The 54,931-nt window shown below is 61.6% G+C and carries 59 protein-coding genes, 2 tRNA genes and 1 pseudogene (1 of these 62 only partly in view); 32 read left to right on the top strand and 30 right to left on the bottom strand.

The genetic code is table 11. From position 1 onward, the window contains the following. Positions 1-691, bottom strand: the beginning of a protein-coding gene (locus ASG03_RS04575) for a gamma-glutamyltransferase family protein (protein ID WP_062693040.1). It extends 896 nt beyond the left edge of the window; 691 of the gene's 1,587 nt are visible here — the first part of the coding sequence; it begins with the start codon at positions 689-691; the stop codon falls past the left edge of the window. 209 nt (positions 692-900) lie between these two features. Between ASG03_RS04575 and ASG03_RS04570 the strand changes: the two genes are divergently transcribed. From ASG03_RS04570 to ASG03_RS04535, 7 genes are all read left to right on the top strand, one after another. Further along, the gene (locus ASG03_RS04570; RefSeq protein WP_062692483.1) at positions 901-2,148 is read left to right on the top strand and encodes an amidohydrolase family protein; all 1,248 of its coding nucleotides are present in this window, start codon (positions 901-903) and stop codon (positions 2,146-2,148) included. A gap of 682 nt (positions 2,149-2,830) precedes the next feature. After that, positions 2,831-3,700 (top strand): hypothetical protein, encoded by an 870-nt coding sequence (locus ASG03_RS04565; RefSeq protein ID WP_062692481.1) that lies wholly within the window; start codon positions 2,831-2,833, stop codon positions 3,698-3,700. Positions 3,701-4,200: 500 nt separating this feature from the next. After that, the gene (locus ASG03_RS04560) at positions 4,201-4,584 is read left to right on the top strand and encodes a hypothetical protein (protein ID WP_156381732.1); all 384 of its coding nucleotides are present in this window, start codon (positions 4,201-4,203) and stop codon (positions 4,582-4,584) included. After that, positions 4,581-5,282, top strand: a complete 702-nt coding sequence (locus ASG03_RS04555) for a hypothetical protein (RefSeq protein ID WP_062692477.1) — start codon at positions 4,581-4,583, stop codon at positions 5,280-5,282. The genes ASG03_RS04560 and ASG03_RS04555 overlap by 4 nt, the downstream gene beginning before the upstream one ends. Continuing rightward, complete coding sequence (locus ASG03_RS20960) at positions 5,279-6,697, top strand: S49 family peptidase (RefSeq protein ID WP_082475530.1); 1,419 nt, start codon at positions 5,279-5,281, stop codon at positions 6,695-6,697. Before ASG03_RS04555 ends, ASG03_RS20960 begins: the two co-directional genes overlap by 4 nt. Positions 6,698-7,207: 510 nt before the next feature. Then, complete coding sequence (locus ASG03_RS04540; protein ID WP_062692473.1) at positions 7,208-7,555, top strand: hypothetical protein; 348 nt, start codon at positions 7,208-7,210, stop codon at positions 7,553-7,555. Beyond that, positions 7,548-10,889, top strand: coding sequence for a phage tail tip lysozyme (locus tag ASG03_RS04535; protein ID WP_062692470.1), 3,342 nt, complete (start codon positions 7,548-7,550; stop codon positions 10,887-10,889). The genes ASG03_RS04540 and ASG03_RS04535 overlap by 8 nt, the downstream gene beginning before the upstream one ends. A 98-nt stretch (positions 10,890-10,987) precedes the next feature. On the opposite strand, the gene ASG03_RS04530 is transcribed toward ASG03_RS04535, so the two are convergent. The 5 genes from ASG03_RS04530 to ASG03_RS04510 form a co-directional block, all read right to left on the bottom strand. Further along, the gene (locus tag ASG03_RS04530) at positions 10,988-11,872 is read right to left on the bottom strand and encodes a DUF4238 domain-containing protein (protein WP_062692468.1); all 885 of its coding nucleotides are present in this window, start codon (positions 11,870-11,872) and stop codon (positions 10,988-10,990) included. Positions 11,873-11,962: 90 nt separating this feature from the next. Next, positions 11,963-12,310, bottom strand: coding sequence for a BrnA antitoxin family protein (locus ASG03_RS04525; RefSeq protein WP_062693039.1), 348 nt, complete (start codon positions 12,308-12,310; stop codon positions 11,963-11,965). A 74-nt stretch (positions 12,311-12,384) separates the two neighbouring features. Continuing rightward, positions 12,385-12,633 carry a BrnT family toxin gene (locus tag ASG03_RS04520; RefSeq protein WP_062692467.1) on the bottom strand — a complete coding sequence of 83 codons (249 nt, stop codon included), beginning with the start codon at positions 12,631-12,633 and terminating at the stop codon, positions 12,385-12,387. A gap of 181 nt (positions 12,634-12,814) precedes the next feature. Beyond that, a complete protein-coding gene (locus ASG03_RS04515) occupies positions 12,815-15,133 on the bottom strand; it encodes a hypothetical protein (protein WP_156381731.1) in 2,319 nt (772 codons plus the stop codon). 571 nt (positions 15,134-15,704) lie between these two features. Further along, entirely contained in the window at positions 15,705-16,352 is a 648-nt protein-coding gene (locus tag ASG03_RS04510) for an Arc family DNA-binding protein (RefSeq protein WP_062692463.1), read from the bottom strand. Positions 16,353-16,455: 103 nt separating this feature from the next. On the opposite strand from ASG03_RS04510, the gene ASG03_RS21355 reads away from it, so the two are divergent. Genes ASG03_RS21355 through ASG03_RS04495 form a run of 4 tightly spaced genes read left to right on the top strand, consistent with a single transcriptional unit; the run spans position 16,456 to position 18,548 of the window. Beyond that, a complete protein-coding gene (locus tag ASG03_RS21355) occupies positions 16,456-16,635 on the top strand; it encodes a hypothetical protein (protein ID WP_156381730.1) in 180 nt (59 codons plus the stop codon). Continuing rightward, on the top strand, positions 16,622-17,218 hold the full coding sequence (locus ASG03_RS04505) for a hypothetical protein (protein ID WP_156381729.1): 597 nt from the start codon (positions 16,622-16,624) through the stop codon (positions 17,216-17,218). Before ASG03_RS21355 ends, ASG03_RS04505 begins: the two co-directional genes overlap by 14 nt. After that, entirely contained in the window at positions 17,218-17,454 is a 237-nt protein-coding gene (locus tag ASG03_RS04500) for a hypothetical protein (RefSeq protein ID WP_062692459.1), read from the top strand. The genes ASG03_RS04505 and ASG03_RS04500 overlap by 1 nt, the downstream gene beginning before the upstream one ends. Then, entirely contained in the window at positions 17,451-18,548 is a 1,098-nt protein-coding gene (locus ASG03_RS04495) for a tyrosine-type recombinase/integrase (RefSeq protein ID WP_062692456.1), read from the top strand. The genes ASG03_RS04500 and ASG03_RS04495 overlap by 4 nt, the downstream gene beginning before the upstream one ends. Positions 18,549-18,618: 70 nt before the next feature. Here ASG03_RS04495 and ASG03_RS04490 read toward each other — a convergent pair. From ASG03_RS04490 to ASG03_RS22220, 10 genes and pseudogenes are all read right to left on the bottom strand, one after another. Continuing rightward, positions 18,619-18,694: transfer RNA gene (locus ASG03_RS04490), tRNA-Phe, on the bottom strand. A 376-nt stretch (positions 18,695-19,070) separates the two neighbouring features. Continuing rightward, on the bottom strand, positions 19,071-19,322 hold the full coding sequence (gene yacG / locus ASG03_RS04485; protein WP_062693038.1) for a DNA gyrase inhibitor YacG: 252 nt from the start codon (positions 19,320-19,322) through the stop codon (positions 19,071-19,073). A gap of 43 nt (positions 19,323-19,365) precedes the next feature. Further along, positions 19,366-19,986 carry a Maf-like protein gene (locus tag ASG03_RS04480; RefSeq protein ID WP_062470418.1) on the bottom strand — a complete coding sequence of 207 codons (621 nt, stop codon included), beginning with the start codon at positions 19,984-19,986 and terminating at the stop codon, positions 19,366-19,368. A gap of 275 nt (positions 19,987-20,261) precedes the next feature. Further along, positions 20,262-20,480, bottom strand: coding sequence for a translation initiation factor IF-1 (gene infA / locus ASG03_RS04475; protein WP_004435948.1), 219 nt, complete (start codon positions 20,478-20,480; stop codon positions 20,262-20,264). A gap of 251 nt (positions 20,481-20,731) precedes the next feature. Then, entirely contained in the window at positions 20,732-21,208 is a 477-nt protein-coding gene (locus tag ASG03_RS04470) for an arsenate-mycothiol transferase ArsC (protein WP_062692454.1), read from the bottom strand. A gap of 3 nt (positions 21,209-21,211) precedes the next feature. Then, positions 21,212-21,688 (bottom strand): UPF0262 family protein, encoded by a 477-nt coding sequence (locus tag ASG03_RS04465; RefSeq protein WP_062470414.1) that lies wholly within the window; start codon positions 21,686-21,688, stop codon positions 21,212-21,214. Next, positions 21,685-22,989 (bottom strand): histidinol dehydrogenase, encoded by a 1,305-nt coding sequence (hisD, locus tag ASG03_RS04460; RefSeq protein WP_062692451.1) that lies wholly within the window; start codon positions 22,987-22,989, stop codon positions 21,685-21,687. The genes ASG03_RS04465 and hisD overlap by 4 nt, the downstream gene beginning before the upstream one ends. A 157-nt stretch (positions 22,990-23,146) precedes the next feature. Next, a complete protein-coding gene (locus ASG03_RS04455) occupies positions 23,147-23,602 on the bottom strand; it encodes a DUF2948 family protein (protein ID WP_062470408.1) in 456 nt (151 codons plus the stop codon). A 216-nt stretch (positions 23,603-23,818) separates the two neighbouring features. Further along, entirely contained in the window at positions 23,819-25,111 is a 1,293-nt protein-coding gene (murA, locus tag ASG03_RS04450; protein ID WP_062470405.1) for a UDP-N-acetylglucosamine 1-carboxyvinyltransferase, read from the bottom strand. A gap of 266 nt (positions 25,112-25,377) precedes the next feature. Then, positions 25,378-25,566, bottom strand: a pseudogene (locus tag ASG03_RS22220) (hypothetical protein); the annotation flags it as partial. A 220-nt stretch (positions 25,567-25,786) separates the two neighbouring features. Here ASG03_RS22220 and ASG03_RS04440 point away from each other — a divergent pair. Next, positions 25,787-25,861, top strand: a tRNA-Thr gene (locus tag ASG03_RS04440). 168 nt (positions 25,862-26,029) lie between these two features. Here the strand turns inward: ASG03_RS04440 and ASG03_RS04435 are convergent. The 4 genes from ASG03_RS04435 to ASG03_RS04420 all read right to left on the bottom strand — a co-directional run bounded on the left by ASG03_RS04435 (position 26,030) and on the right by ASG03_RS04420 (position 28,893). Then, entirely contained in the window at positions 26,030-26,719 is a 690-nt protein-coding gene (locus ASG03_RS04435) for a DUF2076 domain-containing protein (RefSeq protein ID WP_062692445.1), read from the bottom strand. Positions 26,720-26,821: 102 nt separating this feature from the next. Beyond that, positions 26,822-27,538 (bottom strand): Bax inhibitor-1/YccA family protein, encoded by a 717-nt coding sequence (locus ASG03_RS04430; RefSeq protein ID WP_062470395.1) that lies wholly within the window; start codon positions 27,536-27,538, stop codon positions 26,822-26,824. 58 nt (positions 27,539-27,596) lie between these two features. Further along, the gene (locus ASG03_RS04425) at positions 27,597-28,370 is read right to left on the bottom strand and encodes an anti-sigma factor family protein (RefSeq protein ID WP_062692443.1); all 774 of its coding nucleotides are present in this window, start codon (positions 28,368-28,370) and stop codon (positions 27,597-27,599) included. Beyond that, positions 28,357-28,893, bottom strand: a complete 537-nt coding sequence (locus ASG03_RS04420) for a sigma-70 family RNA polymerase sigma factor (RefSeq protein ID WP_062470389.1) — start codon at positions 28,891-28,893, stop codon at positions 28,357-28,359. Before ASG03_RS04420 ends, ASG03_RS04425 begins: the two co-directional genes overlap by 14 nt. A 141-nt stretch (positions 28,894-29,034) precedes the next feature. On the opposite strand from ASG03_RS04420, the gene ASG03_RS04415 reads away from it, so the two are divergent. After that, positions 29,035-29,259 carry a hypothetical protein gene (locus ASG03_RS04415; RefSeq protein ID WP_156381728.1) on the top strand — a complete coding sequence of 75 codons (225 nt, stop codon included), beginning with the start codon at positions 29,035-29,037 and terminating at the stop codon, positions 29,257-29,259. Positions 29,260-29,338: 79 nt separating this feature from the next. Here the strand turns inward: ASG03_RS04415 and ASG03_RS04410 are convergent, their stop codons facing one another. The 4 genes from ASG03_RS04410 to ASG03_RS04395 all read right to left on the bottom strand — a co-directional run bounded on the left by ASG03_RS04410 (position 29,339) and on the right by ASG03_RS04395 (position 30,954). Then, positions 29,339-29,728 (bottom strand): DUF930 domain-containing protein, encoded by a 390-nt coding sequence (locus ASG03_RS04410; protein WP_062470383.1) that lies wholly within the window; start codon positions 29,726-29,728, stop codon positions 29,339-29,341. Positions 29,729-29,918: 190 nt separating this feature from the next. Continuing rightward, positions 29,919-30,383 (bottom strand): YbaK/EbsC family protein, encoded by a 465-nt coding sequence (locus ASG03_RS04405; RefSeq protein WP_062692439.1) that lies wholly within the window; start codon positions 30,381-30,383, stop codon positions 29,919-29,921. A gap of 114 nt (positions 30,384-30,497) precedes the next feature. Then, on the bottom strand, positions 30,498-30,686 hold the full coding sequence (locus tag ASG03_RS04400) for a hypothetical protein (RefSeq protein WP_062470381.1): 189 nt from the start codon (positions 30,684-30,686) through the stop codon (positions 30,498-30,500). Between the two features lie 13 nt (positions 30,687-30,699). After that, positions 30,700-30,954: a GlsB/YeaQ/YmgE family stress response membrane protein gene (locus tag ASG03_RS04395; RefSeq protein WP_062472260.1), complete on the bottom strand. Its 255-nt coding sequence runs from the start codon at positions 30,952-30,954 to the stop codon at positions 30,700-30,702. 726 nt (positions 30,955-31,680) lie between these two features. Between ASG03_RS04395 and ASG03_RS04390 the strand changes: the two genes are divergently transcribed. The 13 genes from ASG03_RS04390 to visR all read left to right on the top strand — a co-directional run bounded on the left by ASG03_RS04390 (position 31,681) and on the right by visR (position 44,624). After that, complete coding sequence (locus ASG03_RS04390; RefSeq protein ID WP_082475528.1) at positions 31,681-33,318, top strand: methyl-accepting chemotaxis protein; 1,638 nt, start codon at positions 31,681-31,683, stop codon at positions 33,316-33,318. Positions 33,319-33,445: 127 nt separating this feature from the next. After that, on the top strand, positions 33,446-33,739 hold the full coding sequence (locus tag ASG03_RS04385) for an STAS domain-containing protein (protein WP_062470379.1): 294 nt from the start codon (positions 33,446-33,448) through the stop codon (positions 33,737-33,739). A 2-nt stretch (positions 33,740-33,741) separates the two neighbouring features. Then, positions 33,742-34,107 (top strand): chemotaxis response regulator CheY1, encoded by a 366-nt coding sequence (gene cheY1, locus ASG03_RS04380; protein WP_062470377.1) that lies wholly within the window; start codon positions 33,742-33,744, stop codon positions 34,105-34,107. Between the two features lie 27 nt (positions 34,108-34,134). After that, on the top strand, positions 34,135-36,441 hold the full coding sequence (locus tag ASG03_RS04375) for a chemotaxis protein CheA (RefSeq protein WP_062692437.1): 2,307 nt from the start codon (positions 34,135-34,137) through the stop codon (positions 36,439-36,441). Positions 36,442-36,444: 3 nt separating this feature from the next. Continuing rightward, positions 36,445-36,912 (top strand): chemotaxis protein CheW, encoded by a 468-nt coding sequence (locus ASG03_RS04370; protein ID WP_062470371.1) that lies wholly within the window; start codon positions 36,445-36,447, stop codon positions 36,910-36,912. After that, positions 36,909-37,814, top strand: a complete 906-nt coding sequence (gene cheR, locus ASG03_RS04365; RefSeq protein ID WP_062470365.1) for a protein-glutamate O-methyltransferase CheR — start codon at positions 36,909-36,911, stop codon at positions 37,812-37,814. Before ASG03_RS04370 ends, cheR begins: the two co-directional genes overlap by 4 nt. Continuing rightward, complete coding sequence (locus tag ASG03_RS04360) at positions 37,814-38,875, top strand: protein-glutamate methylesterase/protein-glutamine glutaminase (protein ID WP_062470359.1); 1,062 nt, start codon at positions 37,814-37,816, stop codon at positions 38,873-38,875. The genes cheR and ASG03_RS04360 overlap by 1 nt, the downstream gene beginning before the upstream one ends. Then, positions 38,875-39,264 carry a response regulator gene (locus ASG03_RS04355; protein ID WP_062470356.1) on the top strand — a complete coding sequence of 130 codons (390 nt, stop codon included), beginning with the start codon at positions 38,875-38,877 and terminating at the stop codon, positions 39,262-39,264. Before ASG03_RS04360 ends, ASG03_RS04355 begins: the two co-directional genes overlap by 1 nt. Further along, complete coding sequence (cheD, locus tag ASG03_RS04350; protein WP_062470351.1) at positions 39,261-39,815, top strand: chemoreceptor glutamine deamidase CheD; 555 nt, start codon at positions 39,261-39,263, stop codon at positions 39,813-39,815. The genes ASG03_RS04355 and cheD overlap by 4 nt, the downstream gene beginning before the upstream one ends. A 41-nt stretch (positions 39,816-39,856) precedes the next feature. Next, positions 39,857-40,246, top strand: a complete 390-nt coding sequence (gene cheT, locus ASG03_RS04345) for a chemotaxis protein CheT (RefSeq protein WP_062470347.1) — start codon at positions 39,857-39,859, stop codon at positions 40,244-40,246. 289 nt (positions 40,247-40,535) lie between these two features. After that, on the top strand, positions 40,536-42,218 hold the full coding sequence (fliF, locus tag ASG03_RS04340) for a flagellar basal-body MS-ring/collar protein FliF (RefSeq protein ID WP_062692434.1): 1,683 nt from the start codon (positions 40,536-40,538) through the stop codon (positions 42,216-42,218). Positions 42,219-43,101: 883 nt separating this feature from the next. Next, a complete protein-coding gene (gene visN / locus ASG03_RS04335) occupies positions 43,102-43,872 on the top strand; it encodes a transcriptional regulator VisN (RefSeq protein WP_062472254.1) in 771 nt (256 codons plus the stop codon). Positions 43,873-43,880: 8 nt separating this feature from the next. Further along, positions 43,881-44,624: a transcriptional regulator VisR gene (gene visR, locus ASG03_RS04330; protein WP_062692432.1), complete on the top strand. Its 744-nt coding sequence runs from the start codon at positions 43,881-43,883 to the stop codon at positions 44,622-44,624. 9 nt (positions 44,625-44,633) lie between these two features. On the opposite strand, the gene ASG03_RS04325 is transcribed toward visR, so the two are convergent. From ASG03_RS04325 to motA, 6 genes are all read right to left on the bottom strand, one after another. Next, positions 44,634-45,074 carry a hypothetical protein gene (locus tag ASG03_RS04325; protein ID WP_062470338.1) on the bottom strand — a complete coding sequence of 147 codons (441 nt, stop codon included), beginning with the start codon at positions 45,072-45,074 and terminating at the stop codon, positions 44,634-44,636. A 5-nt stretch (positions 45,075-45,079) separates the two neighbouring features. Next, positions 45,080-46,162 carry a flagellar biosynthesis protein FlhB gene (gene flhB, locus ASG03_RS04320; protein WP_062470335.1) on the bottom strand — a complete coding sequence of 361 codons (1,083 nt, stop codon included), beginning with the start codon at positions 46,160-46,162 and terminating at the stop codon, positions 45,080-45,082. Positions 46,163-46,385: 223 nt separating this feature from the next. Next, complete coding sequence (gene fliG, locus ASG03_RS04315; protein ID WP_062470332.1) at positions 46,386-47,417, bottom strand: flagellar motor switch protein FliG; 1,032 nt, start codon at positions 47,415-47,417, stop codon at positions 46,386-46,388. A 160-nt stretch (positions 47,418-47,577) separates the two neighbouring features. Next, on the bottom strand, positions 47,578-48,159 hold the full coding sequence (gene fliN, locus ASG03_RS04310; RefSeq protein ID WP_062470329.1) for a flagellar motor switch protein FliN: 582 nt from the start codon (positions 48,157-48,159) through the stop codon (positions 47,578-47,580). Between the two features lie 60 nt (positions 48,160-48,219). Further along, positions 48,220-49,158, bottom strand: a complete 939-nt coding sequence (locus ASG03_RS04305) for a FliM/FliN family flagellar motor switch protein (RefSeq protein WP_062692430.1) — start codon at positions 49,156-49,158, stop codon at positions 48,220-48,222. A 3-nt stretch (positions 49,159-49,161) separates the two neighbouring features. Continuing rightward, the gene (motA, locus tag ASG03_RS04300) at positions 49,162-50,040 is read right to left on the bottom strand and encodes a flagellar motor stator protein MotA (RefSeq protein WP_062470323.1); all 879 of its coding nucleotides are present in this window, start codon (positions 50,038-50,040) and stop codon (positions 49,162-49,164) included. A 201-nt stretch (positions 50,041-50,241) separates the two neighbouring features. On the opposite strand from motA, the gene ASG03_RS04295 reads away from it, so the two are divergent. From ASG03_RS04295 to flgC, 6 genes are all read left to right on the top strand, one after another. Further along, entirely contained in the window at positions 50,242-51,021 is a 780-nt protein-coding gene (locus ASG03_RS04295; protein WP_062692428.1) for a DUF1217 domain-containing protein, read from the top strand. Between the two features lie 2 nt (positions 51,022-51,023). Next, a complete protein-coding gene (gene flgF / locus ASG03_RS04290) occupies positions 51,024-51,749 on the top strand; it encodes a flagellar basal-body rod protein FlgF (protein ID WP_062470317.1) in 726 nt (241 codons plus the stop codon). A 5-nt stretch (positions 51,750-51,754) separates the two neighbouring features. After that, positions 51,755-53,137 (top strand): flagellar protein export ATPase FliI, encoded by a 1,383-nt coding sequence (gene fliI, locus ASG03_RS04285; RefSeq protein WP_062693036.1) that lies wholly within the window; start codon positions 51,755-51,757, stop codon positions 53,135-53,137. Positions 53,138-53,155: 18 nt separating this feature from the next. Further along, positions 53,156-53,713, top strand: coding sequence for a hypothetical protein (locus tag ASG03_RS04280; RefSeq protein WP_062470314.1), 558 nt, complete (start codon positions 53,156-53,158; stop codon positions 53,711-53,713). A gap of 291 nt (positions 53,714-54,004) precedes the next feature. Next, positions 54,005-54,385: a flagellar basal body rod protein FlgB gene (gene flgB / locus ASG03_RS04275; protein WP_062692425.1), complete on the top strand. Its 381-nt coding sequence runs from the start codon at positions 54,005-54,007 to the stop codon at positions 54,383-54,385. A gap of 5 nt (positions 54,386-54,390) precedes the next feature. Continuing rightward, complete coding sequence (gene flgC, locus ASG03_RS04270; protein WP_062472245.1) at positions 54,391-54,810, top strand: flagellar basal body rod protein FlgC; 420 nt, start codon at positions 54,391-54,393, stop codon at positions 54,808-54,810. The last annotated feature ends 121 nt before the right edge of the window (positions 54,811-54,931 follow it).

Below are 54,931 nucleotides of genomic sequence, written 5' to 3'. Positions count from 1 at the left end.
AAAGGCTTGCCGGCGTCTCTTCGCGCGTCCGTGTTGCGGCCAGGTCCGCTGCGGTCAGCGGAGAACCCGCTGCGCGCAGACCGTCGGCGATCGCTTCGGCGAGCGGCCCGGCGTAGAAGGCACGTGGCCCCTCCGCCGCCAGCCGTTCGAGCGTCCGGGCAAGCTGCGGCTGGCGAAAGGTCGTTCCGATCACGGGAGCCGCGCCGCCCGGCATGAACACCGGGGCAAATCCCGGCCAGGTTCGGGCCTCGGCATGGCGGAAGTCGAGCCAGAAGGCCTGCGATGCCGTCACCGGAAAGCCATCGCCTGCAAAGCCGATGGCATCCGCGAGCAGGCTCGGGAAGGTGCGCGTGCCGCCCCAGTTCTTTTCCGAATAGGCGAGCGCATGCCCCCAGCTGTCGACCACGCAGGCGGTGGTCAGAGCCGAGCCCGGTCCGCGGACGGGAATGGTGGCTTCGTCCCCAGCTCGTGCCGGTAACTGACGCGCCGACTGGCCAATTCCGAGGAAGCAACGCCGCCCCCCGTCCGGGTCGGCGACGATCCAGACAGCATCTCCCCCGAGGCCGCAGAAATGCGGATAGAGCACGGCGATGGCAGCACCCGTGGCAATGCAGGCCTCGAGCGCATTGCCGCCTTCGCGCAGCACGCGTGCGCCTGCTTCGCTCGCCAGCGCATGCGGGCTCGTGACCATGCCGCCGCGCCCGCGTGCAAGGCGCGATCGGGTCGTGCCGGACGTTTCCGTGGATGGACCTCTGCTCATCGCCTCATCGCTATCTCCGGTCTTGCGTTCCCGCAAGAACCCGTTTCAACTTCGCCGACCCTTGCTGCAGGGCCCGGAACGGACTCGATCCGGGTGCGGCCTGCCGGGCATTTGAAGGCTGAACCGATCGCGAGGCAACCATGACCATCGATTTCGTGATCCGCAATGCCCGCCTGCAGGGAAGGGAAGGCCTCGACGACATCGCTTTTGCGGGCGGCGTCATCACCGGTATCGCCGCGAGCGCGACACGCGCCTTTGTGTGCGATGCGCCGGAGCGTGATGCCATGGGCAATCTTCTCTGTCGCGGCCTCGTCGAGACCCATCTCCATCTGGACAAGGCCGGGATCATCGGCCGGTGTAACCTCTGCACCGGCACGCTGGCTGAGGCGGTTGCGGAAACCGCCCGCGCCAAGGCCGCTTTCACCGAGGCCGATGTCTACGAACGGGCTGCCCATGTTGTGGATCAGGCGATCGTCAACGGCACGAACCGCATCCGCACCTTTGTCGAGATCGACGGACGCGCCGGCTTTCGCTCGTTCGAGGCGATCCGCCAACTGCGCATCGATTACTGGGCCCTAATCGACATCGAGATCTGTGCCTTCGTGCAGGAGGGGCTGACGAACGACCCCGGCACGCTGGAGATGCTGGAGACAGCCTTGCAGTCCGGCGCGGATCTCGTCGGCGGTTGCCCCTATACCGATCCGGATCCGCAGGCGCACATCGCCGCCATCTTCGATCTTGCGGACCGCCATGGCGTTCCGGTCGATTTCCACCTGGATTTTGACCTTGATCCGCAGCAAGGCGATCTCCCGACGGTCATCACGGAGACGGTGCGGCGCGGTCATCAGGGGCGGGTCTCCGTGGGCCACGTCACCAAGCTGTCCGCACTCCCGCCCGATCGCTTTGCCATGACCGCGCAGGAGATCGCGGACGCCGGCATCGCCGTCACCGTCCTGCCGGCGACCGACCTCTTTCTCACCGGTCGGAACGCCACCCATCTCGTTCCCCGCGGCGTCGCACCGGCGCACCGGCTGGCGAGCCATGGGGTGCTGACGACGCTTTCCACCAACAACGTCCTCAATCCCTTCACGCCCTTCGGCGACATGTCGCTGCTCCGCATGGCAAATCTCTATGCCAACATCGCACAGCTGGGAACGGATCAGGCCCTTGCCGGTGTCTTCAACATGATCACGCGCAATGCAGAACGGCTGTTGGGCGTCAACGCCGCAGTGCCGAAGGTCGGAGATCCCGCAACGCTGGCCCTGCTCTCCGCACCCTCCGGCGCGAGCGCGATCGCCGGTCCGGCAACGGCCGTCGCCGGGTGGAAGAACGGCCGGCAGACGTTCGACCGCCCACCGCCCCGGCTCTTTCGCGACGCCTTATCCTGACGAAGGAAGGGTCGACGCGACCCCGGCGAGGTGTTCACCATTGCGGCATCGGTCTAGGAAGCGCCTCGCAGCCGCGATCATTCCATCCAGCGTCTCCGTCCATATCGAAAGCTCTGTCGTGGTGGGAGCGAAGGAACCGATGAACGAGCGGCGCTGGCCAGGGCCCGTCGCAGGGTCAGTTCTCCACAATCAGTCAGGCTATTGGCACGCCTGCGTCAAAGCCGCGCTAACCTGAAACCGCGGCAGGCATGATGGGCCTTCAAGGGACAGCAATTCTGCAGGCTGCGCGCGACAGGCGCTAGCGTATGTCCAGCGCAGGCGGGATCAAAGAGCACCTTAAAAACCAGGCATTTTGAGAACGTTAATGGTGCCCGGAGGCGGATTTGAACCACCGACACGCGGATTTTCAATCCCGTGCTACTACTGGTTTTGCCCCACCTTACGCCGAAAAAGCTGTCAAACCCGACTGCGATAAACAAGACCTTAGCCCGCTTTTGTCAAACGATACTGATACGGTTTCAGCTCGCTTAGAGCGGGCCGTCGCATGGCTTTCGCAGCACCTCGATAGCTGCCCCCGTCCAATCATTCATTACGTGAAGCAGTCATATGGCCTCGGGAATTGCGACGCCGTCGAAGCCGTACGCCTGGCTCGCGTCGCGCGGCAGGAAGCGCCGGCCGACTGATGCCGCCGCGTACGAAGACCGACCGACTGAAGGGCGACGTCACAGCCGCCTTCAAGGTGATTTCGTCAGGTCACCTTGGGCTGACGCGCGCCGAGATGTTCGTTGCAAACGCGATCCTGCGCCATGTGGGCGCGAAGGACGACACGTGCTTTCCGTCTGTTGAGCGCCTGGCTGCAATGTCGAAGATTGCGCCCCGCAATGTGATCAACGCGACCAACGCGCTCTGCACCGGGCCCGGTCGCCTCTTCGACAAGTTCCGGAAGGCTGGCAAGGGCAAAACGAGCACGTGCAATTACACCCCGAGGTGGCAGCGATTTCGCGAACTGGAAAGCGATATCGAGGACATTTTCATGGGCCGCCACGAGGACGATGAGGGCTCGAATAGTGACGCTAGCGTCACTTTGAATAGTGACGCTAGCGTCACCCTAACTCCTGTACAGTTAACTCCTGTTTATCACCCACTGAGCCCTACAGCGTCTCAGGCGTCGAGTTCTGTTGCTGAGCCAGAACCGGAAACGCAGAGCGAGCCGAAGCGAAGATCGGCTCTTGATGATGATAGAATTCGCCTCAAGGTTGTACCCAGGTCTAACGCTCCGATGCGCGGTGAGCGAAAGGCCAGCGAACGATGGAACGCAGATCTCCTGCGCTGCGGTCAGCGGATCTACGGCGAAGTGATCGAGTGGTTGCCTGAAGCTGTAGCGGATGAGGCCACGCAAGAGGAGCGCCAGAAGTACCACCAAGGCGCTGCCCACATCGCACGCAGACTGCTGGAAGCCGGTCACCTTGACCTCGCCGCATGCGTCTCGATGGCAGCAGGAGGGCAGAGCGATGATGGACGGCGCGCGGCGCGGCGAGATGCCGCCGGATGACGGGAACGGGGGGGTGGTCGAAAGTCGAGGAGGCCGAGGGTCTAGACCGGTGGGTGTGCTTTCTTGCGTCGCCGCGAAATTGGCGAAAAAGTTTTTTGTGCGGTGATGATGATGGCGAATGACGAATTACATCTATTATTCCACGGCTTAGTTGTCGCTGTCACAGCTAAGGCGCCGAAATGCAACGAGTGTGAGCGTGAATTTGTCGCGCCGAAGAGGCGCGGTCGGCCGGTCGCATTTTGCTCGGCTTCCTGCCGAGCTGTAGCTAAGGCAGCTCAGCGGAAAGCGTGGGGCAGGGCCAATCGTCGCGTTGGGCCGGCACAGTCACTCGCCTGTCGGCAATGCCAAAACGATTTCCGCCCGCCGCAACGGAAGGCCGGGAGAGTGCCCCACTTCTGCTCGACGCATTGCCGCCGCGCGAGCCTGAACGGAAAGCCGCCCGGCCAGCACACGCCAGAGGCCAGAGATCTCTTTGCCTGCTTGGTTCCTGAGGCACTCCGATGACAGGTGGCAACGCTGCTTTGTGGGCGCTGACTCAGACGGTAGTTGCCTCTGCCTCTCAGGTTTCCGCTGGAGAAATGGCGGTGGCGATTGACGATCTTCTCAGGCTGCTGGCGCACAAGACCGGCAATGCTGATTTCTTGCGAGCAGCCAACGCCCTTCATCGTCAGCCCGCCGGCCGGCCTTCGATCGATGACGCCAAGCTTATCGGGGAGGCTCTTTGGCTCCATCGGAATGGCAAGGCAAAGACGATCAATCAGGCCTTGATGAAGGTGGCTCGCACGGTCGCGGATGAGGGTGGCGTGAAGTCCGTCGCCGAACGTCTCCGACGCAAGATGCACGCTGCTGCGAAATCTCTTCCACGAAATAGTTTTAGTGGATGACCAACGGCGTCACCATTGCCGCCATCAGCAACCGAGGAACGAAGATGAACACTCAACCCCGAAGCTTTGCCGCCGTGAACCTGCCTGACGTGCCGCGCCTTGAAGACGTGTCGGAGGTGTATGCCGGCCTGTCCGTTAAGCTCCATGACCTCTACCGGAAACTGCGCGCTGTGCAGGACGAAAGCGCCGAGCTTGTCCAGGCATATCGCTCGCGCGCTCGTCCGCGCTTTACGTCCGATTTCCGGGCTCCGGACGTCGCGCCGAATGATCGGATTGCAGCGCTGTTGGGCGACGCGCCGGCAGTTGCCGATGAGCCGATGTCTCTGGAACGTCAGATGGCGCAGCTTGAGCAGCGGGAGGCAGACATTCAGTCGGCAATCCAAGTCGTCTCCGCTCGCATGACGGATGCGCGCATGGAGGCTTCTACGAAGATCTGCGATACTGTGATGCCGCACTTGAACGGCCTGTTGACCGAACTCGCCGGAAAGATGGCAGAGGTCGCTCACCTGGCTATCAAGTACCGGTCCTACGGTGATGCCCTGAATATGGCAAACATCGCATGGTCGCAGACTGACCCGATCTATCTCAATGTCGGCGGGGCGAATGACCCTGCGGGTCCGTTCGCGCTCTGGCTGAAGGCTGCTGTCCAGCGCGGCTATATCGCCGCCGAAAGCCTTCCGAAGGAGATGCGCCGATGAGATACGCACACATTATGGCGGCTCTTATGGAAGAGCGCTGGGCGATCGATAAGAACAAGCTTCAATTGATGCTTGACTTCATGAGCGACCAATCTTCCGGCATCAAGTACGATGCAGACGATGTAGCTGCGCGGATCGGCGCGAGACCCCAGGCCGCTGCCAAGTCGAAGCAGGGTGTGGTCGCGATAATCGGCCTGCGCGGGGTCATCAGCAATCGCATGAGCATGATGGGTGACATATCCGGTGGGACAAGCACCGAGGCATTCGGGAAGGTCTTTAAGGACGCCATTGCTGACGATGGGGTCAAGGCCATCATCATCGATACCGACAGCGGCGGCGGCGCCGTCAGCGGGGTCGATGAACTCAGTTCTCTCATTTACGCCAGTCGAAGTAAGAAGACTATTATTGCTCACGTGAATGCCGTTGCGGCTTCGGCGGCATACTGGATTTGCAGCGCTGCCAGCGAGGTCGTAATCACGCCGTCGGGCATGGTGGGTTCCATCGGAGTATTCACGATCCGCGACGATGTGAGTGGAGCGTTGGAGAAGGCTGGTATCCGTAAGACGATCATCAGTGCAGGCGAGCGTAAGGTTGATGGCAATCCGTACTCGGCAATGTCTGACGATGTCCGGGACCGCATTCAGCAGCGGATCAATGATGCCTACGACATGTTTGTGAGCGCAGTTGCCAGAAATCGTGGTGTCAGCGTCGCTGTAGTGCGCGAAAAGTTCGGGAAGGGCGATATCGTCGTCGCACGTCCGGCGCTTGCTGTCGGTATGGTCGATCGGATCGAGACGCTGGATGCGACAATCCAACGTCTGCACGAAACCAATTACGAGCTTCCTCGCCGCCCTGCACCGAGCCGGGATTTGCGCAAGTCGGAACTCGACCAGGGCGAGCGGCTGGCAGCCTTACGTGTAAAGCTCGAAAGCGAGACCCCGCTTTTGCAACTGAGGGGCTACGCGACGGTTTTTGATAGCGTTGGGACGATTTCGCACTACGGTCCGATGGAATATGCTGCCGGCGCGTTTCCCGCTGACCTCTGCGCACCACTCGTGATCGACCACGACATGAAACATAAGGTCAGCCCATCGCATCGGGTCTCCATCAAGAGAGACGCAAAGGGCCTTTTCATGGTTTGTGATATTCACGCTGATGCAGCTGGTCGCGCAACATTGGAAACCTACCTTCGCGGTAGAAAATCTCTGAGCATCTCCGCAAAGCCTACCAAGTCTGTCAGTCGAATGGCCGGTGCTGATAAAGTCATGCGCGTTGTAGAGGCGCACCTGATGGAGGTCAGTTTGGTTGACCATGGGGCGTTCAAAGGTACGAATGCCACGCTTCATGCCATGAACGGCCTCGACCTCGGAACTGCAGTCGCGCGGGTGAAAGCCGGCGCACTTGCTGAGGTATGAGCGTCAGCGCTACCGCGAACATTCTCGTGAGATCAAAATAGAGTCGCCAAGTGGCGACTCTATTCACGACCGGCCGGCTTAGGCGGTGCGTTGGCCTTTGCCACCTCGGCAAAAGCCCAGCAGTGGACAATTTGTCCTTTGCTGATAGCGGGTCGGCAAATTTGCGTGCTCGGAAGCGAAGCGACAGCATTGCGATGATGCTTAGGGCCGGCATGTCCTACACGCAGATCGAGAGCGCTACCGCCGCGTCACGCGCTACCATTGCGAAGATCGCCAAGCGATCCGCGTGACAGTGCCTTCCCGTTGAGTCCCAAGTCGCCAAGTTGGCAACTTGGTCACGTCTGTAGGCTTGTTGCACCTGCTGAGGGCTCGATAGAGCGGGAAAGTGCAGCTTCATCTGCATTCTCTTCCACGAAATAGTTTTAGTGGAAGATCATCAGCGTCAACATCGCTCTCGTCGGCACGTTCTGGTCGCGCCGGCTGGAAACTGGATGTCATGACGGTCTCAGATTGACCGATCTTGTCCGTGCCGCAGTCGTTGCCGCATTGGACCGCATCCGAGAGCGTTGGAGCGAGCGGATTATGCAACCCGGAAATGCGAGCGAGTCGGCGGCTGAAGACGCTTTGCGGAAGGCCATTCAGGCGGGCGAGAAAGTGGAGCGGGCAATGTTGATGCTTTGTGGCGGCTTTCGACAAGCTCAGGCGTTGCGGAAGGCGGGCCGAAAGCGAGAGGCAAACGCACGCTTCGATGAATTGATCGAAATTCTTCAGGAGCTCGCCACGCCAGCGCCCGAGCTCTCATTTGGAGGCGTCGCATCAAGTTACTTTGCTAACCGTGGAGACAGCAGTCATGGCTGAGCGCGAACAGAAGATTGTCGAGCTTGTAATCGATGCGACAGGCGCGGAAGCGGGTGCGCGCCGTGTCATGGGAGCTTATGACGGCATAGCCGCGAGCGAAGCGCGGAGAGAGGCGGCAGAGGCTAAGATGCAGGCCGCTACAGAGCGGCAGATGCAGATGTTTTCGACCAATCTGCCGCGCAGCATCGATCAGGCCGCAAACGCTTATGACAATCTGCAGGCCAAGCTCGATCCGCTCTTTCAAGCGCAACTGCGTGCCGAACGCGAGATGACGCAGAGTCTTGCCGTCATTAATCGCGCTGTCCTGCTCGGCGTTACCACTGATCAGGATGCGACACGCGATATCAGTCGCCTGAAGCAGCAACAGATAGAGCAGATCAACCGGGTTCGTGATGCGCAATTGCTCGCCAACGATGCAATCCGGCGGAGTGCAGGGGCGGGCGGCGGTTCGGCCGTGACTGCGGACAACGATAATGCTGTTCGCAGTCGCCGTCAGAACTCCATGTATCAGGTCTTTGACATCGGTCAGGGCCTTTCAGGCGGAATGCCGCTTGCCATGATCGCCGCGCAACAGGGCCCCCAGCTGGCTCAGATATATGCCGGCAACGGCGGTGTTAAGGCTGCTCTCTCCGATACGGCAGCTCTCGCTAGCAGCGCGGCGGCGGCGATCGGGCCCATTGGGCTCGCATTTGGTGCGGCTGGCACCGCCGCCCTCGCGTATTACTTCATCACGAAAACCGAGCAGAAGTCGACGGACGAATTGCTGACGGCTCACGAGGCCAGCATTAAGCGCGTCTCCGACCTCTGGGGGACCGCGGCAACGGCAAAAAGCGCTTACGGTCGTGAAAGCTTCGGTTCGGCCACCTTTGGCCTCGAAACCAACCTGACGGATCTGCTCAAGAAACTAGACGAGGCCAACACGCCAACCATGTTCGGGCAAGGTGAGATTTCGACAGCCATCACCTCGTCTGTCAATGACAACATGAAATTCACGGGCATGAACACTCAAGAGTTTCGTGGGACAACGCTATTCAAGACCCTGTCGGTGGACTTGAAGGCGCTTCAAGATGCCACCATGAACGGCAATTCTGATGCCGTCTTGAGAGTAATCGCGTCGCTTGAAGAGGTGGGGCGCAAGTCCAGCAATGCTGGCGTTAAAGCCATTGCGCAGGACGCGGTCACCGCGCTGGCGCCATTTAAGAATTTGGCGAATGCCGTGCATGAATCCGAGGCAGAACTCGCCCGGCTATTCAACACGGTGGGTCCGAACGGCATGCTGCTGTCGCGAGGAACGGCGAACATGGCCGACATGGGCAACCTCGCTCTCTACCAGTCTCAAGAGCGCGTCGCGCGAGAGCGATCTCAGCAGGCGTATGACGCCCAGGTCGCGGGTCTGAACGCCCGATCGGCGCAAGACAAAGAGAATGCGGCACGGATGGGTGCTGCTGCGCAGTATAACAACGACGAAGATCCTGCCGCGCGCCGTCAGCGAATTAACAACGCCGCATCGCTGGCGCGTCTTCAGGCAGACAAAGCACTCGCGGATGCGCGAGACGAGCGCTCGCGCAACCTTGGCAAGACGCTGGCAGACCAGCAGCTTGAAATCAGTTTGCTTGGCAAGTCCGCCGGCGAGGCGGCGGCTTTGCGCCGTGAGTACCAGCTTATTAGCCAGTTGAAGGATCAGGCGCGGCAGAATGGCGGCATCGTTGATGAAGCCGAAGTCGCGAAGATCCACGAGACTGCGACTGCTGTCGGTGCTTTGACTGACCAACTCAATCTGATGAAGCTCGCTCAGGATCAGCAGTTCGAGCGCGACCAGTTGTTCCGCACTGTGCAAGATCAGGCAATTGCAAGCCAGATGAAGGGCGCAGGTCTTACGGTGGACCTAAATGGGCAAACCGCCGCAACGCTTCGGCAAACGGCTGTTTTGCGTGATCAGATCAAGGCGTGGGAAGACGTTCGCAACGTAGGGCGCAGTGCTATTGATACACTCGTAGACGGCGCGTCTACCGGATTCACTGATATCGAAGGCACGTTCAAGAGTATTGCCTCAAGCATCACGAAGGAGCTGACGACGCTTGCTGTCGGCAATCCGCTCAAGAACACAATCTATGGCGACACACTGCCGACCATGGATACGGTCGGCGGCATTGGCGGGATTTTCAAAGCTCTCACTGGTGGCAGCAATCCAGCGCTCGACGCTGCGAGTCGCAACGTAGGCGCAATGTCGGTGACGGCTGCAAGCGTCGTCGTCAACGGTGGCGCGGGCGCGGCTCTGAATAGCTTCGCCGGGCAGGCCGCAAACAAGAATGATCCATTTGCAGCAGTCCTTAGTAACGACCCGGCAACCTATGGCTCGGGCGAAAAACTGGCGTGGAATTTCTGGAAGTCGAAAGGGCTTTCTGATCCGCAGGTGGCTGGCGTCCTCGGCAACATCAAGGCTGAGAGCGCGTTCAACCCGGCTGCGATCGGAGACGGCGGCGCCGCTAAAGGGCTCTATCAGTGGAATGACCGTGGTCCTTCGATGATCGGCGCAGTTGGCGCAGACTGGAAGAATAACCCGCTCGCTCAGCACGAGTTCGCTTACAAGGAACTGATGGGGCCGGAGAACCGTGCATGGAAGGCTCTCCTTGCCGCTCAGGATACCAAGGGAGCTACGGCTGCCTTCGCTGGCTTCGAGCGCCCATCTGGCTTCTCGTGGAACAATCCCGAGGCTGCTCATAATTTCGTCGGGCGTCTGAATGGCGCGAATGAGTCCCTCGCGAAATTTGGCGGGACGACGAACGCAGCCACTCAGGGCCTCGGCGCGCTCGGTACCGGTTTCGGCCAACTCGGCAGTGCACTTCAGCAGGGAGGCGCGGCAGGCGCACCTGCCTCGGGCGGCGCCAGGCTTTTCGGCTGGCTCGGCAGCCTGTTCGGAGGCGGAGGAGTTTCGCCGACGAGCGCTTCATGGGCGCCAAACACGACCTACAGCAACTTCCTCGCAGGCGTTCCAGGCTTTGCAGATGGCACGGACAGTGCACCGGGCGGATATGCGTGGATTGGCGAGCGGGGCAAGGAGCTGATGCGCGTGCCGCGTGGTGCCGAGATCATTCCGGCGCACCGGACGGCGGCTGCCATCGCGCCATCTGCACCGTCGGTCTCTTTCAAATCAACCGTGATCAACAACTCGTCGGCGCAGGTCGAAGAGCGCGAGACAACCGATGAGAACGGCGGCCGTGGTGTCGAGTATGTCCTGTCTGACCGACTGGCGACGGCGGCCTCCAAGCGCGGCGGTGCGTTCGATCGCCAGCTGCGCGCGCGCGGCGCTACCATGCCGAGGACGCGTCGATGACAGCGTTAATGCCGTAGGCGTCCGACACCCATTAAGCACGCGAACGGTGCGCGATGATGCTGCAAGCAAGGCTGGCACTAGGCCAATAGGTTCTGACATTAGGTGAAAGGTTTCACGGGATTGAAGTATTGCCGCCTTCCCATATGCCGCTTGACGTCACGTATATTCGCATCGTTTACCGCGTAGACTGATTTCCTACCCTGGCCGATTACCGCTTCATTCGCCTCCCTGACAAGTTTTCGAGGATGTATACGAGTGACAGCCTCACGTCCCGCCAGATCGTTGAATCCGACGAACATGCAGGTTGGGCTGATAGTTAAGGCGAAATGTCCGCCCCTCATTCCAAGACCGTTCGTCATGACCAAGGGATGATCTGAAGTCATGAATGGCTTCGCCTTGTCCGTGTTCACTACCCACCACATCGCACGCATGAGTGTTTGCAGCACCTTCTGGTTCTGAATGAGTCGGGTAGCGATGATGATAGTCGAGCGATCTTGGAAGTCTGCGCCTTCCCCTATGAAGTAGTCTCTAAGGCTCTCAGGGTGGTGAGGATCTCGCGCCGCCATATATCGTGCTTGGAATTCAGCATCGGGATTTTCAAACGTGTGGCGCATATGCGCTTTGTATCCACGGATCGTCTCAGGTGTTCGGATCATGAGAGAGAGCAAGAAACGGGCCCACGCGTGCCGGGTCTCGTTATCTTGTGGTATGTCTCCTTTCAGTAGACGATCTCTGGCAAGGGCAGCTTTCCCGTCAACGGCACCCATAAAAATGCGCTCAACGTTGTCACGTGTCTCTTTCGTAGCTCCGCGCAGAATATAGAGGTTTTCCTCCCATCCTGTTTCCATGGTTCCGCGTCGCTTCACCTCTAGGCGTGGCAGCGCTTCGTGCGAGAATTTGAGTTTTCGAAACTCTGTCAGCTTGTTGTCACTGCCAAGCCACGGAAGGAGATAGAATTGCGGGATGTAATGGTGCTTTGTCATGTCTTGCTGGTCTACCTGTGGGCGAAACCGAGACCTGAAAATAGCGTAGCAGATCTACCCGCCAGCCCGATCCTCACCGTTTATGATGCATTACAGGCCCGCCGCTTTGCGCAGCACGTCCTCGATGCGGGATTGCCAACCTTTTCCTGTCGCCTTGTAGGCCTCGATGACCTCCGGCGAGAGACGAAGCGAAACGGGGCGTTTCGGATTCGCAACAGCCGGCCGACCGCGTGAGCGCTTAATACTTTCAGCCAGTTCAGGCAGGGCCTCGGCAAACGTCATGCGCTGGCGGGCCTGCTCGTCAGTGATTTCAGCGTCATCCGGGTCGGCTGCGATCTGGCGCTGTACCTTTGCCTCGTCGGCATCTGTCCATTCTTTCTTGGCGCGGGCATTGCGCACTCGGCACTTGATGGCTTCGGCAAGGGGGCCAGTACGCATTGGCTTTATTTTGATGCGTGAACCAGGTGGGCGACGCTTGATGCGAATGCTCGCCTTCTTCAATTTCGGTGCGGTCATAGCAAACCCCTTTCCTTCCTCGATGCCCGGCGCATCGAAACAACCGAGATGGCCTCAGTGCCGAGCGGCTTGAAGATAACGACGACGACCGCTGTTCCCTGGAACCAGTTCAGCGCCATGAAGCGAGCCTTTTTGGCAGGGAAGATTGCAGCCGTCTCGAAAAACTCTACGGTGAGATCTGCGAAATCCAGACCCCGTTCCATCAGGGTCTTTTCTCGCTTCGGTTCATCGTAAGTGATCTTCATGGGATTATAAGTACCACATTTAATCCGCGTCGCAAGGATAAATGTAGTACGTTAAATCGAAAGGGTGGCTAAGTTTGCCATCCTTTCCCATCACCGCCATCTTCTAGGAGTTGATCATAGTCCTCCCTCGGGAGAGACCTAGTAAACGATGCCGTGATTGGAGGAAAACATGTTGCGCCATTCAATTCTGCTCGGTAGCCCGTGCGCGTTTCACCGCCCGTGATCGTGATCGCTTGTATCGCAGGGAGGCTACGTCATCAGAGCTCATTCCCAAGATTGCCTGCTGAGTGGCATCGGCCAACGTGGTCAGGTCGAAGAAATCTCTGTTGGCGTTCAGGTAATCTGCACGTGCGCCGCCGGCCTCTTCCCATATATGAGAGAGTGGTCCGTCGCCAAAGAGTTCAGTGCCGGTCAGCACGATCAGAGGGCTCGGTCGGACTTGGGTCCAGCCCCATTTAGCCACGGCCCGGAGTCCCTTGATTTCAGCTTGGGAAAGTTCGCCCTTGAGGCATGCCGCCACCAAATATGAACCAGGAAGCAATGCTCCTAGTTCGCAAAGGCGCGTCATATCTTTAGGTTTAAATGACTCGGTAGCGAAACTTTTGCATTCGCCGACGATGGTAATGGGGTCACGTGCTGCCTTCCCAAATCCATCTTCCCGATACCACCCAAAGAAATCGGTTTCGCTTTTGCCCTTAGCGTGGCTAAGCTCAAGTCCCGTTGCATAAGTCAACTCGTTCATGCCGCCCAGGTCTTCAATAAAACGCAGAGTGAGCGCAACTGCGTAACCGCCTCTGGCATAGCCAGGTGTCGCAAACGGGCCGACAACGCGATATTTGAACAGTTTTTGATCTGCATTGCCCTGAGGAAAGGGATAAGACTTGATGCAGCGCGCGCACGAAAGCTGTGTTCCAACATCATCCAAGCTGTACCAGTTTTCTTGCGTGCAGTGGGGGCAGCGAGGCGCTAACCCAAGTTGAAGCAGGCCATCCGACACTAGTCGATCAAGGGTTTTCCACTGTCCGAAGCTCTTTTTTTTAATCGGGGAAAGCACTTTGACCCAATCCTGAACGGTTGCGGTCTTGTCGGAATACTCATCAGCGGAGCCATCTTTCCATTCCGTGCGACTACGTGCCATTTTATCAAGCAGCTCGATAATTGTCTTCTCGCTGAAGATACGTGATCCGTTCAGTCCTCCGACCGAGGCGATGACCTGTTCCGCGACACGTCCGGCATCAGACGGGACAGCGATGATATCGCTTGCCTTAAGCCATGATTGAATAGCCTGTTTGGGGGAAGCAAGGCGAAGGTATGAGTCTTCGAGGGCATAACGATGAAACGTGACATAGCCTTCTCGCGAGACAAACTGATCGCCACTGCTACGCACCGGATAGGTGTCCCGGCTATCGAATGTAGCGGCGGGCAATGCTTCAGCAATCGCCTTTATAGGGTGGTACTGTCGCACCTTAACTACGTTGACAAAGCTTGCGCCATTGCCCCTCGCGTGAACTTTGAAGTTCGGCGTTTGGACAGGAAATCGCAGCGAAATCGGGTCGTTGCCGCTAGGTGTCAGCTGAACTTTTCGAGATCTGAATGACGCAGTGCTAGCCGCCGTACCCCAAATCTGTCCATCCACCTTAGGTTCCTGCCAGATCCGCTCATACCAACCCTGAATGCTAAAACTGCGTTCAGCTAGCCCGGCCGCAAGTAAATCAAGGCGCTTAATCACCGCGTCCGCGTTTAGAGAGCGTGCGATATGGATCGCTGTACGGATCATCACACCGTTCGGATTGGTTGGCAGCAGGCGGTGGTTATCGCGGATGCTGCTCAAAATGAATTCGCGAGACTGCTCAAGCCAGCGCACATTCACGGGAGTTACGTCGTGCGTGAACAGGCGGAAATTCCAAAAATCGATCAGGTCAGTCCCACTAGCCGGATCAAAAATGAATATCGACGGGTTAATCTGGCCTGCATGATGGATGGAGGCGCCGCGTTCTGTGTAAAATAGAGGGAACCCTGCTAAACCTCCTGCGAGCTCCAACCACGTCTCAAACGACGGCGGCCTTAGCTCGGCACTGAACGCTTGTTGATAATTCCGTTGGATATATGCAATGCGCTCGTCAGCGGGAAAATAGCCGAACGAGGCCTCAAAAAATGCAGTGTCGTTCGCTAGTCCTTCTGAGAAGTATAGGATTTGTGGGTCAAGCCGTTTCTGGAACTGGAATTCGTCGGTGAAGAGCTGGCGATAGATATGGACGATATTGGTTCCGACGTTAAGGTCGGCTGCCATACCATGATCCTCCCGAATGAGATCATCGACATCGTAGAAGCGCTGGCGGGCTGACCAGCTCGGCTCCTGACTGATCCCGATAGCATCAAGCTGACCCAATTTCGTTTGTACAAGTAAATCCGGCTCAAAGAAGCGAATGTAACCCTGGCTGATCTGCCGTGGTTGCGCAGGCGACTGATTGCTTGACCAAGAAGTTGGAAGCCGCTTCATGACAGGAATCATTGGACACCTGACGCCGCCCCACATTGTGGACGCAATGCGCATCACTCGACGAATAGAAGCAATGTCGCGGGGGTCGACGAGAAAACCAAGCCGGATCGGGCGGAGAGTGATATCGACGGTTACTGGAGATAGGCTGTCACTTGCTCTCATTACGCCTGAGCCTGCCGCATTAATGCTTTCCCACCGTTCATCTACGAGACGTTAGCGTATAGTTGAATTGAGCTTGCTATGGTAGCGCAGTCTGCTGCTCAGTGATTGATGATTGTCACGAACGGTCATGGCATCACAGACATTCACTAATCTTAATATCGCGCTATTGGCATTTCTCAGTATGACGCACGGCTTGATTGGTTGGCATCGGATGTAGCCTCGGCGTGTCCTATGCGGCTAAAAAGCGGCGTACCTAGGCGACATGAAGCAGTAACAATTTGTCCGTCGCTGACGTAAGGGCGTTAGCCGGCGTACTCTTGTGACGGGCCCAACACCATAAGCCTGAGAGTCGGTCTCGCTTTGGTAATTCAGATGCAGGAGATACGACGCTGAAGTCACTATTCGAAATTTACCAGCGAGGTGGCTTATGGTCGTCACCTTCTATGTTTTCTTGTCGAGCCCTTCGCCAATCAGCATCCTTCTTTCTACCCTCAAAAGTTTGCGCTTCCAATAAAGCTAGCTTTTCTAATTCTAAAGCAGCATATTTCAGCCTGTCGGATAATACGCTTGCACTATCGTTCAGCAAATAACTCAGGAACTGACGGATCTGCAAAACCTTATTGAAGTACAAAACAAAATCTACATCGCGGCTATTGTTAATATCTGACAGATGATCCTTGAGGTCCGCTAACTCTGAAACGGTTTCGGCTATTTTATCGAGGGCGTTGGCATAATCTGATTGCCCACTCGCCGCGTTATCTTTGCCGAAAAATCCTCTTAGGAGATCAGCAACTCGCGCGTCCATCGTCTGATCATGCATGTGGGCATCCACCATGAGGACGTTCCACAAGTCCATGGGCAAGTCGAGCTTAAGGCTATCTAGCCTCTCATCCTCGAAAGACCGATCCAAACGCTTGACGATTTCGGAGTTCATAGAGCGCCCGAAAAGCTCTGCGGAGCTTTTTAGCCGGTCTCGCATCCCGTCAGGAAGCCTCACCACAACTTTGTCTAGAGCGCGACTGGGATATTGCCCGCTCTCATCGTCATTGCCGGACATAGGAACCCTCAAAGAAAAATGGTGGCCAGTGGCCAGCCCTTCATTGACATGTCTGGCAGCTTAGTCAATATGGGCCAGTGGCCAGCATAGAGGTTTTCGCTTCATGGTTAATGACGAACGGAAAACAGAACGCATCCCTGTGATGTTTGAAAAAGATCTGTTGATGCGCCTGGATGACTACGGGTTTAACCGCCGCATACGCTCGCGGTCGGCAACAATCCGACAGTTGGTCCGCGTCGCGCTTGAGGTAATCGAAAAAGAAAAGGGCGATGCCACGGCCTGATAAACCGGCATCGCCCTCTGGATCAATCTTCCCAGAAGGAAAAACTGAAATGCAGAATGGTATAAATCACAGCCATAAACCTATGGCAAGCCGCTCGGCGCGGCTTGAGGTTGGCGATATTATCGATGGGATGGACTGCGCGCGTGATCTCCTCGATGCGGCGATGCTCATCGCGAACGCAGTGGAGAAGGCGCATCAGACCCCGCTCGTGGCTGTCATCATTGAGATTGGGAAACGCCTCGATGCCGCGTACGAGCAGGCGGGGACGTTGTTCGAGACGCTGAAGAAGGAAGAGGCCAAAGGTGTCGAGGCTTCGACCTGGGCTGTTTCCAAGACCGTACCTGATAGCGCAGCTCTGCTGGCATCTCGGTATGGCGAACTCGATATCGTCGAAGTATCAAACCTGCTGACAGATGCTTCCGAGTTTCTGGAAGTTGTTTACATGGCGGCTAGTGATCTTGATGTCGGTCAGGCCCGTCCGATGAAAGTTGCCTGCGGCTCTGCGATCGATGCCCTCCATAAGGCTTGGAAAAAGGTAGACCCTTCTATGGGGGGTCGGATCTCGAAGCCGGGGACACACTGATGTCTAGCGCCACTCTCAATATTAAGGTTTCGCCTCGGCGCATGCTTACGATGCGTGAGGCTGCCGAATACTGCGGACTCTCGGTGAAATTGTTCGGGCGGCTCTGCAAGGTGCCGCCCGTGAAACTCGCGGACGGTTCCGAGCGGCACGATATGCGCGATCTGGATGACTGGATCGATGGCATCAAGCTCGGCAGCACTGACACTGATGCGGACGTTTTGGCGAGGCTCACATGACGAAGGGCCGCGAGAAACGTCAAAATCCCTACAAAGGCTGGAAGATCCAGCAGGACAAAAAGCCGCCCTTCCGGTGGCGCGCCTATCATCGCAAGACCGGGGAGAAGATCGACTGCACCGTGTTCGAGGTCTACTCCCTGGCCTTTAATATGGAGGTCCACCGCATCAACGAGCAGCACAAGGCCATTGAGGCGAAGCCGGGCACTCTCGGCATGCTGATCAAGCTGTATCGCGCCAGCGCCTTCACGAGCGGCGATTTGGCATCGCGGACCATCGCAGACTACGAAAAATGCTTCGAGTATCTGCGCCCGATCGAGGGCACGCCTCTGTCGCGCTTTAACTCGCCGCTGATCGTCAAGATGCGCGACAAGGCTCGTGCATCGCGGAAGGATCATTTCGCAAACTATCTTGTCCGGGTGGTCTCGTTGCTGTTCGCCTGGGGCAAGGAGCGTGGACACGTGTCCGACAATCCAGCGGCCGGCATTCGTGCCATTCGAAAGAAGAAAGGCGCGCCGGCCGCTAACCGGCCGTGGACCGATGCTGAGCGCGACGCCGTGCAAGCGGCCATGCCGAGGCATATGCTTCTGCCATTCACGCTGATGATGTTCTATGGCCTCGATCCTCAGGACGCACTCGCCTTGCCCAAGACTGCTATTCGCGACGGTCGGATAGACACGAGACGGGGCAAGACTGGGCAGGAGGTGTTCCTTCCGCTCTTCGAGCCCGTCAAGGCCGCTATGGAGGCGGCAGGGCCGCATGACGCGATCACGCTCTGTGCGAACAGTCGCGGCAAGCCGTGGACCTACAATGGGTTCTCGACGAACTGGCACAAGCTTAAAACCGATCTTGAGGCAAAGGGCGTCATTCAACCTGGGCTCACGCTCAAGGGCTTGCGGCACACCGTGGCAACGATCCTGCGAGAGATGGGCAAGGACTACGGAACCATCCAGCTCGTGCTTGGGCACGCGACCGAAGCCATGGCGAGACACTACTCAAAGCGCGCCGACATGACGAAACAAACATCGGCCGCTGTCACAGATTTTGAAGCCGAATTGAACAAACGCAAAACGAAAGTTGTCAAACCCGCGTTGTGATTTTGTCAAACTCGGCTATATAAGATTGGATGCGGATATGAAAAAGGCCAACCACAACAAGGACTTAGAGTGGTGCCCGGAGGCGGATTTGAACCACCGACACGCGGATTTTCAATCCGCTGCTCTACCAACTGAGCTATCCGGGCATACCGGCTTCGAAGGCCTTTGAGGCCGTGGGGCTTTGGTTTTCCCCGGGAAGCGAGCGGGGTTATAACATCTTGTTCGGAGGTGTCCAGCCGCAGATGGCGTTTTTCTGACAGAAAATTCGTTTGCGGAACAACCTGTTGATAGAGCTGCGCTTATCACGGCGGCCGAAGCGCCCAAAGCGGCAGCAGGACGCTGGATCGGCGGCCGGCACGGTGCCTGCGCTCCCAGCCGGGCTCATGCAGGTCGCCCGAACGTGTGCAGCGGGTTCGGGAAACGACATGCACCCAAACAAGACGCTTTAGAGCGAGCCACTGGGCACGGCGGCATTGCTGCCATCCCGGCATCCCGGCGTTGGCCTTTTCCTTAAGCGGTCGGCTATTCGTCGTCGCGGGCGCCGCTCTGCAGCGTGTCGTCGGGGTTGTCCTCGTCCTGCGAAACGGGGATGGCATAGGCGCCGGTCAGCCAGCGGCTGAGATCAAGGTCGCGGCAGCGGTTGGAGCAGAAGGGATAGTGCTCGCGGTGGGACGGGCGGCCGCATTCCGGGCAGGGCACGGTCTTGCGCAGCGGCGCGACATTGGAGGCCGGCTTGGGCTCGGCGCCGCCGTCGGTTGCCGCCGCGTCCTGGATCTTGCGGCCGCCTGGCGTTTTCGGGGTGTCGCTGCTCATGCTCTCATCCTTCAAGCCAGGCATCATGCACGTTGAAGCCCTCGCCGGAGAGGAGGGCGACGGTTTCCGTCAGAGGCAGGCCGACGACATTGGAATAGGAACCGACGAGCTTGACGACGAAGCTCCCGGCAATCCCCTGGATGGCGTAGCCGCCTGCCTTGCCGCGCCATTGGCCGGAGGCAAGGTAGCTCTCGATATCGTGCGAGGTCAGGCGGCGGAACCGCACCTTGGTATCGACGACCTTCTGCCGAACGGAGCCGTCCGGCGTGATCAGGCAGATACCGGTATAGACGCGATGGCTGCGGCCGGAGAGAAGCGTCAGGGCCGCCGTGGCCTCTCCAAGGCTTTCGGGTTTCTGTAGAATGCGTCGGCCGACGCTGACGACGGTGTCGGCGGCCAAGAGATAGGCGCCGCGCGCCTCGTCCATGCCCTTCAGCGCTGCCGCCGCCGCCCGCGCCTTCTCGGACGAAAGCCGCCAGGCCAGCGAGCGCGGATGCTCCGTCCGCCTTGGTGTCTCGTCGAGATCCATGGGCATCAACCGCCTGGGCTCGATGCCGACCTGTGCCAGCAGCTCGACGCGGCGGGGCGAGCCGGATGCCAGAATAAGCGTCTGATCGTTTGCCATCGTCTGTCGTTCCCGGATCTCTGCGCAAGGATCTCCCGGCCGGAACCGGTCTTGTGGACAAGGCCCTGCAGCAGGGTGCAGGGCGGCGTCGATGCCGGATCCGGACCAGCCGGGTCGGCAATGACCGTCCTCACCCGAGCCACGCATTCAGCCCTGCAGCGCCGGTCTGCCGGGCAGGGGCTGGCAGCACCTGTCGGGATCGCCCACGATCGCACCGGATCTCTGCCCCGGCAGGATAGGACGACGCCACGGCCGGATCCGGCTTGGCGCGTGCCTTACTTGAAGCGGTAGGTGATGCGGCCCTTGGTCAGGTCGTAGGGGGTCATTTCCACGAGCACCTTGTCGCCGGCGAGAACGCGGATGCGGTTCTTGCGCATGCGGCCGGCCGTGTGGGCGATGATTTCGTGTTCGTTCTCCAGCTTGACGCGAAACGTCGCATTGGGGAGCAGTTCGGTTACGACGCCCGGGAATTCGAGGACTTCTTCTTTCGCCATTGACGATTTGTCTTTCCGAGTTTCATGAAGGCACTGGGCCTCTTTAAAAAATTTGCCGGAAACTACACAATCACCGTCCGTTTGTGAACAGCGGCGTTCCGGTTTTCGATCTTTCCGTCATCAGCCAGGGATTCGGCAACGGCTACACGGCGTCTTTCGACGCTGCAGGCCGGGCACGATGGCGTCGACGAGGGTCCGTGCCGCCGCCGGAGAACGCCTGTTCCCGCATGCGCGGCTGCGCGTGACCCGCTCTATGGCATCTTGCGCGGCGATTGTCCAAGCAAACGATGCCGGATGAGGCTCTCCAGATGGTCGCGGACGTCGCGATAGGCCCCGACGATCTGGTCGCGCTTGCCGATGGCGGCTGTGGGGTCCGCCGTTGGCCAGTATTCCACATCGACCGCCATCGAGCGGGTCAGCTCGAGGGCGCGGTGATGCGCTTCCGGCGCCAGGGTTACGATCATGTCGAAATAGTCATCCTCGAGCTGATCCAGCGTGTGCGGTTCATGGCGCCCGGCGGTCAGGCCCAGCTCGTCCAGCACGACATCGACGAACGGGTCACGCTCTCCGGTCTTGACGCCGGCCGATGCGATATAGGTGCCGGCCGGCAGAAGCGCCTTCGCCAGCACCTCGGCCATGGGCGAGCGGATGGCATTCATGCCGCACATGAACAGCACCGATCGGGGAGGACCGGCGCCGTCGTCTCGCGGTTCAAGCCCCGGCGCCATCGCCTATCCCCGCCAGTAGAGCACGCAGACGAGGGTAAAGAGCCGGCGCGCCGTGTCGAAGTCGAGCCTGATCTTGCCCGAAAGGCGATCCATCAGCGTCTGCGATCCCTCGTTATGGATGCCGCGCCGCCCCATGTCGATCGCCTCGATCTGGCTGGGCGTCGCACTGCGGATGGCCGCGTAATAGCTTTCGCAGATCATGAAATAGTCCCGCACGATGCGGCGGAACGGCGTCAGAGACAGAATATGGGTGATCACGTCGGAGCCGGCCTGCGTGCTCACGTGGAGCACGAGCTTGCTGTCCATCAGCGACAGTTTCAGGCAATAGGGCCCGCCCTCATGGCCGATCGGCTCGAAGCTGTTTTCCTCGATCAGGTCGAAGATGGCAACGGCCCGCTCATGCTCCACATCGGGCGTCGAGCGGCCGATGGTCTCGTCCAGCACGACGTCGCAGAGGCGAAAAGCGGGCCCCTCGCTCATCCCGCCTCTCCGAGGTTCAGGCGGATCGCCACCGAGCGGGCGTGGGCCTCCAGACCCTCGGCGCGCGCAAGCGCGATCGCCGCCGGGCCGAGGTCGCGCAGCTGGTCCGCGCCAAGCCTGAGGATCGAGGTGCGCTTCATGTAGTCGAGCACGCCGAGGCCGGAGGAGAACCGCGCCGAACGCGCCGTCGGCAGGACATGGTTGGAGCCGCCCACATAGTCGCCGATGACCTCGGGCGTGTAGCGTCCGATGAAGATCGCGCCCGCATTGCGGATCTGCGGGATCATTGCGTCCGCATCGGCCAAAGCGAGTTCCAGATGCTCGGCGGCGATCCGGTTGGCGAGATCCGGCGCGTGGGCAAAGTCCTCGACGAGAATGATCGCGCCGAAATCGCGCCAGCTGCTGCGTGCCGTCTCCGCGCGTGGAAGGGTGGCGAGCTGCCGCTCCACGGCGCGCTCGACCGCATCGGCAAGATCGGCATCGTCGGTGATGAGGATCGATTGCGCGCCGGAATCGTGCTCCGCCTGCGCCAGCAGATCGGCTGCGATCCAGCTCGGATCATTGTCTTTGTCGGCAATCACCAGGACTTCGGAAGGCCCGGCGATCATGTCGATGCCGACCGTGCCGAAAACCTGCCGCTTTGCGGCGGCGACATAGGCATTGCCCGGACCCATGATCTTGGCGACCGGTGCGATCGTCGCCGTGCCGTAGGCAAGGGCGGCGATGGCTTGTGCGCCGCCGATCCGGTAGATCTCGGACACGCCGGCCATCCGGGCCGCGGCGAGCACGGCGGGATTGATGTTGCCCGCCAGCGCCGGCACGACCATGACCACGCGCGGAACGCCGGCGACCTTCGCCGGCAGGGCATTCATCAGCACCGAGCTCGGATAGCTTGCCGTTCCCCCGGGAACATAGAGGCCGACCGCATCGATCGGCGTCCATCGCGAGCCGAGACCGACGCCCATGGCATCGGTATAGATATCGTCCTTCGGCAGCTGCCGGGCATGGTGCGCCTCGATCCGCACGGCGGCGACCTTCAGCGCGCCCAGCACCTCGGATGGTACGGCCTCGATCGCGGCATCCACTTCCTCGGCAGAAACGGCCATGGCCGTCGTGGCATGGTCGAGCTTGTCCCATGTTAGCGTATACTCGGACAGAGCCGTATCGCCCCGGGCGCGCACGTCTGCGATGATCCGGCGCACGGCAAGGTCGACATCCTCGGAGACCTCCCGCTTGGTGGTGAGAAAAGCCGCAAAAGCGGCCTCGAAATCGGAAGCGCGGTGATCGAGGCGAATGGCCACTGGGTCTTTATCCTTCCTGTCGGCGGACATCATGTCGGGCCGCGGGCGACCCAAGACGAAACGTCGGGGCGCGCGGTCCGGGAGGCAAGCTGCAGACGCAAGACGGGTCTGCAGCCGGGATCGGCTCGGCCCGCGTCAAGCGCCGGCCGGCACCGTCTCAGCTTTCCGGATGGTGCGGCCTGAAAGCGGTTTCCCATGCCCCGCCCGTGTCCGCAAGCTGTACCTCGATACATTCCACATTCAGCGCGATCGTCGCGTCGCCGGCGAGAACCAGTTCCAGCACGCCGTCCGGGCCTTCGCCCTGAGGCTGAAAGCGCAGCGCGAGCAGCGACAGCACCGCGTCCGGGTCCGTCCTTGCGACACCGATGGAGCGCACGGAGGTGACCCGGTGGAACCCGATCACGGCGCGGCGGCGCTCGTTGGTCTTCTTCTTGGAAAGCGCCGGCTCGCCCCCCACCGTCTTTTCCCAAACGAAGCGGTTCACCACCAGGGCGAAGCTGCCGGTCCGGGGCGTGTAGGATATGCCCTCGACCTTGAAGACCGCATCCTGCACATGCGCGGAAAGGATCTCGAGGTCCTGGGCGTCAAGCGCCATGAGCTTCAATGCGTCCATAAGGTCCTGCCTGTCAGATCCTGCCTGTAATGCACGATCCTGCGAGTGAGATCCCGCCCGGGATCCGCCTATGCGAGCGCACCTTGGGCGAACGGGCTTCTGCGGTGTCGTCTGCAATCCGGCTGCAATCCGGCTGCCGGACCGCCGGGTTCCGTCATCCACAGCAGAGATAGGTCGCGGCCGCGGCTTGCGCAACGGGCCGCGACCCGCACGGCATCAGTCGGTCACGCGCTCGACGATCGCGCCGCAGCGCGTGAGCTTCTCTTCCAGCCGCTCGAAGCCGCGATCCAGATGATAGACGCGCGACACCATCGTGTCGCCTTCGGCCACCAGGCCCGCAATGACGAGCGACACGGAAGCGCGCAGGTCGGTCGCCATGACCGGGGCGCCCTTCAGGCGCGGCACGCCCTCGATCTTCGCCGTCTGTCCGGACAGGGTGATCCGTGCGCCGAGCCGCGCGAGCTCCTGCACATGCATGAACCGGTTTTCGAAGATCGTCTCGGTGATGTGCGAAACGCCGCTGGAACGCGTCATCAGGCCCATGAACTGCGCCTGCAGGTCGGTCGGGAAGCCCGGGAAGGGGTCCGTCACCACATCCACCGGCTTGATGCCGCCGCCGTTGCGGTAGACCCGGATGCCGGTTTCGGTCGGCGTGATCTCGGCGCCCGCGCGGCGGATCGCTTCGAGCGCCGTGTCGAGCAGGCTTGCATCGGTGCCTTCCAGCACGACGTCGCCGCCGGTCATTGCGACGGCCATCGCATAGGTCCCGGTTTCGATGCGGTCGGGCAGCACCCGGTGGCGCGCGCCGGAGAGCGATGTGACGCCCTCGATGGTGATGGTGGAGGTGCCGGCGCCGGTGATCTTTGCGCCCATGGCGTTCAGGCAGTTTGCAAGATCGACCACCTCGGGCTCGCGCGCGGCATTGCCGATCGTCGTCGTGCCATTGGCAAGCGTTGCCGCCATCATCATGACGTGCGTTGCGCCGACGGAAACCTTCGGGAACACATAGCGCGCGCCGATCAGGCCACCCGTGGGGGCCGTCGCATTGATGTAGCCGCTGTCGATTTCGATGTTCGCACCAAGGGCGGCGAGACCTTCGATGAACAGGTCGACCGGCCGGGTGCCGATGGCGCAGCCGCCGGGCAGCGACACGCGGGCCTTGCCCTCACGGGCCAGAAGCGGCCCGATGACCCAGAAGCTCGCGCGCATCTTCGAAACGAGTTCGTAGGGCGCCGTGGTGTCCACGATGTTGCGGCAGGTGAAATGGATCGTGCGCGCATAGCTTTCGCCCTGCCGCTCGCGCCGGCCATTGACCGAAATGTCGGCGCCGTGATTGCCGAGGATGCGGATGAGCTGCTCGACGTCGGCAAGATGCGGCACGTTCTCCAGCGTCAGCGTGTCGTCGGTGAGGAGTGATGCGATCATCAGCGGCAGGGCGGCGTTCTTGGCGCCGGAAATCGGGATGATCCCGTGAAGCTCGTTGCCACCGGTAATTCTGATGCGATCCATGATCGGTCCTCGTCAGGGCTGAAGCGCCCCTGCATGATAGATATGCCGTTCGTCGGCAGGAAAGCGGCTTCCATAAAGCAAGCCGGCGCAAATGAGAAGCGACCCCGGGGGGACGCGAAGGCGGAGGGTGGTCCGCAGGCGATATCGGCGCAGGAGGATGCCGACGCCGCGCATTATGTGGAGGATTCGTCCGGATTTGCGGCAGGATCGGACGAAGCGGGCACCGCAGGGCCACCATCGCCCGCGTGGTTGCTGTGATGCGTCGTCTCTTCGCCGGGAGCCGATTCGGCGGCCGGCAAGCCCACGCCGTCATCGGCATCGCCCGCACGGCGTGCTCGCCCCTGCTGCTTGCGACGCTGAAGGTTCTCCCGCAACGTCCGCGCCGCCCGCTCCCGCCGGGCCTGGGCCTGTCGTTCCGCCTCGCTCATGTCGCTGCTCCCCTTCCTCACGCCCAATGCTGGCCCCGACGCGCGCGCGTCGCGGCGCCCCTGCTGGTTGGTCCGGTCGCCTTCCTATAGAATTGGCGCGTTCCGCGAAAGCCGAGGCGTGTCGCTCGCCGCCTGCAAATGCCCCAAACGCAAGAAAACCGCGACACGCGCCTTGCGCTCCCCGAAAACCTATGGCAATAGGCCCTCGCTCCGACACGGTCGCCAACGCGCCGCCGCTGTCTTCAGTGCTGCTATAGCTCAGGGGTAGAGCACTCCCTTGGTAAGGGAGAGGCCGAGAGTTCAAATCTCTCTAGCAGCACCATTCAACTTCTTCTCTTCTTCAACTTACTTCGCCCGTCCGAACGTGATCCACGACGTGGACGCAGATGCTGTCCCGCATCTCCGGCGGATTGCGCCCCAATGAGCCGCGGTCGCACGAAAAAGAGCCGGCGTTTGGCCGGCTCTTGGATTCGTCAGATCGTTTGGGGGATCAAAAATCCATGTCGCCCATGTCGTCCCCTCCCATGTCGTCGGCGCCCATGTCGGCTCCGGCATCGTCCGCCGGGGCTTCGGCCGGTGTTTCGGCCGCGTTTGCCTCGCCTCCGGAGAACATGCTGCCGATGGCGCTCCCGATGAGCATGCCGCCGGCAACGCCCATGGCGGTCTGCGCGGCGCCCTGCAGGAAGCCGCCGCCGGCCCGCTGGCCCTGCTGAACCGCACCCTGGTTGCCCCAAGGGCTGGTTGCCTGGCCGGTTGTCGGGCCGTTTGCCGGGCCGCCTGGGTGGCTTGCGGGTGATTGGCCCATGGGGTTCACTTGGCCGTACCCGCCTTGCGACAGCTGGCCGTAGGTGTTGGCCGGCGCCGCTCCGCGGGCCGGGGCCGCCCGGCTTCCGCCGCCGAACAGGCTGGAGAGCAGTCCGCCGGACGAGCGGCCCGAAGACTGGCCCGACGCCTGGCCCGAAAACTGGTGCTCCAGCTCCTGGATCCGCTGCTCGGCGGCCGCCAGGGCCTGGTCCTGGACCACGATGGTCTGTGCCATCAGATAGGGGGCCGTCGGCTGGGCGGCGATTTTCTGGCCGATGAAGGCATTGGCCTCCTGGTCGAGCGGTCCGGATTGGCGCTCGACCTCGGCAATGCGGGAAAAGAGCCCGTCGATTGCCTGGCGGTCATTGCTGTCCATGGTGATGTGTCTCCGTCATCTCGTGCGCAACGCAACGGTTGCAAGGACTGTTGTCGGGGCCTTCCGGCCGTCCGGCCGGAAGGCGTAGGGCGGGCGATGGCGCTATTCGCGCTCGCCGGTGAAGTTCAGCAGGAGCTGGAAGATGTTGACGAAGTTGAGGTACAGCGACAGGGCGCCGAAGACGGCAAGCTTCTGCTGCGATTCCTGATCCATGTTCTCGGCGAACTGTTCCTTGATGTTCTGCGTGTCGTAAGCCGTCAGGCCGACGAACACGACGATGCCGATGACCGAGATGGCGAACTGCAGGGCCGACGAACCGAGGAAGATGTTGACGACCGAGGCGATGACCACGCCGATCAGGCCCATCATCAGGAACGAGCCCATCTTCGACAGGTCGGCCTTCGTCACGTAGCCATAGAGGCTGGTCGCGCCGAACATCGTCGCAGCGATGAAGAAGGTGCGGGCGATGCTCGTCTCGGTGAACACGAGGAACACGGAAGCGAGCGAGAGCCCCATCACGGCGCAGAAGGCCCAGAACATTGCCTGTGCGGCGGCGCCCGAAAGGGTTTGCAGCCGAAACGACATGAAGAGCACGAAGCCGAGCGGGGCGAGCATGACGACCCATTTCAGCGGCGACTGGAAGATGGGAACGTAGAGTGCCGGCGTCGTGCCGACGATGAAGGCGACGAGGCCGGTGACCACGAGGCCGAGGCCCATGTAGTTGTAGACCCGGAGCATGTGCTGGCGCAGAGCCTGATCAAGGAAGGCGCCGCCTTGGACCGTGGCGCCGTAGCGGGGGCCGGGATTGCTGAAGCTCATTGGGGTTCTCCTTTGGAATGCGGGATGTGATTACCTCTGGTCGCGTAGCGACCGAAGATCAGTAAAGGGTTTCGAAGAGGCGTTCCGCCGTCTGCGTCAGCTTGGCATCGCCTTTCGGCGAGACGAGCGCATAGGCGACGTCGCCGATCTGCCAGTCCGCCGCCTCGATGCCGTCGATCGCGTAGGTCTTGACCGGTCGAACCGAGAAGGCCCCCGGGCGAACGGCAAAGAGGGACATCTGCACCTTGTCCGGCGTGCGGATGGCGAGCTCCACGCTCGGGCCGAAGCGCGAGGGGAACACCTGCACGTCGACGACCGTCCAGCTGTCCGGCAGGGCCGGCATGACGATGGCGGTCGCGGCGCGGATGTCCTCGCGGTCGTAGGTGTGAACCTCCGGCTGCGACGCCATGGTCTCGCGGATCTCCGCCGTGCGGTGGGCCCGCACAGCCTCCTCGACATGCGCCGGCGGTGGCTCGGATGCCACGACTTCCGTTACCTGGAAGGGGCCGAAGCTCGTACTGGCAACCCAGCCGGCACCGACGAGCAGGCCGATGGCGGCCACCCGCCGCAGCTGCTGGCTGACACCGCGAAAGCGCAGGCCGCTTTCGAGGCGCCGGGCCGCGTCGCGTGTCTGGCGCGTACCGCCGGGATCGACCGTCGCCTGCAGTGACAGGCGCAGTTCGCCCCGCAATGCCAGATCGCCCATCACGCGGGCCGCGGCCTCCGGGTTTCGGGCCAGATGCGCTTCGACCTGCAACCGCCGCTTCGGCGTCAGCTGGTTGTCGACATAGGCATCCAGGTCGCCGTCGAGGATCGGATCAGCCATGGTCATTGTCGGTACCTCCAACGATCTTGAGGTGCGTCGGCGCGCGGCCTTCCTCGAACGCGCGCAGGCGGGCCCGCGCGCGGGAAAGGCGCGACATCAGCGTCCCCACGGGTATGTCGAGGACGCGGGCGGCGTCCTGGTAGGACATCTCGTCGAGGGCAACGAGATGCAGGGCTGCGCGCTGCTCTTCGGGAAGGCTGAAGAAGGCCTCGCGCAGCTGTGCGAGACGAACGACATCTTCCGCCCCGCCTTGATGCAGTCCTTCCGACAGCAAGGCGGCTTCCTCTGCGCGCCGCGTCTGCGAGCGTTTGCGGCGCAGGCTGTCGACATGCGTGTTGTGAAGAACGGACATCAGCCATGTCCGCAGGTTGGCACCCTGGCGGAATGTCGGTCGACGCTCATAGGCACGCATCAGCGCGTCCTGCACCAGATCCTCCGCATCGTGCGGATTGCGCACGAGCGAGCGGGCGTAGCGCCGGAGAGCGCCGAGCTGGCCGATGACATCGAAGGGGCTTTTCCTGTCGTCCATGCCCCATATACGCACGTCAAGCTGTGCTTATTCCCGTGGCCTGAAAATTTCTTCCCGAACAATAGCGCCAAGCCATGAATTAGAGTAACCTAAATCATGGAAGCGTCTTGCATGTGCGAGTTCTGTTAAGGGATGGGTGATATGCTGGAGAACGCAAGGGGCCAAGCCCCGGACGGCGGATCGACCCTGGAGGAGGTGGTTTCGCGAGAATGGCTGATCGACCAAGGGAAATGCGGCCGCCTGGTGCTGGCACCAGAGGCAGCCGTGGAGGACATGGACATGGCGACGCATATGATGCGCACACTTCTGACCACTGTCGGATTGCTGACGGTTTCGATGACCCTCATGCTCTGGGCGGCAAACTAGGTCTGCCGCTCGGATTCAGGAGCGCCTGAGGTCGGGAGCACTTGAGGTCAGGAGCGCCTGAGGTCAGGCATGCCCGCCGTCAGGGATAAAGATAGTGCCGTTCCCAGGCATCGTGCGGGATCAGGCTGCCGATCTCGTATTTGAACGATTTCACGTTGATATGATCCGGGCCGGTCGTGCAGCGGAATTTCAGCCGGTACCACTCGCCCTCACTCCGAAAGACCGCTCCTGGCGCCGTGATCGTGTTCGTGGCCGTCACGGGATCGCCGAAGGCATAGGCAATCACCTTGTCAGGACGATAGGTGTTCTTGTCCTTGTTGATGCGCTCCATGGCTTCGGTATCGCAGCGCTGCTCCAGCCGAGTGGCCGGGTCGAGCTTCTGGAACTGGGAAACAAGCCGTTGATCCATGGCGGCCGTCGAGGTGGCGGCGCATGCCGCCAGCAGAGCCGACAAGGCTATTCTGTTCATGCGTTGATTCTCTCGCTATCGGTCGGAGCCCCGCTTCAAGGCCATTTTCTTGTCCATTCAATGGCGGAAAAAAGGCGCGAGCACCTGCGATGGCTCATGTGCGTATGAACGCACGCTCTGAGCGTCCTCTATCCCCTTGATTTAAAAGACATTTTCTGAACGGACATGGCTGACCGACAGATGCGCCGATTTATGGCGCTGCCGCCACGTCGATCCATGTCGCGCCGGTGATTTCCGCTATGCGCTCGGGCGAAATCCGCACGGCGGCGTTGATCGCACCGGCTGCTGGCACCACGATGTCGAAGGCACGCAGCGAGAGATCGCAATAGATCGCAAGAGGCCGAGGCAGGCCAAACGGACAGACGCCGCCGACCGGATGACCCGTTTCGCTTTCGACGTCGGCGAGGTCGAGCATGCGGGCCTTGGTGCCGAACCGTGCCTTGAATTTCTTGTTGTCGAGACGCGCCTCGCCGCCGGTGACAATCAGGATCACCTCGTCGCCCAACCGGAGCGCCAGGGTCTTGGCGATCTGCGCCGGAACGACGCCGTGCGCGGCGGCCGCCAATGCCACGGTCGCCGTGCTTTCCTCAAGGACGATCACGTCGAGGTCGGGTGCCGTCTCGGCAAGAAAGGCGGTCACGGAGGAGAGACTCATGAGGCTGGCCGTTTCCCTGTTTTCGCGCCGCCGCGTGCCAGTCGTTCCCGACCGAACGCAGACGGCAGCGACGCACCCCTGCGAGCCCGTCGCCAAACTCTGTTCAACACGTGTTCAATCGTCGTTGGATGCGTCAAGATCCTCGGGCCGGATGCCTTGCTGGCCATGAGGAAGGTAGCCGTGGCTCGTGAACCAGTTCTCGAGGATGGCGGCAATCGCGGCATCCCGGCTGTCGATCTCCGGATGGTCGGAGATGAAGGATGCGAGGGCGGATTCGATCTTGGGATCTGTCGTGCTGGTCATCGATATCGTGTCCTCAGGCCCGCTTGATCACGCGAATGAGCACGAGCAGGATGATCGCGCCGAGGGTCGCATGGATGATGGCAGCGAGAATGCCGCCGCCGATCCCGAAGCCGAGACGGGGGAACAGCCAGCCGGCGATGAAGGCACCGAGAATGCCGACGATGATGTTGCCGACGAGGCCGAAGCCGAAGCCGGACACGATGAGGCCGGCGAGCCAGCCGGCCACGGCCCCGATCAGCAGGAAGATGAGGATGCTTTCGATACCCATGGATGGTTCCTTTCCGAATGGATGAACCAGGAGATAGGGCAGCATGGGTCCGGGGTTAGATCTTCACCGGCAGGAAATATGCGTGAACGGATCGTCCCGGAATGGGTCAGAGAACCCGGGCGGGCAGCGTGACGCGGCCATCCTCGATGTTGAGAAGCGCGGAGATGGCAGCGAGCGTCAGGCATGCGATGAGGGTGGCGCTCAGTCCGAGAACAATCATTGCCCGTTTCCTTTTCGCGTCACCGTCATGATGCCGCTGGATCCTTCCACATGACACAAAACGCTGCCGGAGCGACCCGATCGCGCCGTTCATGACGCTGTCGCTCGTGGCCGGACGTCGTGCCGGAAGCGACCTCTTTCTATGCGCGCGCGGACAAGGCCACAATTGCGAGGAATGGGGGGTGAAAACCTGTAACCACAGGCGTTTGCGGCCTTTGCCAAGGGATCATTCAGCATTCTGTGGAATAGGGGTCGGCCGTTAACCTTCAAGCAACGAATTAACCATAAACATGGTCCCTACACGTCGAAGTGGGGACCCGCGTCCCCTCCCGGGCATGATGCCGATCCGACGAGCCGGTTTGAACCCGGTATGGGACGTGAACGGGTTTCGTCCCGTTTTCGGACAATAGGCATCATCGTGCGCCGCAGGCGCACACTCTCCTTTCGTTCGGCAGGCGGTGATGGTCATCGATCCTGACGGGAGACAGACTGGGACCGGGGACAAGCGTGGGACAGGAAGCGGTGGCAGACCAGAATCGGAGGGCGCAGGCGGGAAGCCTGGTCGAGCGCCTGCGGTTTGCCGGGCTCGATTCCGGCGAAACGGAGGTTCTCCGCCGTCACCGGCAGGCCCTTCAGCCCCAGGTCGATCTCGCCTTGCGCGATCTCTTTCAGCGTCTTCAGACCTTTCCCGAAGCGTCTCGCCATTTTGCCAGCGACCGCCAGATCGATCGGCTGCACGACCTCCATACCTCGCATTGGAGCGTGGTGACGGATGCGCGGTTCGACAGCCTCTATGCCGAGCGCGTGAAGGTTCTGGCCGATGCGGAAAGCCGCATGGGGCTCGATCCCCGCTGGCAGATTGCCGGCCATGGCGTCATTCTCGAACGGCTTATCCTCGCAGCCATCGCGGAATTCTGGCCGAAGTCCGTGCTGTCGACCGGCAAGGGCAAGCAGCAGGAACTGACGGATCTCGTCTCCGCTCTGGTGCGGACCGTGTTCGTCGACACGGAAATCGGCGTCACGCTGCGCTTTAACGAGCAACGGCAGGCCCACCAGCGCCAGCTCGCAGAGACGCGCGCGACATCCGAAGCCGAAATTCTGGCAGCCTTCACCGGTATTGCCGACGCCCTGTCTCTGGGTGACGTTACCATGCGCACGCCGGCCGACGTCCCCGAGGCTGCCGTTCCGCTCGCCCGGTCGCTCGATGCGGCGCTCGACACCATCGAGGCGAACCTGCGCAATCTGGACGCCGGCATCTCCGCCTCCGCCACGGCGGGCGCAGCACTTGCCGAGGGAACCGAACGCCTGGGATCGGCGGCCCAATCCGAGGCGGTCGCCCTCGATGCGGTTGCCGAGCGCCTCGAGGCGCTCGTCGCCCGTGTCCGCGAAAGTGCCCGCGAAAGCGCGGCTGCCGAAAAGGCCGTTGCTGCAACCGGCCACTCCGTCGAACGCAGCGGCGAGATCGCAGGCCTTGCGATCGCCGCGATGGCCGACATCGAAACCTCGGCCGAGAAGATCGGCCAGATCATCGGCGTCATCGATGAAATCGCCTTCCAGACCAATCTTCTCGCCTTGAATGCCGGTATCGAGGCCGCGCGTGCAGGCGAAAGCGGTCGCGGTTTCGCGGTCGTCGCCCAGGAAGTGCGGGCGCTTGCCCAGCGCTCCGGCGATGCCGCGCGCGAGATCAAGCAGCTGGTTTCCGGCACGAAAGCCCAGGTCGACGCAGGCGTCGAACGGGTCGGCCGCACGCAGGCTGCGATCGGCAGCATCGTCGAGCAGGTTCACGGCATCCAGTCGGCCGTCACCGGCATCGCCCGGCAGTCGGGCGAGGATCTCTCGAGCCTCGAGGATCTGCGCCTCGAGATCGGCCGGGCCGGTCGGGCGCTCGCAGACCTCACCAGCGATGCCGAGCACACCAAGGGCGTCGGTCAGACGGCACGTCTCGTGACGATCGAGCTCGGTGAAACCATTCGCCGCTTCACGCTGCGCCCAGCAGGCACGGGTTCACGTGCGGCATCCAACACGATGGTCGCCGCCCCGCAACCGCCGCAGGCCGTAGCCGCGCGGATGCCGAGGGCGGAAGCCTTTCTCGATGACGAGGACGACATGGCCTTCGGGCGCGTGTCGGCATGGGGGCGATCATGACGATGCTCCCCGCTCTGCGTCCATGCCCGTGCCGCCTGCGTGACACCGCTTTTGCCGGTTCGCGCAGCCGGGACGGTTTCGTTCGACAGGTCAATCTCCTCCAGGTGACACAAGGAAAGGCGCCGTGATGGCCCCAAAGAAAGCCGCATCGAAGACGCTCAATCTCGCGCCGGTCCTCGACCTCAACGAGGCAAGCGCCCTTCACAGCAAGCTGACGGAGATGCGTGGCAGCAACATCGTCATCGATGCCTCGGCCGTCGAGCGGGTCGGCGCCCTCTGCGTGCAGGTCCTGATGGCCGGCGCCAAGAGCTGGGAACAGGACAAACACGCCTTCACCATTTCCAAGGTGTCGGATGCTTTCACGAAAACGACGCAGCTCATCGGGGTCAATGTCGACCACCTGATGGCGAAGGAGATCTGAAAATGAAGAAGAAGGTTCTCACCGTGGACGATAGCCGGACCATCCGGAATATGCTCCTCGTGACGCTTAACAATGCCGGTTTCGAAACCATTCAGGCCGAAGACGGCATCGAAGGGCTCGAAGTTCTCGAAGACTGCAACCCCGATGTCATCGTCACCGACATCAACATGCCCCGCCTCGACGGCTTCGGATTCATCGAAGGCGTTCGTCGCAACGAGAAGTACCGCGCCATCCCGATCCTGGTCCTCACCACGGAAAGCGATGCGGAAAAGAAGAACCGCGCCCGCCAGGCCGGAGCGACAGGCTGGATCGTCAAGCCGTTCGATCCGACCAAGCTGATCGACGCCATCGAGCGCGTAACCGCTTAAAAGAACACCCTCGCCAGGATTCCAGCTATGGATATGAATGAAATCAAAGAGATCTTCTTCCAGGAATGTGAAGAACAGCTCGCAGAACTGGAATCCGGTCTCCTCCGTTTGAATGACGGAGATCGCGATCCGGAAACGGTCAATGCGGTCTTCCGGGCCGTTCACTCCATCAAGGGCGGTGCCGGCGCCTTTGGCCTGGATGATCTGGTCTCGTTCGCCCACGTGTTCGAGACGACGCTGGACTGCGTCCGTTCCAACAAGCTGGAGCCCACGCAGGAGGTCCTGAAGGTCATGCTCAAGTCGGCCGACGTCCTGGCCGACCTGACCAACTGTGCCCGCGACGGCGGCAGCGTCGACGAAGCGCGGTCCAAGCAGCTGATCCGCGAGCTCGAAGCACTGGCGCACGGAACGCCGCTCCCGGGCGCTTCCGAGGCGCCGGCTGCCAAGCCCGCACCTGCCAAGGCTGCGCCCGCAAAGCCGGCCGCACCGGCACCCGTCGCTGCGGCGCCCAACGACCAGGGCTTTGTTCCCGTTGCCTTCTCGTTCGATGATTTCGGCGACGAAGCCGAGGCCGAGCCGGCACCGATGCCGACCTTCGAAATCTCCTTCAAGCCGAACGCCGACCTCTACCGCAAGGGCAACGAGGCGACGCTGCTCCTGCGCGACCTCTCGCGCCTCGGCGAGATGAGCATCCTGTGCGACATGGACAGTCTGCCGCCGCTGGAGGCGATGAACCCGGAAGATGCCTATTTCTTCTGGAAGATCTCGCTGCGCACCGACAAGGGCGAAGACGCGATCCGCAGCGTGTTCGAATTTGCCGAATGGGACTGCGAACTTGAGGTCGCCGAGCTCGCCGAAGGCGAACAGCCTGTTGCGGTCGATGGCGAAGCGCCGATGCAGGCCGTCCCCTTCGATCTTTCCATCCTGGACGACGAGCAGGAACATCCCCTCGGCGTGGTCGAGGAGGAGGAGCAGATTGCCGCCGGCGAACGCGAGGCCGCAGCCAACGCTCTGGAAACGGCCAGCAACGTTCTCAATCTTGCCAGCGCCGCCGCGAAGGCCGCAGAAGCAAAGCAGGCGCCAGCAAGTGCCGCGAATGCCGCCAGCGCCCAGCAGGCCGCCGCAGCGGGCCAGACGATCCGTGTCGATCTCGACCGCGTCGACCGCCTGATCAACCTCGTCGGCGAGCTTGTCATCAACCAGGCGATGCTGTCGCAGAGCGTCATCGAAAACGACACCAACGGCACGTCGTCGATCAACATGGGCCTCGAGGAGCTGCAGCAGCTCACCCGCGAGATCCAGGACTCGGTCATGGCCATCCGCGCGCAGCCGGTAAAGCCGGTCTTCCAGCGCATGGCCCGCACGGTCCGGGAAATCGCCGACATCACCGGCAAGTCGGTCCGCCTCATCACCGAGGGCGAAAACACCGAAGTCGACAAGACCGTCATCGACAAGCTCGCCGAGCCGCTGACGCACATGATCCGCAACGCGGTCGATCACGGCCTGGAAATGCCGGAGAAGCGCGTCGCTCTCGGCAAGAACCCCGAGGGAACGGTCCGTCTGACCGCCAAGCATCGCTCGGGACGCATCATCATCGAGCTTGCCGACGACGGCGCGGGCATCAACCGCGAACGCGTTCGCCAGAAGGCCATCGACAACGATCTGATCGCGGCCGATGCCAACCTGTCGGACGAGGAAATCGACAACCTGATCTTCCATGCCGGTTTCTCGACGGCTGAGAAGGTCTCTGACCTTTCCGGCCGCGGCGTGGGCATGGACGTGGTCAAGCGTTCCATCCAGGCGCTCGGCGGCCGCATCAACATCTCGTCCAAGCCCGGCCAGGGATCCGTCTTCACGATGAGCCTGCCGCTGACGCTCGCCGTCCTGGACGGCATGGTGGTCACGGTGGCGAGCCAGACGCTGGTGGTGCCGCTGACCGCGATTGTCGAGACGCTGCAGCCGGATGCCGCCTCGATCCATTCCTTCGGCGCGACGCAGCGCCTGATCTCGATCCGCAACTCCTTCTGCCCGCTGGTCGATGTCGGCCGGATCCTGAATTTCCGGGCAACCCAGGCCAATCCCGTCGAAGGCGTGGCCCTGCTCGTCGAGTCGGAAGGCGGCGGTCAGCGCGCTCTCATGGTCGATGCGATCCAGGGGCAGCGACAGGTGGTCATCAAGAGCCTCGAGGCCAACTACACCCACGTGCCGGGCATCGCCGCGGCGACCATTCTCGGTGACGGGCGCGTCGCGCTCATCCTGGATGTCGACGCCGTCGTCGCGGCCTCCCGTGGTCAGCCCTTGAAGCTCGAATCCGCTCTGGCCGCTGTGGGATAAGCCATGACGACGCTCGTAGCCACCATGACCGGCAGTGCCCGCGAACTGATCGCCTTCAGGATCGGTGACCAGGAGTTCTGCGTTGACATCATGTCGGTGCGCGAAATCCGCGGCTGGACGCCTGCAACGCCCATGCCGCATACGCCGCGCTACATGCTCGGCGTCATCAACCTGCGGGGCGCCGTGCTGCCGATCATCGATCTGGCAGCGCGCCTCGGAATGAAGCCGGCCGAACCAACCGTTCGGCATGTCATCATCGTCGCACAGTCCGGACAGACGATCGTCGGACTGCTGGTCGAGGCGGTGTCCGACATTCTGAGCGTGACGAACGACAACATACAACCGACGCCCGATGTCAGTTCCGACTTCGAGCGAACCTTTGCCCGCGGTGTCCTTGCCATCGAGAAGCGCATGATCTGCCTGATCGAACTGGACGCCGTCTTTCCTCATACCGAAAGCGAAGCCGCATGAGCAGAATGGCCGCATTCGACACGAAAGCGTCGCCCGACGAGTGCCTGGCCAGCGGCGAATACCCGCTGACGCGCCGCGATCTTTCCGAGATCGCAGCGATGATCTACGCCGATGCCGGCATCTACCTGAACGAGTCCAAGGCCTCGCTCGTCTATTCGCGCCTGTCGAAACACATCCGCAATCTTGGCCTCGGGGGTTTCCGCGAGTACTGCAATCTCGTGTCGTCCCCGGCCGGTGCCGCCGAGCGCCGGGACATGCTGTCGCATCTCACCACCAATTTCACGCGCTTCTTCCGCGAGAACCACCATTTCGAGCACTTGCGCGATGCCGTGCTGCCGGGCCTGATCGCGCGTGCCAAGGCGGGCGGCCGCGTCCGCATCTGGTCGGCTGCCTGCTCCGACGGGCAGGAGCCCTATTCGATCGCGCTGACCATCCTGTCGGTCCTGCCCAATGCTGCGGATTTCGACATCCGCATTCTCGCCACCGATATCGACCCGAAAATCCTCGCGATTGCCCGCGCCGGTGCCTATGACGTCAATGCGCTGGAAACGGTCACCCCGCAGATGCGCAAGCAGCACTTTCAGCAGACCGCGGTCAATGGTCGCGAGAAGTGGCAGATCGACGACAAGGTCAAACGGCTGATCACCTTCAACGAACTGAACCTGATGGCACAGTGGCCGTTCAAGGGGCCTTTCGACGTGATCTTCTGCCGCAACGTCGTCATCTACTTCGATGAGCCGACCCAGATGAAGATCTGGTCGCGGTTCGCCACCATGCTGGACGGTGGCGGGCACCTCTACATCGGCCATTCCGAGCGCGTTTCCGGCGATGCAAAGGCCGTGTTCGACAACATCGGCATCACCGCCTACCGCTATACCGGCAAGCACGGGGGAGGCCGCTGATGACCGCGCCCGCTCGCGTCCTCGTCGTCGATGACAGTGCCACGATGCGTGGTCTCATCACGGCCATCCTGAATGCCGATCCCGCCGTCAGCGTGGTCGGGCAGGCAGCAGATGCGCTGCAGGCACGCCAGGCGATCAAGGACCTCGATCCCGACGTCATCACGCTCGACATCGAGATGCCCAACATGAACGGTCTCGATTTTCTCGAGAAGATCATGCGGCTGCGTCCGATGCCGGTCATCATGGTCTCGACGCTCACGCATCGTGGCGCGGAAGCGTCCGTGGCTGCGCTCGAGATCGGAGCCTTCGACTGCGTCGGCAAACCTCTCCCGGGCGATCCGCACCCCTTCAGCGACCTTGCCGAAAAGGTGAAGGCCGCCGCTCGCTCGCAACGCAAGTTCATCCTCTCCGGCAACAAGGTTGCGGCGCCGAGCGCTGCCAACACCAATGCCACGGCGGTCGACTATCGGGCCGCCCGCCGGATCATCGCCATCGGATCCTCCACCGGGGGGGTGGAGGCCCTGATCAACGTCTTGCAGAAGTTTCCGAAGAATTGTCCGCCGACGGTGATCACGCAACACATGCCGGTCACCTTCACGAAGAGTTTTTCGGAACGGCTCAACCGGCTTTGCGCCCCGACGGTCGAAGAGGCCTTCGACGGCGCAAAGCTCGAGATCGGCAAGATCTATCTCGCCCCCGGGGGAGATCGCCACCTCCAGATCGTCAATCCGTCCGCACCCACGTGCCGACTGATCGATCGGGAACCCGTCAACGGACACCGCCCGTCCGTGGACGTTCTGTTTGATTCCGTGGCGGAACTCGCCGGCCGCAACGGCATTGGCATCATCCTGACGGGCATGGGGCGCGATGGCGCCTCCGGCCTTCTCAAGATGCGCAAGGCCGGGGCCCGGACGTTCGGCCAGAATGAAAAGACCTGCGTGGTCTATGGAATGCCGAGGGTGGCCTACGAAATAGGCGCCGTCGAAATGCAACTGCCCCTCAACTCCATCGGGGAAGAAGTTCTGAAATGCGCCGCGACCCGAAGGGAAGGAACTGAATAATGTCTATCGCCGAAAAAATCAAAGTGCTGATCGTCGACGATCAGGTAACCAGCCGGCTTCTGCTGGGCGAAGCTCTGCAACAGCTGGGCTTCAAGCAGATCACCGTTGCCGCCGATGGCGAGCAGGGGGCCAAGATCATGGCGCAGCAGCCGCACCACCTCGTCATCTCCGACTTCAACATGCCGAAGATGGACGGTCTCGGCTTGCTGCAGGCTGTTCGCACCAACCCTGCAACCAAGAAGGCCGCCTTCATCATGTTGACGGCCCAGGGCGACCGGGCACTGGTCACCAAGGCGGCAGCGCTCGGCGCCAACAACGTCCTGGCAAAGCCCTTCACCATCGAGAAGATGCGGGCGGCGATCGAAGCCGTGTTCGGAGCGCTCAAATGACCCTAGACGCTGCGGTCAAGCGTGTGCATGTCATCCAGGGCGAGTATAAGGTCGTAACGGATCCGGATGTGGTTCTCTCGACCATTCTCGGCTCCTGCGTTGCTGCCTGCATGCGCGATCCCGTGGCAGGCGTGGGCGGCATCAACCATTTCCTGCTGCCCGGTTCCGCCGAGGCGATGTCATCGGGAGGAGATGCCACGCGATATGGCGTTCATCTCATGGAATTGCTGATCAACGGACTTCTCAAGAAAGGCGCGCGGCGCGACCGGCTTGAGGCCAAGATCTTCGGCGGCGCCAAGACCATTGCGCGCTTTTCCAATGTCGGTGAGCAGAACGCCCTGTTCGCCCGCCGGTTTCTCCAGGACGAAGGCATTCCCATCGTCGGCGAGAGCACCGGCGGCGAGCACGGGCGCAAGCTGGAATACTGGCCGGTGACCGGCCGGGCACGTCAATACGCCCTGACCGGCGTCGAGACGCAGAAGACGGTCGCCCAGGAGCAGCGCCCAGTCCCGGCTCCCAAGCCCGCAGACAATTCGATCGAATTCTTTTAATCAGCAACCGCGCCGTCCGGCACGCGGTCAGGGGACATCATATGCAGAGCGAGCGAAAAGAGATCCCCGGGGATATGGACGAGGCCCTTCCCGACGTCATGATGCGTGTCGTCTCGGAACTCCACGACGTCGCCTACCTCATCGAGCGGATCGAGCCGATGCTGGGCGAGATGGCCGGCGACCCGCAGGCCAATGCTGGGCATCGCATCCAGGTTCTGCAGGGCATCGATCTGGCCGTCCAGAAGACGCGTGGGCTTGCCGAGTTCATCGACACGATCACGGCGGCGCTGCCGGAATCCTGGCTGGTCGACATCTCCACGGCGCTGAACCTCGTGAAGCTGGCCGACATGCAGAAGTCGCTTGCCAACGGCCTGCGCCACGGTCATTCGCAGCCTCTGACGGAGGCCGCCGGCGACTTCGAGGCGTTCTAGCCCGATCCGGACCCTGCCAGAAACAACCTTGAAAAGCGCACCTCCGGTTCGGCCGCGGGTGCGCTTTCTGCGTTTTGCGACAGGGTGCGAGGCCGGACCCGACAGGCAAGCGACAAGTTCGCGCAAGCTTCGCGTCCTATTCTCCAAACGGGTCAGATGGATCTGTGCCTGCACGTGCGAAGGTTTTCGCCGGATGCGGCCCCGATCGGACCCTGATGTTGGGACTGCGCAATGAAGCTTCGTCCATGCAATCTCGCATGGTGAAGTGCGCTACTGGGTGCGAAACAGAATGAATCTGTTAGATCAACTTTCGTCGGTCACGAAAAATTTGACGAGCCTGGGGCAGGGCAAGCTCATCGCCATGGCGGCGGCGGCTCTGGTCACCATCGGGCTCGTTCTGGCAGCCGGGTTCTATGTCAACAAGCCCGCCTACGAGACGCTCTATGTCAATCTGGAGTCGGGCGACCTCAATCAGGTCACGATGGCCTTGGCCGAAGGCGGCATCGCCTTCGAGGTCGGCACCGATGGCAAGAGTGTCCAGGTGCCGGTCGGCAACACGGGCAAGGCACGCCTGTTCCTGGCCGAGCGCGGCCTGCCCAACAGCGCAAACGCCGGCTATGAACTCTTCGACAATGTTGGCTCGCTCGGCCTGACCTCCTTCATGCAGGAAGTCACCCGCGTGCGCGCTCTCGAAGGCGAAATTGCCCGCACCATCCAGCAGATCTCCGGCATCACCTCCGCCCGCGTCCATATCGTCATGGCCGACCGCGGAAGCTTCCGCAAGACGGAGCAGAAGCCGACCGCGTCCGTCATGATCCGGGCCAACTCGACCATCGGTCGCAGTGCGGCAGCCTCGATCCGCCATCTCGTCGGCTCGTCGGTTCCCGGCCTCTCCATCGACGACGTGACCATTCTCGACAGCGCCGGCCAGCTTCTGGCCTCGGGCGACGATCCCCAGAACGGGGCGATGAGCCAGTCGCTCTCCATCGTCCAGTCCGTTCAGGGCGAGATCGAAAAGAACATCGACAAGGCCCTTTCGCCCTTCCTCGGCGTCGACAACTTCCGCTCCAGCGTGACCGCGCAGCTCAATACCGACACGCAGCAGGTCCAGGAAACCACCTATGATCCGGAATCGCGCGTCGAACGCTCGACGCGGATCACGAAGGAACAGCAGAAGTCCAGTCAGCAACAGGCCGACAACGCTACCACGGTTCAGCAGAACGTGCCGCAGGCAGCCCCCAAGAGCGGTGGCGCAGGTCCGCAGTCGAACGACCAGGCCGAAAAGAAGGAAGAGCAGACCAACTACGAGATCAACTCGAAGACCATCGCGACCACCAAGAACAGCTACAAGGTTGAAAAGCTCTCTGTCGCCGTCGTCGTCAATCGCGGACGCGTCGCTGCTATGATCGGCGAGGGTGCCGACCAGGCCAAGATCGATACCTATCTGGCCGAGATGCAGAAGATCGTCGCCTCCGCCGTCGGCATCGACGCCGCCCGGGGAGACGTGGTGACGCTCACCGCCATGGACTTCGTCAACAACGAACTGCTCGACACGCCGGTCGAAGGCCCCGGCATTCTGGAAACGTTGACGCGCAATCTCGGCGGCATCATCAACGCTCTTGCCTTCATCACGGTCGCCGTCCTCGTGGTCTGGATGGGCCTCCGTCCGCTGGCCCGCTCCATGGGCTTCGGCGGCCCGGGCACTCTGACGGAAACCGAGGCTGTTGGCCTCGAACTCCCGGACTTCTCGCCGGCACCGGCAGGCGCCGCAGGCGGGGCCCTCATGGAAGGCTTCGGGTCCGATTTCGGCTTCGACAGCACGGACGATCTGCTGAGCCTCGGCGAAGACGGCGGCGATTTCAACCGCCGCGTCAAGGAAGGTCCCGAGCGGCGCCTGGCCCGCATGGTCGAGATCAACGAGGAACGCGCGGCCAAGATTCTGCGCAAATGGGTCGCAGAAAAAGCCGCCTGATCCTGAAAGACCCCGATGCAAAAAAAATCCGCCTTCCGGGCGGATTTTTTTGTTCAGGCCTCGCGGCGTGGTGTTCAAGAAATGACGGCCGCCGCAGGGCAATTCCGGAGGCTCGGACAGGTCATGGATCGCGCCGATCGGAGTCTTCGTGTCAATTGCAACAGTCCGCTCCGTATCCGCGGAGTCGACGCGGCGCGCGGGCGATTCCTCTATTTAACCATTTGGTCACTTTTTTATGTGGAAAGGTCGCTTTGCTTGCTTGCAGAAGCGGCTCGACTCCGGGTGCCCGAAAAATGATTGTGTCATCTTAAGAAAATATCCTTATAAAACTGGTATAGTTCTTCTCTTATTCGTCAATCTGCTTCCCGCTCCGCTCTATTGTGCTCAAAAGGTTTTTGATGCAATTGCGCAACATGGACTTCGCAAATACAAATCCGATTCGACACATGACTCGAATGAACAGCGGTTTTCGCCGACTTGCGCGGCAAAAAAACGCGATTTGTCGCGATTCTCGGGGCCGAGCGCTGCATGTGCGTTAGAAAAATCCCTGCTTTTCCAAGCACCTGATAAAAGCGTTCCTGTTTGTTCACGGTCGCTGACGAATCTGTAATGCGCTGCTTGCGAATCACTTCAGGTTATTAACAAAAAGTAAATCCCGATAAGCCAGCAGTAGTTTTTTGAGTTCGGGCCTGTATAGTTTTGATAGTGATTCGCATGGTGATGTGTGCTCGTCGGGGAAAGCGGATCCCCGGCCGCGTTTGCTGCCTTCGGCAGTGCGCGTGCACAGGTCGCATGACGGATCCGTCACGGGGAAAATGTCATGGAAGCTCTTCATACGGAGATTGCGGGTCGACCTCTACCGGTCGCCTCGATGCGCACAGCGATGCCCGCTCCGGGCCAGGCGGTGCACGCAGCCCAATCGGCGCACGCGGGCCAGTCGGCGCATGCGGGCCAGCCGGTGCACACGGGTACGGCCAGTCATCCCGCTGCAAAGCGCCAGCTGCTGGAGAAGCTCGGCGATTACGCTGCGCGGGGCCAGCTCAACAAGGCGTTGGCAGCACTGACGGACTATGTGGGCGCCAGCCACTATCTCCTGGCGCGCTACGACCTGTCGCAGGACAGCGGCCTCGATTTCGTCATGGTTTCGGACTGGCCCTTCGACGTGGTCAGACGGCTGGGTCAGGTCATGCAGGGCCTCCACGCAAAGACCAACGAGCAGGAGAAGTGCCTCTCGCTGCTGCATCCGGTCTTCATGCATCTTCCCGAGGAGGTCGTTCTCAGCCGCGGTATCAGCCGCGAGTATTGCGCGATCACCTTTTCCATCGGCCGGCTGCGGCTGTCTTTGATGCTGCTGTTCCCGCAGGACCTCATCCTGTCGCGCGAGGGCCTGCGCGACATCGGCCTGCTGACGGGCTATTTCGCCAGCCTGGCGCAGGACGTCTCGCTGCGCTCCGAGCGCGGCTTCGACCTGACCGAGCGCGAGCTCGAGTGCCTTTCCTGGATCGCGGAAGGCAAGACCAGCGAGGAGATCGCCCTCATTCTCGGCATCTCGCGCAATACCATCAACAACTACATCACCAGTGTCATGCGTAAGACGGCGACCAAGACGCGCTCGGAAGCGATTGCCTGCGCGGTTCGAAACAACCTGGTATAGGAACGCGGATGGTCATCTATATTCCGGGAGGGCGAAGCGGCGACGAAAGCCGCAATGGCCGCCAGACACGGGCCTCGCGCACGGCCACGCTCGTTGCCCGCCTGCAGGTGATGCAGAAGGACATCGAGGCGCGCAACTTCGCCGTCTTCCGGATGAACGGAAACGGTCTTCCTGCATCCCGCAAGCTGACCTGCGTCCTGGACAACTGGGGAACCGCAGCGGAGGAGATGACGCAGGACGTCGTCTCGACGTATGGCGACGAGATGAAGCAGCATCTCGACACCTCGCTTCTGCCGCTCCTCTGGAACGGTGCGGACAACCGCCAGACCGCAGAGACCATCGATTTCGATCGCTTCGTCCTCCGGATGAAGCCGCGAACGCTCTCCTATGCCGGGATTGCATTTCCGGTTCGCCTCGGTGCGCAGGGAAACGGCTATGTCGCCTTCATGGCGCCGTCGTTCGATCTGACGAGCGAGATCATCCTCGATCTGCATGGCCGGAGCTGTCACCTGATGACGGATCTCTTTGCGGCCGACGAGCGCCGCCTGCAGCCGGCCGAAGCGCTCAGCGAGCGCGAGATCGGTTGCCTGCAGATGGCGGGCGATGGTTACATCAGCGAAGAGATTGCCGAGAAGATGGGCCTCTCGGTGCATACCGTGAACGCCTACCTGGGAGCGGCCACCGCCAAGCTCGACTCGGTCAACCGCATCCAGGCGATCGCCAAGGCGATCCGCCTTGGCTATATCAGCTGACGTGGTTCGTCAGCTGGCGAGCGCCGTCGGGTAGGTTTTCATGAATTTGGCCGCGTTCAGGCTGCGGGCGAGAAAGGCCGTGTTCTCGTCCGGATCGACCGACGGCTTGTTGAACGCGATATGGTTGATTTCGATGGCGGCGGAGTCGTCCCGGAGTGCCAGCTGCGCGTAGACGGTGACGCCGTCCGGCTTCAGCTCGAGATCGAGCACGATCTCGGGATTGCGATTCCAGTCGAGCATGTAGTTGCCGCCGATGCCGAAATTGACCGTCCCTGGAACGAAATAGAGCTCGGCCGCCGACGCCACCAGGTCGGACAGGCTGCCATGCGACTCATAGCGCAGAAGCGCAATGAAGTCGGCAGCATCGATGAGACGGAGTTCGGTTGCCACTGGACGGATGGCATCCGCAACGATCTTTTCGCGCTGTTCGGAATATTCGCATTTTTTCATCGCAATCAGTTCATCCGTGTCGGGTTCGATTTCGTTGCGTAGACCCGGTGGATGAGTTCGGCGACCGCCTTGTAAAACACCGGTGGAATGACACTATCCACCGAGACTTGCGCAAACATTGAGCGTGCGAGCGGCGGATCCTCGAACACCGGAATGTTGTTTTCCTCCGCAAGGGCGCGAATGCGCAGCGCGACGAGGTCCTGCCCCTTGGCCACCACAACAGGGGCGTCGCCCTCTTCCCGCACATAGCGCAGCGCCACGGCAAAGTGGGTCGGGTTCGCAATGACCAGTGTTGCGCGCGGAACGGAGGAAATCATCCGGCGCCGCGCACGGTCGCGGGCGATGGAGCGCAGACGCGCCTTGACGATGGGGTCGCCCTGCGTCTGCTTCATTTCCTCCTTCACCTCCTGCTTCGTCATGCGCAGCTCCGAGTACCAATGGTGCCGCGTCCAGAAGAAGTCGGCGATCGCGATGATGGCCGTGGAGAACAGGACGACATTCATGATCTTGTTGAAGTCGCGCCCCATGATCTCGAAGATCGTGAACGGGTCGGAGAACATGGCGTCGAGCGTCGCGTAGAAATCCCGCGACAGCGTCAGCGCCACGATGCCGGAGATGACGGCGATCTTGAAGAACGACTTGGCGAACTCGACAAGGCCCGGGACGCTGTAGATCCGCGACACGCCGGCCATCGGCGAAATGCGGTTGAGCTTCGGCGCAATCCGGTCGAGCACGGGACTCGGGAGGTTCTGAAGGATCGACGAACCCACGCCGAACGCGATCATCAACACGAAGATCGGGACGACGAGGGCGCCCGAGGCCCACAGGAGCTTGGAGATGAGGGCCGACGCATCGCTGGACGTCGCCAGCCGCCAGGCGTCCGGCTGCTCGAACACGTCCTTGAGCGCTTCCGCCAGACTGCGGAATCCGTCCGGCAGGAAGAAGACCACATAGATATAGATGGCAAGCGTGGAGGCGAACATCGTGACCTCGCGAGAGAAGGGCACGTTTCCCTTTTCCAAGGCGTCGCTGATCTTTTTCTCGGACGGCGATTCGGTTTTGCTGTCTTTATCCTGATCGTCCGACATGGAAACGGCCCTTCACGACGTCGCGCTCCTTGGGCCGGATCATCCCGTGCCGGGGGGCGCTGCTGGGCCTGTTGTGGGCCGACGGGCCGCATCTGGCAAGCCTCCACCGGGACGCAACCCACACGCCGGCGTCTGAAGGGTCAGTCCTGATCGACGCAAAAAAGCCCGCCCGCACTCCTGGGGTGCGGACGGGCTGACGATGTGTCGCCGACAGGCGAATGTCTCAGGCGGCGACCGATTCCTTCGGCTTCAGCTCGATCTGGCCGCTGGCCGACAGCCGGATGGCTTCCTGCGTCACGGAGCGGCGGGCGACCGCGATGTCGCGGGGATTGATGCCGGCGTCGCCAGATCCCAGATCCGACTCGATCATGCGGCGCTGGCGGGCGCCGATCGAAGCAAGAACGCATTCGCGCAGTTCCATGCTCGACCCCCGCAGCGCCATCGTGATGATGTCGCCGGATATGTCGTTGAAGAGCGCGACGCGGCTTCTCTGCGGCATGAGCAGGATGTCGTCGAACAGGAAGATTTTCGGACGGACTTTCTTGACCGATTCGGTGCTGATGGATTCGAGCGAGGCGAGCAGCGTATCGACGTCGTTCTTTTCCATCTCGTTCATGACTTCGGCAACCTTGACCGAACCGGCGGAGTTGCGATCCGCATCCATCTCGCGCAGGAGTTCCACCACCCGCGTCTCGATGATCGCGGCGGCCTTCGGCGCCACGTTCTTCATATTGACGGTGCGGTTGATGATGTCGGCGCGGCCGCTTTCCGGCAGCTGCAGAAGAACCTTGGCGCCAAAGGTCGATGGCATCATGGACAGGATGTAGGCGATGGTCTGGGGGTGTTCGCGCGACAGGTGCTGCGAGACGAAGGTGGGATCGGCATCCTGCAGCCTGTCCCAGATGCTGGTCTCGTAGGACTGGAACGCCGTGCGCCGACCGAGCAGGCCGTCGACCTCGTCGGGCGTGAGGCCCTCTTCGAGGATGGCCTCGATGGCCTTGGCATTGTCCATCAGGCCTGCACCTTCGGTGAACAGGTCTTCGAACTCGTTGACGAGAATTTCCAGCTCGTGCGGCGGGATGGATCGCAGCGTCTGCGCGGAGGCGATGATGCCCTGGAGCTCGCTCTGCGTGAAGAACTTCAACAGCTTCCCGGCAATCGGCTTGCCCATGCTGAGGAGCACGGCGGCGGCCTTGTCCATCTGGGTCAGGGGGCGCGTGAGCGCCGATGCTTCGAAATCATCGTAATCCATCATGGATCCTTCCTAGACGGCGTCGCGCTCGGCCACGACGTCGAAACAGTCTTACTCTGCCGGCGTGGTCCTTTCGGGCCGTGATGGTCCGAAGATTGCCGCTGCACTTTCAGGATCTGAAAGCCGGCCGTCATGACCGCCTTTCACCAGTTTCATAAAGCCCTCAGGCCTTCTTGGCGCTGTTCACCTCGATCAGCCGAACGCCGAACCGGGTGTCGTCTTCTTCCAGGACCGTAATCTCGCCGCGGCCGATCACCCGGCCGTTGACCATGATTTCCACCGGCTCGCCGATCTTGCGGTCGAGCGCGATGGTCGCGCCTTCCGTCAGACCCATGAGGCCGGAGACCTGCATGCGGCTCGAGCCGAGCACGATCTGAACATCGATCGGGATATCCATGATCAGATCGAGATTGCCATGCATGGTCGCACCGGCGGTGGCCGACGGTGTCGCAAAGCTGTCCTCGAAAGCATCGCCGCCACCAAAACCCGTATCGGCAAAGGCCGCAGGTTCGGAGAAGGTGCCGGCAAAAGGATTCTCGTCTTCGGAGACGGCGCCGAAGTCGCTCATGAAGTCGGGCTCGGCCGCCGGGGCCGCGCCGAAGTCCATGTCGAAGCCGGTTTCCGGAAGTCCGCCCTCGGCATCCGTTTTCAGAACGCCGCGCAGGTCATCGATCGCCTGGTCGAGCTCTGCATCGCCCGCTCCCGCGCTCATGTCTTCTGTAATGGGTGCTTTTCTGGGTGCCATGTCGAGAGTATTCCAGTTGAAACTTGCCCCAAGCCTGTCGCGGGCAGGGGGAGCGGCGGATTAGCGCGTGAGATGCTGAAGCAGCTCGTCTTCGGACCCGTAGGTGTCCTTGACCCGCACGGTATAGCGTGCGCCGGAGCGCCCGAATTCGCAGACATAGAGGTCCCGGCCATTCGCCTTCACATCGACCCGCACGTCCTTGGGATCGTGGAAGGGAAGGACGTCGCCGGGCTTCAGCTGGGTGATCGCGGCAAGAGTCAGGTCTTCGAGCCGGATATGGGCCTGCAGTTCGACCATCGAGCGGCGGACCTGCTGCTCGACCTGCTCCGCCCAGGCCGACTTCTGGCGCCGCGGCTGGCCGATGCCCTTGGGAAACACGATCGTCGTCTTCAGGAGCGTCTGCTGCGGCACGAGGATCGAGAAGGTCGACAGCACGGGTCCGACGCCCAGCGAGATGTTGACGCAGGCTGCGTAGACATCCTCCGCCTCCTTGTCGGCTGCGGGGCGCGCTTCGGCATTGTAGGCCTTGCCGACGTTCGGCTCGAAGCCGCCGGTCGCGTTGACCGCAGACTTCAGGACGCCCGCCACCTTCTCGAACACGATGGCCGCGACGTCGAGCTCGATGCCCGAGAGATTACGCGGCTGCGGCTCCTCGATCGATTCGGCCGGGGATCCGAGCAGCATTTCCATCATGGCGATGATCGCCGGGCTGTCGCAGCTGATCGTGAAATCGCTGCACCAGTTGCGCAGGAGACAATCCGACAGGGCGACGCCGTCGCCAAGCTTTCGGATCAGGTCGCTCTTCAGGCCCGTGTCGAAGCCGGCATAGCCGATCGTCAGGTCGAGGCCCGTTTCGCTTTGCAGCAGGTCCGGCAGGAACTCGCTGAACACCTGGCCGAGATCGGCGCAGATTTTGCCGATCGTCTTGTCGTCGCCGAGCGCGCCCGTCATGCGCGCCAGCAATCTGGGATCGAAGGAGTAGATGTTGTCGCTGGTCATGGATCAGGCCGCCTTGCTTTCGCCGCCGCCGCCCGGGTTCATCATTTCCTGCTCCACGGCGTCGATCGACGGCCGCTCGTAGGACGAGATTGTCTTGCGGCCGTATTCGAGCGCCACCTGCGGCACGGAGCCGTTCATGTAGGCGAGCAGCGTCTGCTTGACGATGATGTAGAGGCGGTTCTGTTTCTCGCGCACATGCTTCACGTTGGCGATCAGCGGGCTGACGATGCAGTAGGACAGGAAGATGCCGAGCATGGTGCCGACGAGCGCGGCCGCGATCTTGCCGCCGAGAACTTCCGGGCTTTCGGTGATCGCGCCCATGGCCTTGATGACCCCGAGAACGGCGGCGACGATCCCGATGGCGGGGAAGGCGTCGCCCATCGTTGCCAGCGAGTTGTACGAGTGCATCTTGTCGTGGGTGATCGTGTTGATTTCCTCGTCCATCAGCGCTTCGATCTCATGGCTGCGGGCATTGCCGATGATGATGAGGCGGACATAGTCGCAGATGAAGGCCGTCAGGTCCTTGTTCTTCAGAACGGTCGGGGCCTGCTGGAAGATCGCGGACTCGTCGGGATTGTCGATATGGCTCTCGATCTCGTTGCGCGACTTGGTGCGCAGGTCCCGCATCAGGCTGTAGAGAACGCCGAGCGTATCGAGATATTCCCGCTGCTTGGGCACCTTGTGCTTGAAAGCCTCGACAAGCGCCTTTCCGGCATCCTTCACGGTCTTCATGGAATTGCCCATGATGAAGCCGCCGATACCCGCGCCGCCGATGATGACGAGCTCGAAGGGCTGGTTCAGAACGGCCATGTGCCCGCCCATCGCAATGAAGCCGCCGAGAATACAGCCCATTGTCATGACGAGCCCGATGATGATGTTCATGTCTCTACCTGCCGCAGTGATGGATTTGTGGTCTCCATCCCTAGGGTTCGTTGCTTGCGTGAGGCTGGCTGCAACCCCGGCGAAAGCGGTGCCGGCCGGTGCAAGTCGCCCCAACAGGTTCGCGCAAGGCGTAAGGTTCAGCTTGTGTAGCGAACAGGAGCCCGGCCCTCAGCCTCGGGGCTTCGCCATCGAGGACACGCCTTGACCACCACCTTCACCAGCTACCGGCAGATCAGCGCCGACCTTACGACGTCGCTGAAGCGCGTCACGGAAAAGCCCGACGTGGCGCGGGAAACCAAGTACTATCTGGCCCACATCGGCAATGTGAAGACCATCGACGATCTCTTCGCCGACACCCGTCTCTACGACTATGCCATGAAGGCCCACGGCCTCGAGGACATGGGCTACGCCAAGGCCTTCATGCGCAAGGTTCTGACCGAAGGCGTCGCCAGCGACGATGCCTTCGCCAACAAGCTGTCCGACAGCCGCTACATCGATCTCGTCAAGTCGCTGAACTTCGCCGCGGACGGCCCTGCCGCCACCGCCTCCGACAAGGCCCGCAAGGGCGTGACGGACAAATACGCGCGCCAGACGCTGGAACAGGACGCAGGCGCGGACAATGCCGGCGTTCGCCTGGCCCTCTATTTCGAACGCATGGCGCCCGGCGTCACCAATGCCTACGGCCTTCTGGCCGACGAAGCCCTGGCGCAGGTCGTCCGCACGATCATGCAGGTCCCCGAGGCCTTTGCTGCGGCCGACATCGACAAGCAGGCCGACGCCGTATCCAAGGCGATCGACCTCAAGGATCTCAAGGATCCGCAGAAGATGTCCAAGCTGATGGAGCGCTTCACGGCGCTCTGGGAGCTGGACAATGCCACGAGCTCCTACGACCCCCTCGCGCTCTTCGGCAAGCAGAGCGGCTTCGGGATATCGTCCGACCTGCTCCTGTCCATCAACACCCTGAAGCTCGGAGGTCGATGAGCATGCAGACCGGTCTGTACGTCGGCGTTTCCTCGCAGATCGCGCTCGAAAAGCGCATGAACACGCTGGCCGACAACGTCGCCAACTCTACGACCGTCGGCTTCCGCGCAACGGAAGTGAAGTTCAACACGGTGCTCGGCGATACCAAGCCGAACAAGGTGGCCTTCGTCGGCGAGGGTGCGGAGTTCCTGAACACCAAGACGGGTGGTCTGTCGCATACGGGCAATTCGCTTGATGTCGCCGTCAAGGGCGATGCCTGGTTGTCCATCGAGACGCCCGCCGGCCCGGCCCTGACGCGGGATGGCCGCTTCTCGCTGACCGAAACCGGAGACCTCGTCACGTTGCGGGGCTATCCGGTGCTGGATGCGGGCGGGGCACCCATTCAGCTGAACGCCAATGCCGGAGAGCTGGTCATCGGAAAGGACGGCGCCATTCGCCAGAACGGGACGCAGGTGGCCGCGCTCGGTCTCTATGAAGCCAATTTTGCCAGAGGTTTCAACCGTTACGACAATTCCGCCATTCTTCCGAATGCGGCGCCGGATCCGATCGTCGACCGCATGGACGTCGGTGTGATGCAGGGCTATGTCGAGGAATCCAACGTCAATCCCGTTCAGGAAATGTCGCAGCTGATCACCGTCTCGCGCGCTTTCGAAAGCATCGCTTCTTTGCTGCGCGACAGCGAGACCTCGCTGGATGAGGCGATCAAGACGCTCGGTGGCAGCAAGTGACGGTCATCAACGATCAGCCGCTGGACGTCCGGCAGGCCTCGACGGCGCTGTCCGCGCTGGCCGGTCTCGTCGATCGCTATTCCCGGCCCGAACATGCCGTCGCGCCCGGCGGTCATGTCCAGACCATCTCGCCCGGACACTACACGGTCAGCGGTCTGTCCCGGCATGTTCGTCTCGGCGAGTTCGTCGCCCACAAGAGCGCGACCGGCGTCCATCTCGGCGAGGTCGTCAAGGTGGAGCCGGAAACCGTCGTCGTCTGCCCGATCGAGCCGGGCGAGCCGATCGGCATCCATGACACGGTTATTCGCAAGGGCGCCTTCCGCGTCGCTCCCACCGCCAGCTGGTGCGGTCGCACCATCAATTCGCTTGGAGAGCCGATCGACGGACGCGGCCCGATGATGCAGGGCGATGTCCGCCGCGCGATTTCCACCTCCGCCCCGCCCTCCATGACGCGACAGCGCGTCGAACGCGGTTTCCGCACCGGCGTCCGCGCCGTCGATATCTTCTCGCCGCTCTGCCTTGGCCAGCGTCTGGGCGTCTTCGCCGGTTCCGGCGTGGGCAAGTCGACGCTCCTGTCGATGCTGGCGCGGGCGGATGCCTTCGACCGGGTGGTGATCGCCCTCGTGGGCGAACGCGGTCGCGAAGTGCGTGAATTCATCGAGGACACGCTCGGCGACAATCTGAAGAAGTCGGTCGCCGTGGTGGCCACCAGCGACGAGAGCCCCATGCTGCGCAAGATGGCGCCGCTGACGGCCATCACGATTGCCGAGCATTTCCGCGATCAGGGCGACAACGTCCTGTTGATCATCGACAGCGTGACGCGGTTTGCCCACGCCATCCGCGAAGTTGCCACGGCGTCCGGCGAGCCGCCGATCGCACGCGGCTATCCGGCGTCGGTCTTCACGGAACTGCCGCGCCTGTTGGAACGCGCGGGCCCGGGCCCCGAGGGAACCGGCACGATCACGGCGATCATCTCGATCCTGGTCGATGGCGACAACCATAACGATCCCATCGCGGACTCGACGCGTGGCATTCTCGACGGCCACATCGTCATGGACCGCAGCCTTGCCGAAGAAGGGCGTTATCCGCCGATCAATCCGCTGTCCTCCGTGTCGCGCCTTGCGCGAAAGGCCTGGACGCCGGATCAGGAAATGCTGGTCTCGCGCCTGAAGTCGCTGATCCATCGGTTCGAGGAAACCCGCGACCTCCGCCTGATCGGCGGTTACCGTCCGGGCTCCGATCCGGATCTCGACATGGCCATCAAGCAGGTGCCGGTCATCTACGACATCTTGAAGCAGACACCGGGGGAACGCCCTGCGTTCGACGCCTTTACCGACCTCGCCAATGCGCTGAAGGCCGGAGCGGGTGCGCAGCAGGCGCGGCGGTAAGGACGGGGAGGGGCCGCTATGAACGACATGGACGCAGACGAAATCGTCAAGCAGAAAAAGCAGCGCGATCGCATGCCCGTCATCGACAAGGCGCTGGCCGGCACGGGCATCGCCCTTGCGGGGTTGGCCATGTTCTTCCCGTGGTATGCCTTCCTGCATCAGGAGAAGTTCGCGCTTCCTGCCCTCTGGAACGGTGCAACGCGCGACCTGCCGCAGAAGATCGGAACGCCCGGCATGGCCTCGGCCCCGGAGGCCGCGCCGTCCGAGCCGGCACGGTCGCTGGCGGCTGAAACCCAGGCGGCCGTCGACCAGCTGGTCACGGCGACGGTTCCTGCCCAGCCATCGAGATCGGGCGAGCCCGACGAGCCGATGCTCGATCAACCCTTTCCCGGGTCGAGCACCTTCAAGCTCGTCCACGTGGCCGGCGGTCGTGCCCTGATCGAGGATGTCAGCGGCATGTATGTCGTCCGGGTCGGTTCTCCCCTCCCGGACAACAGCCGCCTCGCCACGCTCGAAGAGCGCGACGGCACCTGGGTGATGATCACGTCCCGAGGAGACGTCTTCAAGGCGGACTGACACGGTCCGCCATTCCTTTCTTTCCGCATGCATGATGCTTGCGCGGGCCTGCCATCTCCAGCGATGGCTGTGGCACCCTTCGCGTTCTCACGACGCCGGTGCGCACACCCCGGAAGCAGGCCCCGAGCCTAGCCCCGAGGTCTCCCCCCCCGACCCCCGCCATGACGGCCTGCCCCAGTTTGGTCGAAGGCCGTTTTCGCGCGTTCCACGTGCCGAAAGCCCCTGAAACCGCGCCAGTCCCACGCAAGATTACGCGCCTAGTGTCTCCATCAACAAGCATGGAGTCGCATGATGCAACCTATTCAGCTGTTCGAACTGGCATCGAGGCAAGCACAGTGGCTCGCCGTCCGCCAGAATGTCGTCGCAGGCAACATCGCCAACGCCAATACGCCGCACTACGCATCGAAGGATATCAAGCCGTTCGATAGCGTCATGAAGGAAACCGGTTTCCAGCTGGCGGCCACCAATCCCGCGCATTTCACCAGCGGTCCCCTGAGCGATCAGGTCACCGAGACGTCGCTGATCGCCGATGGCGAGGTCCAGCAGTCCGGTAACAGCGTCGAGATCGAGAAGGAGCTCATGAAGTCCGGCGAGGTGAAGCGGGACTACGAGCTCAACACCGGTCTCGTGAAGTCCTTCCATCGCATGATGCTGATGGTCGTCAGGAAATAATGGTCATGGATCCTCTCGTCTCCGCACTCAAAGTCGCAGCCTCCGGTCTCGAAGCCGAGTCCACGCGCCTGCGCATCGTGTCCGAAAACATCGCCAACGCTCGCTCGACCGGTGATACGGCCGGCGCCGACCCCTATCGCCGCAAGACGGTGAGCTTTGCCGCCGAAGTGGATCGCGTCAGCGGTGCCTCGAGCGTCGAAGTCCAGAAGCTGGGCGTCGACCAGTCCGATTTCAGCGTCGAGTTCGACCCGGGCAATCCGGCCGCCGATGCCAAGGGCATGGTCAAGCTGCCCAATGTGAACGTGCTGATCGAAATGGCCGACATGCGCGAAGCCAACCGTTCCTACGAGGCGAACCTGCAGACAACCAAGCAGGCCCGCGATCTCATTTCCCAGACAATCGACCTCCTGAGGGCATCGCAATAATGATCGACGCAATCAAGACCATCGGTGCAGCACTCTCCACCGCGACCGAAAGCACGACCAGCGCGACGGGCTCCGCGGCCTCCATCGCCTCCCAGGCTCTGGGCGGCGCAGCGCCGGCCGG

It is taken from the genome of Rhizobium sp. Leaf341 (assembly GCF_001424325.1).
In the GTDB taxonomy this organism is placed as follows: domain Bacteria; phylum Pseudomonadota; class Alphaproteobacteria; order Rhizobiales; family Rhizobiaceae; genus Ferranicluibacter.
The sequence above is the reverse complement of the archived record's forward strand: the minus strand, read 5'-3'. Positions and strand labels throughout refer to the sequence as shown.

What these genes read in the sequence shown, in the direction of transcription:
- ASG03_RS04570 (WP_062692483.1), top strand. Translation starts at nt 901, where the DNA reads ATGACCATCGATTTCGTGATCCGCAATGCCCGCCTGCAGGGAAGGGAA.
- ASG03_RS04565 (WP_062692481.1), top strand. Translation starts at nt 2,831, where the DNA reads ATGCCGCCGCGTACGAAGACCGACCGACTGAAGGGCGACGTCACAGCC.
- ASG03_RS04560 (WP_156381732.1), top strand. Translation starts at nt 4,201, where the DNA reads ATGACAGGTGGCAACGCTGCTTTGTGGGCGCTGACTCAGACGGTAGTT.
- ASG03_RS04555 (WP_062692477.1), top strand. Translation starts at nt 4,581, where the DNA reads ATGACCAACGGCGTCACCATTGCCGCCATCAGCAACCGAGGAACGAAG.
- ASG03_RS20960 (WP_082475530.1), top strand. Translation starts at nt 5,279, where the DNA reads ATGAGATACGCACACATTATGGCGGCTCTTATGGAAGAGCGCTGGGCG.
- ASG03_RS04535 (WP_062692470.1), top strand. Translation starts at nt 7,548, where the DNA reads ATGGCTGAGCGCGAACAGAAGATTGTCGAGCTTGTAATCGATGCGACA.
- ASG03_RS04530 (WP_062692468.1), bottom strand. Translation starts at nt 11,872, where the DNA reads ATGACAAAGCACCATTACATCCCGCAATTCTATCTCCTTCCGTGGCTT.
- ASG03_RS04525 (WP_062693039.1), bottom strand. Translation starts at nt 12,310, where the DNA reads ATGCGTACTGGCCCCCTTGCCGAAGCCATCAAGTGCCGAGTGCGCAAT.
- ASG03_RS04520 (WP_062692467.1), bottom strand. Translation starts at nt 12,633, where the DNA reads ATGAAGATCACTTACGATGAACCGAAGCGAGAAAAGACCCTGATGGAA.
- ASG03_RS04515 (WP_156381731.1), bottom strand. Translation starts at nt 15,133, where the DNA reads ATGAAGCGGCTTCCAACTTCTTGGTCAAGCAATCAGTCGCCTGCGCAA.
- ASG03_RS04510 (WP_062692463.1), bottom strand. Translation starts at nt 16,352, where the DNA reads ATGTCCGGCAATGACGATGAGAGCGGGCAATATCCCAGTCGCGCTCTA.
- ASG03_RS21355 (WP_156381730.1), top strand. Translation starts at nt 16,456, where the DNA reads ATGGTTAATGACGAACGGAAAACAGAACGCATCCCTGTGATGTTTGAA.
- ASG03_RS04505 (WP_156381729.1), top strand. Translation starts at nt 16,622, where the DNA reads ATGCCACGGCCTGATAAACCGGCATCGCCCTCTGGATCAATCTTCCCA.
- ASG03_RS04500 (WP_062692459.1), top strand. Translation starts at nt 17,218, where the DNA reads ATGTCTAGCGCCACTCTCAATATTAAGGTTTCGCCTCGGCGCATGCTT.
- ASG03_RS04495 (WP_062692456.1), top strand. Translation starts at nt 17,451, where the DNA reads ATGACGAAGGGCCGCGAGAAACGTCAAAATCCCTACAAAGGCTGGAAG.
- ASG03_RS04480 (WP_062470418.1), bottom strand. Translation starts at nt 19,986, where the DNA reads ATGGCAAACGATCAGACGCTTATTCTGGCATCCGGCTCGCCCCGCCGC.
- infA (WP_004435948.1), bottom strand. Translation starts at nt 20,480, where the DNA reads ATGGCGAAAGAAGAAGTCCTCGAATTCCCGGGCGTCGTAACCGAACTG.
- ASG03_RS04470 (WP_062692454.1), bottom strand. Translation starts at nt 21,208, where the DNA reads ATGGCGCCGGGGCTTGAACCGCGAGACGACGGCGCCGGTCCTCCCCGA.
- ASG03_RS04465 (WP_062470414.1), bottom strand. Translation starts at nt 21,688, where the DNA reads ATGAGCGAGGGGCCCGCTTTTCGCCTCTGCGACGTCGTGCTGGACGAG.
- ASG03_RS04455 (WP_062470408.1), bottom strand. Translation starts at nt 23,602, where the DNA reads ATGGACGCATTGAAGCTCATGGCGCTTGACGCCCAGGACCTCGAGATC.
- murA (WP_062470405.1), bottom strand. Translation starts at nt 25,111, where the DNA reads ATGGATCGCATCAGAATTACCGGTGGCAACGAGCTTCACGGGATCATC.
- ASG03_RS04435 (WP_062692445.1), bottom strand. Translation starts at nt 26,719, where the DNA reads ATGGACAGCAATGACCGCCAGGCAATCGACGGGCTCTTTTCCCGCATT.
- ASG03_RS04430 (WP_062470395.1), bottom strand. Translation starts at nt 27,538, where the DNA reads ATGAGCTTCAGCAATCCCGGCCCCCGCTACGGCGCCACGGTCCAAGGC.
- ASG03_RS04425 (WP_062692443.1), bottom strand. Translation starts at nt 28,370, where the DNA reads ATGACCATGGCTGATCCGATCCTCGACGGCGACCTGGATGCCTATGTC.
- ASG03_RS04420 (WP_062470389.1), bottom strand. Translation starts at nt 28,893, where the DNA reads ATGGACGACAGGAAAAGCCCCTTCGATGTCATCGGCCAGCTCGGCGCT.
- ASG03_RS04415 (WP_156381728.1), top strand. Translation starts at nt 29,035, where the DNA reads ATGCTGGAGAACGCAAGGGGCCAAGCCCCGGACGGCGGATCGACCCTG.
- ASG03_RS04410 (WP_062470383.1), bottom strand. Translation starts at nt 29,728, where the DNA reads ATGAACAGAATAGCCTTGTCGGCTCTGCTGGCGGCATGCGCCGCCACC.
- ASG03_RS04405 (WP_062692439.1), bottom strand. Translation starts at nt 30,383, where the DNA reads ATGAGTCTCTCCTCCGTGACCGCCTTTCTTGCCGAGACGGCACCCGAC.
- ASG03_RS04400 (WP_062470381.1), bottom strand. Translation starts at nt 30,686, where the DNA reads ATGACCAGCACGACAGATCCCAAGATCGAATCCGCCCTCGCATCCTTC.
- ASG03_RS04395 (WP_062472260.1), bottom strand. Translation starts at nt 30,954, where the DNA reads ATGGGTATCGAAAGCATCCTCATCTTCCTGCTGATCGGGGCCGTGGCC.
- ASG03_RS04385 (WP_062470379.1), top strand. Translation starts at nt 33,446, where the DNA reads ATGGCCCCAAAGAAAGCCGCATCGAAGACGCTCAATCTCGCGCCGGTC.
- cheY1 (WP_062470377.1), top strand. Translation starts at nt 33,742, where the DNA reads ATGAAGAAGAAGGTTCTCACCGTGGACGATAGCCGGACCATCCGGAAT.
- ASG03_RS04375 (WP_062692437.1), top strand. Translation starts at nt 34,135, where the DNA reads ATGGATATGAATGAAATCAAAGAGATCTTCTTCCAGGAATGTGAAGAA.
- ASG03_RS04370 (WP_062470371.1), top strand. Translation starts at nt 36,445, where the DNA reads ATGACGACGCTCGTAGCCACCATGACCGGCAGTGCCCGCGAACTGATC.
- cheR (WP_062470365.1), top strand. Translation starts at nt 36,909, where the DNA reads ATGAGCAGAATGGCCGCATTCGACACGAAAGCGTCGCCCGACGAGTGC.
- ASG03_RS04360 (WP_062470359.1), top strand. Translation starts at nt 37,814, where the DNA reads ATGACCGCGCCCGCTCGCGTCCTCGTCGTCGATGACAGTGCCACGATG.
- ASG03_RS04355 (WP_062470356.1), top strand. Translation starts at nt 38,875, where the DNA reads ATGTCTATCGCCGAAAAAATCAAAGTGCTGATCGTCGACGATCAGGTA.
- cheD (WP_062470351.1), top strand. Translation starts at nt 39,261, where the DNA reads ATGACCCTAGACGCTGCGGTCAAGCGTGTGCATGTCATCCAGGGCGAG.
- cheT (WP_062470347.1), top strand. Translation starts at nt 39,857, where the DNA reads ATGCAGAGCGAGCGAAAAGAGATCCCCGGGGATATGGACGAGGCCCTT.
- fliF (WP_062692434.1), top strand. Translation starts at nt 40,536, where the DNA reads ATGAATCTGTTAGATCAACTTTCGTCGGTCACGAAAAATTTGACGAGC.
- visN (WP_062472254.1), top strand. Translation starts at nt 43,102, where the DNA reads ATGCCCGCTCCGGGCCAGGCGGTGCACGCAGCCCAATCGGCGCACGCG.
- visR (WP_062692432.1), top strand. Translation starts at nt 43,881, where the DNA reads ATGGTCATCTATATTCCGGGAGGGCGAAGCGGCGACGAAAGCCGCAAT.
- ASG03_RS04325 (WP_062470338.1), bottom strand. Translation starts at nt 45,074, where the DNA reads ATGAAAAAATGCGAATATTCCGAACAGCGCGAAAAGATCGTTGCGGAT.
- flhB (WP_062470335.1), bottom strand. Translation starts at nt 46,162, where the DNA reads ATGTCGGACGATCAGGATAAAGACAGCAAAACCGAATCGCCGTCCGAG.
- fliG (WP_062470332.1), bottom strand. Translation starts at nt 47,417, where the DNA reads ATGATGGATTACGATGATTTCGAAGCATCGGCGCTCACGCGCCCCCTG.
- fliN (WP_062470329.1), bottom strand. Translation starts at nt 48,159, where the DNA reads ATGGCACCCAGAAAAGCACCCATTACAGAAGACATGAGCGCGGGAGCG.
- ASG03_RS04305 (WP_062692430.1), bottom strand. Translation starts at nt 49,158, where the DNA reads ATGACCAGCGACAACATCTACTCCTTCGATCCCAGATTGCTGGCGCGC.
- motA (WP_062470323.1), bottom strand. Translation starts at nt 50,040, where the DNA reads ATGAACATCATCATCGGGCTCGTCATGACAATGGGCTGTATTCTCGGC.
- flgF (WP_062470317.1), top strand. Translation starts at nt 51,024, where the DNA reads ATGCAGACCGGTCTGTACGTCGGCGTTTCCTCGCAGATCGCGCTCGAA.
- ASG03_RS04280 (WP_062470314.1), top strand. Translation starts at nt 53,156, where the DNA reads ATGAACGACATGGACGCAGACGAAATCGTCAAGCAGAAAAAGCAGCGC.
- flgB (WP_062692425.1), top strand. Translation starts at nt 54,005, where the DNA reads ATGCAACCTATTCAGCTGTTCGAACTGGCATCGAGGCAAGCACAGTGG.
- flgC (WP_062472245.1), top strand. Translation starts at nt 54,391, where the DNA reads ATGGATCCTCTCGTCTCCGCACTCAAAGTCGCAGCCTCCGGTCTCGAA.